Here is a 56,801-nt window from a genome sequence, read left to right as displayed (position 1 = left end):
AGCACCCCCGGCGGCGAGGACTACGAGCCGCAGATCTCAGCGACCGGCACCGACGCGGTCGGCCTCGCGGCCGGCGGCTCGGCCGACCCGCTGCCCGGCGAGGACAAGTCCTACAGCCAGGGCCAGCTCGTGGCGCGCCGCTTCTTCCGGCACAAGGCCGCGCTCACCTCGATGATCGTGCTCGGCCTCATCATCGTCGTGGCGTTCACCTCCATCGGCACCGGCCCCATCCCGGGCTGGTGGCCCAAGGACTACACGCTCCAGTACGACAAGATCGGCGACGGAGCGCCCACCTGGGCGTACCCGTTCGGCCAGGACACGGGCGGCAAGGACTACTTCGCCCTCGTGATGCGCGGCACGCAGTTCTCGCTGATCATCGCGTTCTCCGTCGGCATCATCTCCACCATCGTCGGCACGCTGGTCGGGGCGCTGGCCGGCTTCTACCGCGGCTGGGTCGAGTCGGTCCTCATGCGGCTCACCGACGTCTTCATCGTGATCCCGCTGCTGGTCGTCGCGGCGGTGCTCGGCAAGACGGCGGCGGGCTGGGGGATCTGGGGCCTTGCCCTCGTGCTCGGCCTGATCACCTGGACCGGCCTGGCCCGCCTGGTGCGCGGCGAGGTGCTCTCGCTGCGCGAGCGCGACTTCGTGGTCGCCGCCCGGGCGGTCGGCACGAGCTCGTGGCGCATCATCACCCGGCACGTGCTGCCCAACTCGGTGGGCGTGATCATCGTGTCAGCGACGCTGGCGATCGCCGGGGCCATCCTGCTCGAGACCGCGCTGAGCTACCTCGGCTTCGGTGTGCAGGCGCCCGACACATCGCTCGGCACCCTCATCGACGAGTACCAGTCCGCCTTCGCCACCCGGCCCTGGCTGTTCTGGTGGCCCGGCCTGATGATCCTGACCATCGCCCTGTGCGTGAACTTCATCGGCGACGGCCTGCGCGACGCGTTCGACCCCCGCCAGAACCGGACCAAGGACTGAGCATGACAACTCTCGACATCAGCTCTCCCGGTTCCGTCGCGGCGGCCGGCGACGCCGTCCTCTCCTTCGAGGGCCTCAGCGTCACGTTCAAGACGGAGTTCGGCGAGGTGCACGCGGTCAAGGGCATCGACCTCGAGGTGCGCCCCGGCGAGGTCGTGGCGCTCGTGGGTGAGTCCGGCTCGGGCAAGTCCGTGACCTCGATGACCGCGCTGGGCCTGCTGCCCAGCAACGCGCGGGTCAGCGGCACCATCCGCGTGGGCGACAAGGTGGTGGGCGGCCTCGACGGCCGGGGGCTGCGCAACATGCGCGGCAACGACGTGGCCATGGTCTTCCAGGAGCCCATGACCGCGCTGAACCCCGTGCTCACCATCGGGGACCAGCTCACCGAGGGCCTGCAGCTGCACGGCATCGCGTTCGGCAAGCAGGCCACGGCGCGCGCCGCGGAGCTGCTCGCCATGGTCGGCATCCCCGAGCCGGAGCGCCGGCTCAAGCAGTACCCGCACGAGCTCTCCGGCGGTCAGCGTCAGCGCGTGGTCATCGCCATGGCCATCGCGTGCGACCCCAAGGTGATCATCGCCGACGAGCCGACCACGGCCCTCGACGTGACCGTGCAGGCGGACATCCTCGACCTGCTGCGCTCGCTCAAGGACAAGCTGGACACCGGCATCCTGCTGATCACCCACAACATGGGTGTCGTGGCGGACATGGCGGACCGCGTCGCCGTCATGCTCAAGGGCGACCTCGTGGAGACGGGCACCGCCGACCAGGTGCTCAACCACCCGCGTCACGAGTACACGAAGCGCCTGCTGGCCGCCGTGCCCCACCTGGGGTCCGGACCGGGCCAGTTCGGCGACGTCGCCCCGGTGGTGGCGGCTCCGGAGGATCTGCCGGCGCTCGACCTGGGCAACCTGGTCATCGAGTACCGCCGGCTGGGCAAGCCCACGTTCCGGGCGGTCGACGACGTGTCGCTGTCCGTGGCGCAGGGCGAGATCGTCGGCCTGGTGGGCGAGTCGGGCTCCGGCAAGTCCACCATCGCCAAGTGCGCGCTCGGGCTGATCCCCGCCGCGTCCGGTTCGGTCTCGATCCTCGGCAACGACTTCACGAGGACGCGGGGCAAGGAGCTCAAGGCTCTCCGCCGGCGTATCGGTGTCGTGTTCCAGGACCCGGCGTCGTCCCTGAACCCGCGCCTGCCGATCGGCGACGTGATCGCGGAGCCGCTGGTGGTGCACAAGGAGGGCGACGACAAGTCGCGGCGCCGCCGCGTGCTGGAGCTGCTCGATGCCGTCGAGCTGCCTCGCAGCGTCTACAACCGCTACCCGCACGAGCTCTCCGGCGGCCAGCGGCAGCGCGTCAGCATCGCTCGCGCGCTCACGCTCGACCCGGAGCTGCTGGTCGCGGACGAGCCGACGTCGGCCCTCGACGTGTCCGTGCAGGCCAACGTGCTGAAGATGTTCACGGCGCTGCAGGAGCGGTACAAGTTCGCCTGCCTGTTCGTGAGCCACGACCTTGCGGTGATCGACCTGCTCGCCCACCGCGTGGTGGTGCTGCAGAACGGCAAGATCGTGGAGCAGGGCCCGCGCGAGGAGGTGCTGCACCACCCCCGCGAGGAGTACACGCAGCGCCTTATCGCGGCCGCGCCCGTGCCGGAGCCGCTGGAGCAGCGCCGTCGTCGCGAGGCGCGGCACGCTCTGCTGGCCAAGCTCGGCGAGGACGTCGCGGAGCTGCGCGTGGAGGAGGACTACGAGCGTCCCCGGCCGCGGCAGGACGAGGGCGGCAACTCCTCCGGTCTCGGTGGCTTGCTGGGGGCCGGCGGCGACGGCAGCAGCTGACGTAGGTCTCGACAGGCTCGACCACCGCTGGTCGAGCCTGTCGAGACGCCGTTACTCGGCCGCGTCCACCGTGATGCGGACCTCGCCCGGAGCGAGCCGGGTCTCGGCGCCCACCCAGGCGGCCTCCTCGCGGAGCCACACCCGGTCGGCCACGTGCACCTCGACGGCTCGCGTGGCATGGGCCGTCGCCACGGCCCACTGGCCGGTCGCCCAGCCGCCGCGCTGGGGGTCGTCCGGGGTGAGCGGCGTCGCGTCCACGGTCACCGTGGACGACGCCGGGTCCTGGCGGTTCGGGTCGGCCGCATCGGTCGCGGGAGCGAGCCCCAGGTCGCGGCCCAGGCGTCCAACGACCACGTCGCGGGCGGCTTCGGGCGCGATCTGGTCGCTGTCGGCGACCGGACCCAGCTCGCACGACAGGGACTCGGGCGAGTTGCCGGTGAGGGCCGACGCCCAGGCGCGCGACCGCGTCTCGTGCTGTGCGTACGCGTCCGGGTACGCCGAGCGCTGTACCTCCTGCGCGGCCTCCGTCACCGCCATGTCCTTGTACCCCTCGACCTCCACCAGCACGTCGTAGAACGCGTTGGTCGAGTACACGGGGTCCATGATCTGCTGGAGGGTGCCCCAGCTCTGCGAGGGGCGCTGCTGGAAGAGGCCCACCGAGTCGCGGTCGCCGTAGTCGATGTTGATGAGCTTCGACTCCTGCAGCGCGGTGGCCAGCCCGATCGTCGCCGCCCGTGCGGGCAGGCCGCGGGCGACGGAGGTACCCGCCACGAGCGCCGCGTTGTCCGCCTGCTCGGGCGACAGGTACCAGTCCGAGCCGTCGAGCCGGGCGGCGCACCGTTCGGTGACCGGGCCGGCACCGGTCAGGCTGTTCAGCCCCACGACCACGCCGACCGTCGCGACGGCACACACCGACCCGACGGCCAGCACGTACTTGAGGGCGCGCCTCAGCGGCCGGTGCGGCCTCGGACCGTATACGGGCGGCGGGGCCGGTGGACCGACCTCGGCCAGGAGTGCCATGCGTGCTCCTTGGTGTCCGTGCTGGTCAGTTGCTGGTCAGTTGCTGGTCAGTTGCTGGTCAGTTGCTGGTCAGTTGCTGGTCAGTTGCTGGTCAGTTGGCGTGCAGGGCCTCGTTGAGCTGGATCCCGACACCGGTCCGGTCGAGGACCTCGACTGCGCCGTTCGTGGAGTTCCGCCGGAACAGGAGGTTGCTGCGGCCTGCGAGGTCGCGCGCCTTGACCGCGGCGGTGCCGTCACCGGTCGGGTCGACGGCGGCGCCCAGCACGGTGACCTTGCTCCCCGCGGTGAGGTACAGGCCCGCCTCGACCACGCAGTCGTCGCCGAGCGGGATACCGAGGCCCGCGTTGGCGCCCAGCAGGCACCGCTCGCCGAGCGAGACGACTTCCTTGCCCCCGCCGGACAGGGTGCCCATGATCGAGGCGCCGCCGCCGACGTCGGACCCGTCACCGACGGTGACGCCGGCCGAGATGCGGCCCTCCACCATCGACGAGCCGAGGGTGCCCGCGTTGTAGTTCACGAAGCCCTCGTGCATCACGGTGGTGCCCGGGGCGAGGTATGCACCGAGGCGGACCCGGTCGGCGTCGGCGATGCGGACGCCCGACGGGACCAGGTAGTCGACCATGCGCGGGAACTTGTCGACGCCGAACACCGTGACGTGGCCCCGGCCGCGCAGGCGCAGGCGGGTCTCCTCGAAGCCCTCGACCGCGCACGGGCCGGCACTCGTCCAGACGACGTTCGTCAGCACGCCGAAGATCCCGTCGAGATTGAGCCCGTGCGGGCGCACGACGCGGGCCGACAGCAGGTGCAGCCGCAGGTAGGCGTCGGAGACGTCCTTGGGCGGGTCCGCGAGGTCGATCTGTGTGGTCACCACCTCGAGCCGCACGCGTCGTGTCTCGTCCGCGCCGGCGAGGGCCGTGAGGGACTCGGGCGCGGTGGCGCCGACGGGGGCCTCGCCGAGGGCGGGCTCCGGGTACCAGGTGTCGAGGGTGGTGCCGTCGTCGGCGATCGTGGCAAGGCCGAAACCCCATGCGGTCGTCATGGCTTCAGCGTAACGGCCGTGACCAGCACCTAGTGTTGCGCTGTGGACACCGTGATCGACCCCGCCCTGCTCGACCCGGCCGGCAAGGACTCCGACCTCGTCGCCCTCACCAGGGCCATCTGCGACATCCCGTCCGTCAGCGGGGACGAGAAGGCCCTCGCGGACACTATAGAGGCGCTGCTGCGCGGCTGTGCGCACCTCGAGGTGCTGCGCGACGGCGATGCCCTGGTCGCCCGGACGAACCTGGGCCGGGACCGGCGCGTGGTCGTGGCCGGGCACATCGACACCGTGCCGATCGCGGACAACCTGCCCACGCGCCTCGCGGGGGCGGGGGACGACGCCGTGCTGTGGGGCCGAGGGACCGTCGACATGCTGGGCGGGGTGGCCGTGGCTCTCGCGCTGGCGGTCGAGCTGGGGGCGCCCGGCAGCGAGCCCGCGCACGACCTCACGTGGATCTTCTACGACCACGAGGAGGTCGACTCGGCGCTGAACGGGCTGGGCCGCCTCGCGCGCAACCACCCGGAGCTCCTGCGTGGCGACTTCGCGATCCTCGGTGAGCCGACCGACGCCGGGATCGAGGGCGGCTGCAACGGCACGATGCGCGTCGAGCTGCGGACCCGGGGTGTCGCGGCGCACTCGGCGCGGGCCTGGACCGGTGAGAACGCGATACACGCCGTGGCCCAACCGCTGGCCCGGCTCGCCGCCTACGAGCCGCGCGAGGTGGAGGTCGACGGCCTCGTCTACCGCGAGGGCCTCAACGCGGTGCGGATCGAGGGCGGCATCGCGGGCAACGTGATTCCCGACGCGTGCACCGTCGAGGTGAACTACCGCTTCGCGCCGTCTCGTTCCGTCGACGAGGCCGAGGCCCACCTGCGGGAGGTGTTCGAGGGGTTCGACGTCGTCGTGACCGACGCCGCCGGGGGCGCCCGGCCGGGTCTCGACGACCCGCTGGCCGCCGAGTTCGTGCGGTCGGTGCTCGCCACGACCGGCGGTGTGCCGGCGCCGAAGTACGGGTGGACCGACGTCGCCAGGTTCTCCGAGCTGGGCGTGCCGGCGGTCAACTTCGGCCCCGGCGACCCGCTGCTCGCGCACAAGGACGACGAGCACCTTCCGGTGGCGCAGCTCGCCCAGTGTCGTGACGCGCTGCGAGCCTGGCTGCTCGGCGGATAGTTTGGGCGCATGAGCGACGACGGCATTCCACAGTCCGGCCGCGGTTACCGCCGCGGCCCGGTACTGCTCCGCGGGAACCAGATCCCGCAGACCACCACGGACCAGCGACTCCTGGCCTCCGATCAGGGCAGCGACTGGCTGCACGGCGACCCGTGGCGCGTGATGCGCATCCAGAGCGAGTTCGTCGAGGGTTTCGGCGCGCTCGCGGAGCTCGGCCCGGCCGTGTCGGTGTTCGGCTCGGCGCGCACCAAGCCGGATCACGAGGACTACCTCGCAGGGGAGACCGTGGGCAGGCTCCTCGTGGAGGCTGGGTACGCCGTCATCACGGGTGGTGGACCCGGTGTGATGGAAGCCGCGAACAAGGGCGCCTCCGAGGCGGGTGGCACATCTGTGGGTCTCGGTATCGAGCTGCCCTTCGAGCAGGGCGTCAACGAGTACGTGAATCTAGGTATCAACTTCCGGTACTTCTTCGCGCGAAAGACGATGTTCCTGAAGTACGCACAGGGATTCATCGTGATGCCAGGGGGATTCGGTACGTTCGACGAGCTGTTCGAGGCGGTCACCCTTGTTCAGACGCACAAGGTGACGCAGTTCCCGCTCGTCCTGGTGGGCAAGGAGTACTGGGGTGGGCTCCTGGAGTGGATCCGGTCCACGGCGCTGACGCACGGCACCATCAGCCAGGCCGACCTCGACATCATCTACCTCACCGACGACCCTGCCGAGGCGGTGGACCACGTCGTCGAGCGGGTGCACCAGATCGAGGCGGAGCAGGCCGCGCTGCAGGCGGCCGCCGTCGCGGAGCGTGCCACCGAGGAAGCGGCGCTCGAGGGCCCCGGTCTGCCGAGCACCGTGGGCGGCGCATAGGTGGACGGTCCGGACGTCCCCGCCGGGACGGTTCCGCGCGCGTCCGCGCCGCTGGTGCTGCGCGGACGCGAGGTGGGGCGCGACGGGCGCGCCGTGCGCCCCGTCGTGATGGCGGTCCTGAACCGCACCACCGACTCGTTCTACGCCCCTGCCCGGGTGCCCGACGACGACGCCGCGCTGGCCGCGGCGCAGCGGGCGTACGAGGACGGCGCGGAGATCCTCGACGTCGGTGGCGTCCGGGCCGGCAACGGGTCGCCGGTCGACGAAGCAGAGGAGATCCGCCGCGTCGTCCCGTTCGTGGCGGCGGTCCGCCGCGCGGTGCCCGACCTGCTCATCTCCGTCGACACCTGGCGTGCGGGCGTGGCCCGCGCGGCGATCGACGTCGGCGCCGACCTGATCAACGACACCTGGGCCGGGCACGATCCGGCTCTGGTGGAGGTGGCGGGCGCCGCCGGTGTCGGCGTCGTCTGCTCCCACACGGGTGGGGCGACCCCGCGCACGGACCCGTACCGCGTGGAGTACTGCCCGCCGCTGGTCCCGGCAGGCCCGACCAGCGAGGACGCCGACGGCCGGGACGGCCTGCTGGCCGACGTCGTCACCACCCTGCGGGCCGCCGCGGAGCGGGCGGTGGAGTGCGGGGTCCCGCGCGAGTCGGTGCTCGTCGACCCGACCCACGACTTCGGCAAGAACACCTGGCACTCACTGCACCTCCTGCGCCGCACCGGCGTGCTGGCGGGGCTCGGCTTCCCGCTGCTCATGGCGCTCTCCCGGAAGGACTTCGTGGGGGAGACGCTCGACCTCCCGCCCGAGGAGCGACTGGAGGGGACGCTGGGCGCGACGGCGGTGGCCGCTTGGCTCGGTGCCCGCGTCTTCCGCACCCACGACGTGGTCGCCACACGACGTGTTCTCGACCTCGTGGCGGCGGTCCGGGACGAGGCGCCACCGGCCGTCGCGCTGCGCGGTCTTGCCTGATCGGACCCCGGTCCGACCCTGGTCCGACCCTGGTCCGGCGAGGCGCGACGAATTGGCGCGTGGAAAGTAAGGGGCGCCAATTGAACTAGAATGGTTCTGTGCCCTCGGCGTTCGCCGGGAACATGAATGCTGCTACACACCGGACAACGGAATGGGAGAGCCACACATGGCTGCGATGAAGCCGCGAACGGGTGACGGACCGCTCGAGGTCACCAAGGAGGGGCGCGGCATCGTCATGCGTGTGCCGCTCGAGGGCGGCGGTCGGCTCGTCGTCGAGCTCAACGCGACCGAGGCAAGCGAGCTCGGCGACGCTCTCCAGACCGTCGTCACGCCCAGCGCCTGACTCGCCTGAGCCGCAGGCTCAGGCGACCAACGAGCAGAGCCGCCGCCTGGCCGTCCGCCGTGGAAACCGGCCCTCCCGGCGGGTCAGCGACGGACGGCCAGCAGCAACCCGTCTCCGCTCGGCAGCATGGCAGGCAGCACGCGCTCGTCGTTACGCAGGGTCCGGCCCACCTCGCGCACCACTGTGGTGAGCTCGTCGCGACGGGCAGGATCCGCCACCCGGTCCCGCAGCAGCGCACCGTCGATCGCGAGCACGCCGCCCGGGCGGAGCAGCCGCAGGGCCTCCTCCACGTACTCGGGGTAGCCGAGCGGATCGCTCGCCACGAGCACGAGGTCGTAGGCGCCGTCCGCCAGGCGGGGCAGCACATCGCCCGGCCGGCCGGGGATGATCCGCGTGCGCTGGGGGGCGACGCCGTCCTCGGCGAACGCCGCCCGCGCCGCCCGCTGGTGCTCCACCTCGCGGTCGATGGTGGTGAGCTGGCCGTCGTAAGGCATGCCCCGGAGCAGCCAGAGCGCGGCCACACCGGCACCCGTGCCCACCTCCACCACCGCATGCGCCCTCGTCGCGGCGGCGAGCACCCGGAGCACCGCGCCGACACCGGGCAGCACGGCCGGGCAACCCAGCTCGGAGGCGCGTTCGCGGGCGCGCAGGAGCACCTCGTCCTCGGGGACGAAGGCCTCGCTGTAGACCCATGCCGCGACCTTGCCGTGGCCTGACGGCTCCGCTGTGCTGATGGCTTCCTCCGCTGGAGTCGGACAGTTGTGTACATCACGTGCGGCGTCAGGGTACAGCCCGTGGGAACGCCTGGGCTTTGACGTACGTTGAGAGGACGATGACTTCTGTGAGCACTCGCGCAGCGGACCTGAACGTGTCGGCACCTTCCGGGGCCGGCGCCGTCGACATGCCATGGCAGCCGCCTACCTGGGAAGAGATAGTCCGTGAGCACTCCGCACGCGTCTATCGGCTCGCCTACCGGCTGACCGGCAACAAGCAGGACGCCGAGGATCTCACGCAGGAGACCTTCATCCGGGTGTTCCGCTCGCTGTCCAGCTACACGCCCGGCACGTTCGAGGGCTGGCTGCACCGCATCACCACGAACCTGTTCCTCGACGGCGCGCGCCGCAAGAAGCGCATCCGCATGGAGGCGATGGGGGACGACGACGGTCACGTCGCCGACACGGGTGACTTCGGCCGCCCCGAGCGCGGGTACGAGCACGCCAACCTGGACCAGGACGTGCAGAAGGCGCTCGATGCCCTGCGCCCCGAGTACCGCGCCGCCGTCGTGCTGTGCGACATCGAGGGCCTGAGCTATGAGGAGATCGCCGTGACGCTTGGTGTCAAGCTCGGGACAGTACGTTCCCGGATCCACCGGGCGCGCGCCCAGCTCCGCGACGCACTGGAGCACCTGGCGCCCACGCGCGGGGGCGTGCGATGAGCCACCTCGGGGACCTGATCAGCGCGCTCGCTGACGGACAGCTCTCACCGGCCGAGACCGAGCGGGCCCTGTCCCACGTGACGATGTGCCGCCTGTGCGCCCGCGAGCTGGACTCGGCTCGTGCCGCCCGGCGTGCGCTCTCCTCGGCCGCCGACGTGGTGCCGGACCCTGCTCTCACAGCGCGCCTGATGGCGCTCCAGGCCAGCATCCCGTCCACCGACGACGACCCGCTGCGCCGGCCCTTCCTCGGCCCCGACCCGCTGTCCGTGCCGATGTGGCAGACGTCGGCGTTCGACGTCGGTACCGGGTTCGACGGCAGTGTCGACCGTCCGGCGCGGCGCCGTCGTGCCGCGCGGATCACCGCCCTCGGGGTGGGCGGCGTGGGCGTGCTGGGGCTCGCCCTGTTCACGCTCGGCGACGTCCCTGTCGTGTCTCCGCAGCTCTCCGCGCAGACCAGCATGACCATGCTGGGCCGCACGGGCCCGGACACGGCGGCGGCCGGCCAGGACGTGCTCGCCACGCTCGACGTCGCGCCCGACCAGCTCACGCCCGCCGCGCTCGACTGGGCGGCGGACAACGGCTGGGCCGCGCCCGCCGAGCTGCCCGAGGGGTACACGGTCTCGGCGATGCGGCTGGTGGGCGACCAGGGGCAGACGCTCGAGATCGATCTCGTCGGCCCGTCCGGTCACGCCGTGGTCCGCGAACGCCCGGGCCAGCTCGCCCAGGACGGCGCCGGGGGCGCCGGGGGAGTCCAGGTGCTCGCGTCGGAACCCGCCCACGTGGCGTGGCAGTCGGACGACATGGTGGTCGACGTCGTCGCGGACGCGCCGGACGAGGTATTGACCCAGCTCGTGGCGTCGTTCGGTGAGCATGGCTACGATGCCGGGGTCCTGCCCCGCATCGCCCGCGGCTGGCACACCGTGACAGGAGTCATCGAGAGCCCATGACCGACGAGAACCCGTTCGCGCCGCCCACGCCGCGTGCAGCAGTATCTTCCGCGAACGAGTCGACGACTCCGGCCGCGGATCCCAGACCCGTGCCCGCGCCGCCCAGCGCGCCCGAGCAGCTTCCGGTTCCGGCACCGCCGGCCCAGCAGGACACCCAGCACCAGGCCTCGGACCAGGCCTCGCACGGGACCGATCCGCACGCCACGACCCACGGCGCCAGGACCAGGCGCGGCAAGCTCGGCGCGCGCGCCGTGTCCGCCGTCGTGGCGCTGGGCCTGCTCGCGGGCGCCGGCGGCGGCGCTGCCGCCTTCGCGCTGCTGGAGTCGCAGGAGTCCGCCCGGCCCGCTGACGCCGCGCTCCCGGAGCCCGCGGCAGGTGCCAACCAGGTGCAGCGCCCCGAGGGTTCGGTGGCCGCCATCGCCGCCGCGGCGCTGCCGAGCGTCGTCTCGATCGAGGTGCGTGCCCAGCAGGGCGTCGCGACGGGATCGGGCATGATCCTCAAGGCCGACGGCTACATCCTCACCAACAACCACGTGGTCGCCGAGGCGGCGTCCGGCGCGGACGTCACGGTCACGTTCTCGGACGGCCACGAGCAGCCCGCGGAGCTCGTGGGCGCGACCCCCGACTACGACCTCGCGGTGATCCGCGTCAAGGAGAAGGGCCTGGTGCCGCTGGTGCTCGGCGACTCCGACGAGGTGGTGGTCGGCGACTCGGTGCTCGCCGTCGGCTCCCCACTGGGTCTGGAGGCCACCGTCACCACCGGGATCGTCAGTGCGCTGCACCGTCCCGTGAAGGCGGGCGAGGCCGTCGAGGCCGCGTTCATCGACGCCATCCAGACCGACGCAGCCATCAACCCCGGCAACTCGGGCGGGCCGCTCGTGAACTCCGCGGGCGAGGTCATCGGCATCAACTCGGCGATCGCCCAGGGGCCTGGCACCACGGCTGCCACCGGCAACATCGGCCTCGGTTTCGCCATCCCGTCCAACCAGGCGCGGCACACCGCCGAACAGCTGATCGAGACGGGTACCGCTACGTTCCCGATCATCGGCGTGCTGCTCGACCCCAGCTACCAGGGGGAGGGCGTGCAGGTCTCCCAGGAGCCGCAGCAGGGCACACCGGCCGTGACGCCGGACGGTCCTGCCGACCAGGCGGGCCTGAAGCCCGGCGACGTGATCCTCTCGATCGACGGCCGGCCCGTGTCGGTGGCCGACGAGCTCATCGTCGCCATCCGGGCCAAGGCGCCGGGCGATCCGGTCACGCTCCAGGTGCGTTCCGACGGCGACGAGCGCGAGGTCCGCGTGGTCCTCGAGGAGCGGTCGAGCGGTCAATGAACCAGGTTCATCTGGCGTTCTCCGGCTGGTCCCGCGACGCGAGTAGGCTCTGAGCGTGTTCGGCATCAATGGCTGGGAGCTCGTGATCATTCTGGTGGTCGCGATGCTCGTGATCGGCCCGGAACGGCTACCCGTCTACGCGGAGCAGCTCGGCTCGCTCGTGCGTCGCGGCCGGGACCTGCTCCAGACCGCGAAGGCGCGGGTGGACGACGAGCTCGGGCCGGAGTTCAACGACGTCGACTGGTCGAAGCTCGACCCGCGCCAGTACGACCCGCGCAAGATCGTCCGGGACGCGCTGCTCGACGACACCCCGTACGCCGGGCCGGCGGGCGCCGGCTCGCTGGCCGCGGAGCGCGCGGCGGACCGGTACGGCACGCCTCCGGCTCCGGCCGGGGCGGTCGCGGAACCCGGGAAGGCGCCGTACGACGACGAAGCGACCTGACGATTCGGTGTGCGCGCATGGACCTGCCAGAATGTTCGCCATGTCGTCCGAAACCACTAGCCCGGCGGGCGCTGGCGCCTCTGCCCACCGCCCCGCCCGGAAGCGCATCTTCTCCGGGATGCAGCCCACCGACGGGTCGCTCCACCTGGGCAACTACATCGGGGCGCTGTCCCAGTGGGTCGCGCTGCAGGACTCCTACGACGCGCTCTACTGCGTGGTGGACCTGCACGCCCTCACGGTGAGCCCCGACCCGGCGCTGCTGCGCGAGCGCACCCGGCGGACCGCGGCGCAGTACCTCGCCGGGGGCGTCGACCCCGAGCGGTCCATCCTGTTCGTGCAGTCCCACGTGGCCGCGCACGCCGAGCTGGCGTGGCTCCTGAGCTGCCAGACCGGGTTCGGCGAGGCCGGGCGGATGACGCAGTTCAAGGACAAGTCGGCGAAGCAGGGCAGCGAGGGCACCACCGTCGGGCTCTTCACCTACCCGGTGCTGATGGCGGCCGACATCCTCCTGTACGACGCCGCGCTCGTCCCCGTGGGCGAGGACCAGCGCCAGCACCTGGAGCTCACCCGCGACCTCGCGGAGCGGCTGAACACGCGCTTCGGCGCGGAGACCGCCGTCGTGCCGGACGCGCACATCGTCAAGGCCGTCGCGAAGATCCAGGACCTGCAGGACCCGAGTGCCAAGATGAGCAAGTCCAGCACGGGCGGCAAGGGCGTCGTCTGGCTGCTGGAGGACCCGAAGAAGGCCGTCAAGGCCATCAAGTCGGCGGTGACCGACGCAGACGAGTCGTACGGCGTGCGGTTCGACCCGGCGGAGAAGCCGGGCATCTCGAACCTGCTGACGATCTTCTCGGCGGTGACCGACCGTGGCATCGACGAGATCGCCAAGGAGTACGACGGCCGCGGCTACGGGTACCTCAAGGTGGACCTGGCCGACGCCGTCGTCGCCTTCCTCGAGCCGTTCCAGGCCCGGGCAAACACCTATCTCGCGGATCCTGCCGAGCTGGACCGGGTGCTGGCCGACGGCGCGGACCGGGCGCGTGCGATCGCGAGCCCGGTGCTGGACCGGATGTACGAACGGTTCGGCCTGCTCCCCGCACGAGGCATCCGGTGAACCTCCCCGAGCGGGGCCCCGGTCAGGTTCGCATCGGGATCGCCATCGAGATCCCGGAGCCCTACGCCGCTGAGCTGAGCGCGGCGCGGGTCGCCGCCGAGGACCCGCTCGCCCACTTCATCCCGCCGCACATCACGCTGCTGGGCCCCACCCTGCTCGACGTCGAGCAGCTCGCCGAGGCGCGGGAGCACCTGGCGGCAGTGGCCGCGGCGGCGCCACCGTTCACGGTGCAGCTCCGGGGTACTGCGACGTTCCGGCCGGTCTCGCCGGTCGTGTTCGTGGCACTGGCGCAAGGGATCTCCGAGTGCGAGCAGCTCGAGGCGAGCGTACGGACCGGGGTGCTCGACGGAGAGCTGCGGTTCAACTACCACCCGCACGTGACCATCGCGCACGAGGTGCCCGACTCCTCGCTCGACAAGGCGTTCGAGGCGATGGCGGACTACTCCGCCGAGTTCGACGTCGACCGCTTCTACCAGTATGAGCACGGCGACGACGGCATCTGGCGCCCCCAGGCTGCCTTCCCCCTCGGCTGAGCCGGAGGTGCAGCGCAGGGTGTGGGCCGAGGAACGAGGCACGTGCCCGGAGCGGAACCGCAGGCTCAGCCGACACTCATAGAGCCTGAGCCGGAGCGGAACCGCAGGCTCAGCCGAGATAGGTCCGATATAGGTAGAGCCTGACCTGCCCGTGTGGTGCCGTTGCGCATAGGCTCGTCGCGATGAAGCGGCTGATCGAGCTCGGACAGGCGGCGTGGACACGCTGGCAGGAAACTCGTGCTGGTCGCGCGCTGGCGCAGTACGACCTCGCGAACGGGTCGGTGCTCTGCGGCGGAATGGCGTACGCCGCGCTGTTCTCCCTGTTCGCGGCCCTCACCATCGGCTACACACTGTTCGTCCGGGTGCTCGGCGGCAACGCCGACCTGCGGGTAGCTGTCCTCACCCAGGTGGACACCTGGATACCGGGCCTGGTGGACACCGGCAGCGGAGGCGTCCTGACGCCGTCGGACCTGGTGCTCTCCACCGGCATCAGCTGGACGTCGGTGGTCGCGGTGGCGGTGCTGCTCTGGTCCGCCACCAACTTCATGGGCGCGCTGCGCACCTCGGTCCGCGCGACGTTCGGGCTGACCGAGAACGGCGCCAACCCGGTGACCGAGCGCCTGCGGCAGCTCCTGGGATTCGTCCTACTCGGTGTAGGTGTCCTGATCACGGCGGCCGCGAGCGTGGCGGTCGCGGCCGCAGTTCCCTGGACATTGGAGCTGGTGGGCCTGGGAGAGGGTGCGGGCTGGGCGGTGCGCGGCGTCGGCTTCCTGCTGACCGTGGTGCTCGACGCCGCCGTCGTCGCCGCCGTGATCCGCTTCGTGGGCGGGGTACGCCCAGCCAGACGAGACTTGCTGCTGGGATCCCTGGCCGTCGGCATCGTGGCCGGCGGGCTGCGTCTCCTCGGCGCCGAGGTGATCGCCACGACCGCTACTCGCAACGCCCTGCTGGCGTCCTTCGCGGTAGTCGTGACCCTCCTGGTCCTGGTCAACCTCCTGGCCCGAGTCCTCCTGCTGACCACGGCCTGGATGGCAGCGGCGGAGCCGTCGGAGGACCGGTCGGAGGACCCGTCGGAGGACCCGTCGGCGGACCCTGAGATGTCGCGCTGACCCGCGGCTCAGAGACCGCGGCGAGCTGTCCAGGCCAGGATCGCTGCGAGGACGCTTGCGGCGATCGAGCCGATGACGACCGAGGGGATTCCCAGCCATCCGGCGACCAGCCCGCCCAGCACCCCGCCGACCGGGACCACGCTGAACGTGACGGATCGTCGGAACGCCGCGACCCTCCCGAGCTTCTCGTGAGGGACCCGAGCCGCGACCAGCGCCGCGATCTGCACGTTGCCGAGCACGATGAACAGTCCCCACAGGACGGCGTGTACGCCCATCAGTACGAATGCCGCAGGCTCGGCCCACAGCGCCACGAGCGGGATCGTCGCGACCAGGGCCAGCGCGGTCGTCGCCACGGAGACGACGGCGGCCCGGGAGAGCCTGCGTGTCGACCGTGCTGCGATCAGGCTACCCACGAGGCCGCCCGCGGCGCCGAGGGTCACGAGCAGCCCGTACGCCGCCGTGCCGAGATCGAGCGTGCGTAGGACAAGGATCGTCGCGATCGAGGAGAACGCAGCGAGGCCGAAGTTCGTCAGCGCGCTCGACCAGGTCAGCCTGCGCAGGACGGCGTCCGACCGGAAGACTGCGATACCTTCGCGGACCTCCGCGCCGAAGCGACCCTTCGGCCGGCGTCCTCGGGAGGGTCCTGCTGTCCCGGCTCGAATCCTGGTGGTGGCACGACGTCGGCCCAGCAGCACGACGGCGGCCAGCGCAGAAGCGAGAGCCGCCGCTCCCACCGACCACTCCGGGGCCCACGCACCAAGGGCGACGCCGACGACCGCGGGGATGGCGAGGGCCAGCACGCTGTCGGCGGACTGCAGCCGCGCCACGAGCGTTCCCACGACGCCCCGAGGTACGACCTCGGTGGCGTGGACCGTCTGACCGGTCTCGCTGACCGCACCGGAGATACCGACCAGCAGGCTCATCGCGGCAAGCAGCCAGAACGTCACCTGCCCACTGGCGAGAAGCAGTGCGAGCCCGACGCAGAGCAGCGCTCGTGCGCCCGCAGAGATCGTCATCGCCGTCCGTGCGTCCGCGCGGTCGATCAATACGCCGATCGGGACGCCCAGGAGCGAGAAGGCGATCGAGCCCGCAGCGTTGAGCAGTCCGATCTGGAACGCGCCGGCGCCGACGACGATGACGGCGGTGGTGTCGATCACCAGGTCGACCGCGTTGCGGGAGGCGGCGTCGAACGCGTTGGAGACGACCAGCCGTCGCGCCGGCGCATGGGCGAACGGCCTGGAACTCTCGTGCGGCTCAGGTCTCACGGTCTCAGTTCTGATATTGCCGCTATCCACGCCTGAACCTCACGTTCCCCCTCGGTGATGCAACGCGTGGATGCCGGCGGAGGGCTGACCTAGCCGGTCATCGCACGTCGCGGGCCGTCAGCTCGAGCCAGGTGGCGATGGATCGACGGTAGCCCTCAGGCATGGTCAGCCGGGCGACCTCAGCGGCGGTGAACAACCCGACTTCCTTGTGCTCGTGCGACAGCACGGGCTCGACGTCAGCTTCCGGATAGCAACCGTAGGTCGCGATGAAGACGTGCTTCTGAGCCACATCGATGTAGTACATCCAGGTATCGAGGATCGGGCCGGTCCGCACCTTCCACTGCGTCTCCTCCCTGATCTCACGAGCCACGCATTCCTCGGGTGTCTCGCCGATCTCGATACGCCCACCCGGCAGTTCCCAATCGTCACGCTCGTTCTTCAGGAGGAGTACTCGTTCGGCCGTGTCCACGACGACACCCTTGACTGAAATAGGGAACATGGGCGGAGACAGGGACACAGATCATCCTCTCGCGTGACTACCGTTCGATCGCAGCGAGCGTACAAGTGGGCGGGCGACGGTGGGCACCACTGTGTGACGACGTCCGCCAACGGCTAGTTGAAGTCAGCCGCCTGCGCAGAGCAACCGACCGAAGTCAGCCGCGCGTCTTGGCGGAAGCAAGCGAGAGAACTCAGAACGCGCGAGTGATCATTGCGCGCTTGACCTCCTGGATAGCCTTCGTGACCTCAATCCCACGAGGGCAGGCCTCGGTGCAGTTGAAGGTGGTGCGGCACCGCCACACCCCCTCCTTGTCGTTGAGGATCTCCAGCCGTTGCGACCCACCCTCGTCACGGCTGTCGAAGATGAACCGGTGCGCGTTCACGATCGCGGCCGGCCCGAAGTACTGCCCGTCCGTCCAGAACACCGGGCAGGACGACGTGCACGCGGCGCACAGGATGCACTTGGTGGTGTCGTCGAACCGGGCGCGGTCCTCGGGGGACTGGTAGCGCTCCTTGGACGGCTCGTTCCCCTTGGTGATGAGGAACGGCATGATCTCGCGGTAGGAGGCGAAGAACGGCTCCATGTCGACGACGAGGTCCTTCACGACCGGCAGGCCCTTGATGGGCTCGACCAGGATCGGCTTGTCGGGGTTGACGTCCTTGAGGAGCGTCTTGCAGGCCAGCCGGTTGCGGCCGTTGATCCGCATCGCGTCCGAGCCGCAGACCCCGTGCGCACAGGACCGGCGGAACGTGAGCGAGCCGTCCATGTCCCACTTGATCTTGTGCAGGGCGTCGAGCACGCGGTCGGTGCCGTGGGCCTCGACCGTGAAGTCCTCCCACGTCGGCTCGTCGGACACCTCGGGGTTGAACCGCCGGATCCGCATCGTGACCGTGAACGAGGGAATCTCGCCCGCGGGTGACGGTGCGGCGGCTTCGAGAGTGGCAGTCATCAGTACTTTCGCTCCATCGGCTCGTACCGGGTCTGGATGACGGGCTTCGAGCCCAGGACGACCTTGTAGCCGTCGAACTCCTCGACGTGGTCGAAGTAGCCCTCGACGTGGCCCTCGGCCTGGTTCGACGCCTCGGGCGGGCGGCGGTAGGCCATCGTGTGCAGCATGTAGTGCGCGTCGTCGCGGTTCGGGTAGTCCTCGCGGTAGTGACCGCCGCGCGACTCCTTGCGGTTGATGGCCGCGACCACAGTGACCTCGGCGATGTCGAGCAGGAAGCCCAGCTCGATGGCCTCGAGGAGGTCCGTGTTGAACAGCTTGCCCTTGTCCTGCACCGAAGCGTTGCGGTACCGCTTCTGCAGCTCGCGGATGTCGGCAAGGGCGTCGTTCAGCGACTCGCCGGTACGGAACACCTGGGCGTTGAGGTCCATGCTCTCCTGCAGCGCCTTGCGGATGTCCGCCACACGCTCGCCGTCGGGCCGGTTGCGCATCTCGTCGAGCTGCGCGACCACGCGGACCGTCGGGTCCTCGGGAAGCTCGTGGAACGACGCCGTCTTCGCGTACTCGGCGGCCGCCCGCCCGGAGCGCTTGCCGAACACGTTGATGTCGAGCAGCGAGTTGGTGCCGAGCCGGTTCGAGCCGTGCACGGACACGCAGGCGACCTCACCGGCGGCGTAGAGGCCCTTGACGACGTTGACGCCGTCGCGGAGGACCTCGCCCTTGATGTTGGTCGGCACGCCGCCCATGGCGTAGTGCGCCGTCGGGTAGACGGGGACCGGCTCGGTGTAGGGCTCGATACCGAGGTAGGTCCGCGCGAACTCGGTGATGTCCGGGAGCTTGGCATCGATGTGCGCCGGCTCCAGGTGCGTCAGGTCGAGCAGCACGTAGTCCTTGTTCGGCCCGGCGCCCCGGCCCTCGCGGACCTCGTTCGCCATGGACCGGGCGACGATGTCGCGCGGCGCGAGGTCCTTGATGGTGGGGGCGTAGCGCTCCATGAAGCGCTCACCCTCGGAGTTGCGCAGGATGCCGCCCTCGCCGCGGGCGGCCTCCGACAGGAGGATGCCCAGCCCCGCGAGGCCTGTGGGGTGGAACTGGAAGAACTCCATGTCCTCCAGCGGCAGGCCGCGGCGGTAGGCCAGGGCCATGCCGTCACCGGTCAGGGTGTGCGCGTTCGAGGTGGTCTTGAAGATCTTCCCGGCACCGCCGGTGGCGAAGATGATCGACTTGGCCTGGAACACGTGGATCTCGCCGGTGGCGAGGTCGTAGGCGACGACGCCGGTCGCGTTGACCTCCTCGCCGTCCGCGATCTCCTCGGTGGTGAGGTCGTGGTCGGTGATGAGGTCCAGCACGTAGAACTCGTTGAAGAACTCCACCTCCTGCTTGACGCAGTTCTGGTAGAGCGTCTGGAGGATCATGTGGCCGGTGCGGTCGGCCGCGTAGCACGCGCGGCGCACGGCGGACTGGCCGTGGTCGCGGGTGTGCCCGCCGAAGCGGCGCTGGTCGATCTTGCCCTCGGGGGTGCGGTTGAACGGGAGGCCCATCCGCTCCAGGTCGAGGACCGACTCGATCGCCTCCTTGGCGAGGATCTCGGCCGCGTCCTGGTCGACGAGGTAGTCACCGCCCTTGACGGTGTCGAACGTGTGCCACTCCCAGTTGTCGTCCTCGACGTTCGCGAGGGCTGCCGCCATACCGCCCTGGGCGGCACCGGTGTGGGAGCGAGTGGGGTACAGCTTGGAGATCACCGCTGTGCGGGCCTCCTTCGACGACTCGAGGGCGGCGCGCATGCCTGCGCCGCCGGCGCCGACGATGACTACGTCGTACTGATGGGTCTGCATCGGGCTCGATGCCTCCTGCTGAAGAGTTTCGGAGGGTGGGGCTGGGGGGACTTGCCGGTGTTGCGTCGTGCTGGGGCCGTGCTATGCCGTGCAGAAGGAGGCCAGCAGCTCCGCGGGAGCGTCGGCCGGGCACGCGTCGAACGTGAAGATCACCAGGGTGCCGAGCACGACCACGACGGTGAACGCCAGGAGGAGCAGCCCCTTGAGGATGCCGCGCGTCAGATCCCGGGTGGCGTAGTCGTTGATGATCGTGCGCACGCCGTTCGTGCCGTGGATCATGGCGAGCCACAGCATGAGGAGGTCCCAGACCTGCCACATCGGGTTCGACCACTTGCCGCCCACGAAGGCGAAGTCGATGGCGTGCACGCCCTCGCCGACCATCAGGTTCACGAACAGGTGGCCGAAGATCAGGACGAGCAGCACGACGCCGGAGGCCCGCATGAAGACCCAGGAGTACAGCTCGTAGTTGCCGCGCGTCGTCTTGCGCCGCGCGTAGGGGGAGCGCGGGGAGTCGAGCTTCGCCACCGCTGCGGTTCCGTGTGCCATCAGTGACCCCCGGTGAAGACGTTGATGAGGTGCCGCGGCAGGAAGCCCGCCATCGTCACGACGAAGAGACCGACGACCACCCAGAGCATCGTCTTCTGGTACTTCGGGCCCTTGGCCCAGAAGTCCACCAGGAGGATGCGGATGCCGTTGAAGGCGTGGAAGACGATCGCGGCCACGAGTCCTGCCTCGCCCAGCCCCATGATCGGGGTCTGGTACGTGCCGATCGCGGCGTTGTACGCCTCGGGGGACACGCGCACCAGCGCAGTGTCGAGCACGTGCACGAGCAAGAAGAAGAAGATCAGCACGCCGGTCACGCGGTGCGCGACCCATGACCACATGCCTTCACGGCCGCGGTACAACGTGCCTGCTGGTGCGGTGGGCACTTCGGGAGCCTCCTATGGCTGTCCGGCTGGGGGTGGCTGGTCCCCACTGTAATGACAACTGGTCGCCTCGATCGCCGCCCGGCAGCCCTCACAGGCATCAAGACGCGGCATTTGTGACTGATCCCACAGGGGAGATGCCGTCGCTTCCGGCACCCGTCAGGTAGCCCGTGCGTTGCTACCGGATCCAGCTCCGCCGCCCGACCGGTAGCTCGCCTGTCTCGGCGGGTTATCGCTGCGGAAGCGCCGTCCTACTGGCATCCTGCGGGGCATGACTTCGGCCGCCGACCTATCGTCCCCGATCGACGACTTTTTCGCAGTGGTACCGGCCGGTGGGTCAGGTACCCGGCTCTGGCCCCTGTCGCGGGGCGGGGAGCCCAAGTTCCTGCACGACCTGGTCGGCTCCGGCATGTCGCTGCTCCAGGCGACCGAGCACCGGCTGCGGCCGCTGGTCGGGCCGGACGGGATCGTCCTGGTCACCGGCGAGCAGCACGTCGCGGCCTGCCGCGCGCAGCTGCCCGGCCTGTCCGACGACGCCGTGCTCGCCGAACCGTCCCCGCGCGAGTCGATGGCGGCGATCGGCCTGGCCGCGGCGGTGCTGGAGAAGCGGCACGGCGACGTGGTCATCGGCTCGTTCGCCGCGGACCACGTCATCCACGGCACGCGCGCGTTCCAGCTCGCGATCCGGGAGGCGGTGGCCGCTGCGCGCGCCGGCTACGTGACGACCGTCGGGATCGCCGCCTCCCGGCCGTCGGTGGCCTTCGGCTACGTGCGCTCGGGCGAGCCGCTCGGGATCGAGGGCGCCCCGCACACGCTCCACGTGCGCGGCTTCACGGAGAAGCCCGACGCGGCCACGGCGCGGCGGTACCTCGCCTCGGGCGAGTACCGGTGGAACGCGGGCATGTTCGTCTCGCGTACGTCGGTGCTCCTCGGGCACCTCGCCGAGCAGCGTCCGGAGCTGCACGACTCCCTGCGCCTCGTCGCGGACGCGTGGGACACCCCGCGCCGCGCCGCGGTGCTCGCGGACGTGTGGCCGGGACTGGAGAAGATCGCGATCGACCACGCGGTGGCCGAGCCCGTCGCGGAGGCGGGCGGCGTCGCCGTCGTGCCGGGGACGTTCGGCTGGGACGACGTCGGGGACTACAACTCGCTCGCCGTCCTCCTCCCGTCCGACGACGACAGTGGCGCCAAGGTGCTCGGTGACCCGGCCGACGTGCTGCGCATCGACAGTGCCGGCTCCGTGGTGGTCCCGGCGTCGGGCCGCCTGGTGACGGTGCTGGGGCTGGACGACGTGGTCGTCGTCGACACGCCCGACGCGCTGCTCGTCACCACTCGGGCGCGCGCCCAGCAGGTGAAAGAGGTGGTGGCGGCGGTGCGCGCCCGCGGCCGCGAGGACCTGCTCTGAGCCTGGCGACGGGCCGCTGATCTCAGCGATGTCCGCATGGTGGGACGGATGCGCCCAGGCCGTGTCTCGCGGGGCGGACAGCGCTACCGTGGGTCAGGTGAACCCGACCCAGCCCGTCAGTCTCGCCGACTTCGATCAGATCGTTTCGGGCGATCAGATGCCGGTGGGTGACGTGCCCGCGGGGAACGCGACGGCCGTCGTCGCCGCCCTGGCGGCTCGCGTGGGCGAGCTGACCGACGGCCTGGAGTCCGAGCTGATCGCGTTCCGCCGCGACGTGCACGCGCACCCGGAGCTGTCCCGCAAGGAGACCCGCACCACCCAGGTCGTCGCCGAGCGCCTGCGCGCGGCGGGCCTGGAGCCGCGCCTGCTGCCGATCGGCTCCGGCCTGGCCTGCGACATCGGCCCTGACCACGGGCCCGACGGCGAGGGTCGGGTCGGCCTGCGCGCCGACCTCGACGCACTCCCGCTGCAGGAGACCAGCGGGGTGGAGTTCGCCTCGACCGAGCCGGGGGTCGCGCACGCCTGCGGGCACGACGTGCACACCACCGTCGTGCTCGGTGCGGGCCTCGTGCTCGCCCGCCTTGCGGAGGAGGGGCGGCTGCGACGCGGCGTCCGGCTCTTCTTCCAGCCCGCCGAAGAGGTCTTCCCCGGCGGCGCCGAGGACATCATCAACCGCACCTCAGAGCTGGACGGCGTGGACCGGATGGCGGCGCTGCACTGCGACCCGAAGTTCGACGTCGGGCACGTGGGCACCCGGATCGGCCCGATCACCTCGGCCAGCGACTCCGTGATGGTGACCATCTCGTCGCCCGGCGGCCACACCTCGCGCCCGCACCTCACGGGCGATGTCGTGTTCGCGCTCGGCCAGGTCATCACGCAGACGCCGGGCGTGCTCGGCCGCCGGCTCGACCCGCGCTCCGGCGTCAACCTGACCTGGGGTGCCGTGCAGGCGGGCTCGACGCCCAACGCGATCCCGTCCACCGGCATCGTCAAGGGCACGCTGCGGTGCCTCGACGTGCGCGCCTGGGAGAAGGCGGGCGAGCTGGTGCGCGAGGCGGTGGAGCAGATAGTGGCTCCCTACCAGGTCAGCGTCGCGGTGACCGTGACGCACGGCGTGCCGCCGGTCGAGAACCAGACCGAGGCGACGGGCGACCTCGAGAACGCGGTCCGTGAGGCAGTCGGTCCGAACGCGGTGCAGCTGACCGAGCAGTCGATGGGTGGCGAGGACTTCGCCTGGTTCCTGCGCAAGGTGCCCGGCACCATGGCCCGCCTCGGCGTGCGGACCCCCGGCGGCCGCACCTACGACCTGCACCAGGGCGACCTGGTGGTGGACGAGCGCGCCATCGGCGTCGGCGTGCGGGCCCTTGCCCAGTTTGCGGCGAGCTGACCGCTGGATGTTCCTGTCGATGACGCTTCGGTAACGACTTACTCCGGTTACCGTCTCGAAACGCGAAATGCGGGATGCGCTGGCTACCCTCGGTGCGGTATAGGGCCCCAGACCTGTTTGGATCAGGCCCGTCTGGACCATCGAAGGAGCACCAGTGAAGAAGGCTGTTCGGCTTACGGCCCTTGCGGGAGCAGCGGCGCTCGCGCTCTCGGCATGTGGCGCCGCCCCTGAGGAGACCACCGGTGGCGAGGCCACCAGCGACTTCAAGCCCTGCATCGTGTCGGACGAGGGTGGCTTCGACGACAAGAGCTTCAACCAGCTCGGCTACGAGGGCGCCACGGCTGCGGCCGACGAGCTCGGCACCAAGCTGGTCGACGTGCAGTCGACCTCGGCGTCCGAGTACGAGGGCAACGTCCAGACGCTGGTCTCCGAGGGCTGCAACGCGATCGTCACGGTGGGCTTCAACCTCTCCGCGACCACCATCGCGTCGGCGAAGGCCAACCCCGACATCGACTACATCATCATCGACGACGCGGCCGACGCCGACATCGACGGCAAGGCTGACGCCGAGAACATCAAGCCGCTGCTGTACAACACGGCGGAGGGCGCGTTCCTCGCCGGCTACCTCGCCGCGGGCTACTCGAAGGCCGGCAAGGTCGGCACGTTCGGCGGCATGGACTTCCCGACCGTCACGATCTTCATGGACGGCTTCAAGCAGGGCGTCGACTACTACAACGAGACCAAGGACGCTGACGTCGAGCTGGTCGGCTGGGACGGCAAGAAGGGCTCGTTCACTGGCGGCTTCGCGGCCGACCCGGCGGCGAAGACCACCGCCCAGAACATCCTGGACCAGGGTGTCGACGTGATCCTGCCCGTCGGTGGCCCGATCTACCAGCCCGCGGTGGACGCCATCGTCGACTCGGGCGAGGACGTCGCCCTGATCGGTGTGGACGCCGACTTCTACGAGACGGACCCGACCACGCAGGACATCGTGCTCACCTCCATCCTGAAGGGGATGGACGTCTCGACGGAGGAGGCGGTCATCGCCTCGGGCAACGACGAGTTCGACCCGGCGCCGTACGTGGGCACCCTCGAGAACGGCGGCGTGGACCTCGCGCCCCTGCACAACTTCGAGGACAAGGTGGACCCGGCACTCTGGGAAGAGGTGCAGACTCTCAAGGAGTCCATCATCGCGGGCGACGTCGAGGTGAAGTCCTACCTCGGCGAGTGACGCCTGTGACGGCTGATCGGTAGGCATCTCGGTAGCCGTTTCGGTAGTTGTCGGAGAGTTGACGCAAGATGGTCCCGGGGGGCACGGCACGCGCCGCGCGCCCCGGGACCTGTCATGAGCAGGACCGGACCCCTTTCGGGAAGGATTCCTATGCGGCTCGAGCTGCGCGGCATCACCAAGCGCTTCGGCGCGCTCGTCGCGAACGACGCCATCGACCTGGTGGTTCAGCCAGGCGAGATCCACTCGCTCCTGGGCGAGAACGGGGCGGGCAAGTCCACCCTGATGAACGTGCTCTACGGCCTGTACGAGGCGGACGAGGGCGAGATCCTGCTGGACGACGTCGTCCAGCGCTTCTCCGGCCCCGGCGACGCGATGGGCGCGGGCATCGGCATGGTGCACCAGCACTTCATGCTCGTGCCGGTCTTCACCGTCGCCGAGAACGTGATGCTCGGCCACGAGCAGACCCGCGGTGGCGGGCGCCTCGACCTGGAGGCGGCCCGCGCGCAGGTGAAGGAGATCTCCGCCCGGTTCGGCTTCGACGTGGATCCCGACGCGTTGGTCGAGGACCTCCCCGTGGGTGTCCAGCAGCGCGTCGAGATCATCAAGGCGCTCTCCAGGAACGCCGACGTGCTGGTCTTCGACGAGCCGACGGCGGTGCTCACGCCGCAGGAGACCGACGAGCTGATGGCGATCATGCGCCAGCTGCGCGACGCCGGCTCCGCGATCGTGTTCATCACGCACAAGCTGCGCGAGGTGCGCGCCGTCGCGGACCGCATCACCGTGATCCGCCACGGCAAGGTGGTGGGCGAGGCCAGCCCGACGGCGTCGGACAGCGAGCTCGCCTCCCTGATGGTGGGCCGCTCCGTGGAGCTCACGGTGCGGAAGGAGGCGCCCACCCTGCACGACAACGGGCTGAAGGTCACCGACCTGGTGGTCACCAGCGAGTCGGGCGCCGTGGTGGTCGACAACGTCAGCTTCGAGGTGCGCGGCGGCGAGGTGCTCGCCATCGCGGGCGTGCAGGGCAACGGGCAGACCGAGCTCACCGAGGCCCTGCTGGGGCTGGAGAGCGACGTGTCGGGGAGCATCACGCTCGACGGCAAGGAGCTCGTGGGCCGGTCCGTGCGCCACATCCTCGACGCCGGCGTGGGCTTCGTCCCCGAGGACCGCACGCACGACGGCCTGATCGGCGAGTTCACCATCGCCGAGAACCTCATGCTCGACCGCTCCGACGGCCGGCCGTTCGTCAAGGGCGGCGCGCTCCAGCTCGGGTTCCGGGACAAGTTCGCCGAGGAGAAGGTCGCCGAGTTCGACGTCCGTACGCAGGGCATCACCACGCCAGTGGGGCGCCTGTCGGGCGGCAACCAGCAGAAGGTGGTGCTCGCGCGCGAGCTGTCGCGCGATCTGCGCCTGTTCGTCGCGGCGCAGCCGACGCGCGGCGTGGACGTGGGCTCCATCGAGTTCATCCACAAGCGGATCATCGCCACGCGCGACTCCGGCGTGCCGGTGGTCGTGGTGTCCACCGAGCTGGACGAGGCGCTGGCCCTGGCCGACCGCATCATGGTGATGTACCGCGGCACGGTGGTCGGCGTAGTACCCGCGGACACCCCGCGTGACGTGCTGGGCCTGATGATGGCGGGGATCTCCCCGGAGGACGCGAAGGGAGAGGTCGCGTGAACGCGCCTAGTTCGAACAGCGGATCCAGCTCGGGGCCGAACCCCGAGCAGGAGCCCGGCCTGGACCCCGGCACTGCCGAGGAGCTGGAGCAGGAACGAGCACGCGAGGCCGGACCGGCCGTCGACGGCGCCGTCGACACGGAGAGCCGCCTGGCCAAGGCGTTGCAGCAGACGATGACGAGCCCCTTGACCGTGTCCGCCGGCGCCGTCCTGCTCGCCGTCATAGCGGGCTCGATCATGATCGCCTTCACCAACGAGGGCGTGAAGGAGGCCTCGACGTACTTCTTCGCCAGGCCGGGCGACACCGTCGTCGCGCTCGGTCAGGCGATCGGCGGCGCGTACTCCGCGCTGTTCCGCGGCTCGGTGGTCAACCTCCAGGCACCGGACTTCGTCACCGCGATCCGGCCCCTCACGGAGACGCTCAGCTACGCGACCCCGCTCATCGCGGCGGGCCTCGGTGTGGCGCTCGCGTTCCGTGCCGGGCTGTTCAACATCGGCGGCCAGGGACAGATGCTCGTCGCCGCAGCGGCGGCCGGCTGGGTCGGCTTCGGCGTCAGCGGCGTGCCGTTCCCGCTGCACCTGCTCATGGCCCTCGTGGCCGGTATCGCGGCGGGTGCGCTGTGGGCCGGGCTGGCGGGTCTGCTCAAGGCCCGCACCGGAGCCCACGAGGTGATCGTCACGATCATGCTCAACTACGTGGCGTTCTACCTGATCTCCTACTTCCTCGCGACGCCCGGCCTGCTGCAGGCGCCCGGGTCGGCCAACCCGAAGACGCCGCCGACGCCGGAGTCGGCACAGCTGCCGCGGCTCCTCGGTGACCAGTTCAACCTGACCTGGGGCTTCGTGCTGGCCCTGCTCGCGGTGGTCGGCGTGTGGTGGCTGCTGAACCGGTCGTCCACAGGGTTCGTGTTCCGCGCGGTGGGGGAGAACCCGCGTGCCGCGCGCGTGGCGGGCATCGATACCGGCCGAGCCACCGTGAGCTCGATGCTCGTGGCCGGCGGGCTCGTCGGCCTGGCCGGCGCCTCTCAGGTGCTGGGTGGCGTCACCACCGGCTTCGGCTCGGACATCGACGCGGGCATCGGGTTCGACGCGATCACCGTCGCCCTGCTCGGCGGGTCCAGCCCGTGGGGCGTGCTCGCGGCGGGAATCCTGTTCGGCGCGTTCAAGGCCGGCGGCACCACCATGCAGGCCGCCGAGGGCGTCCCGAGCGACATAGTGCTCGTCGTGCAGTCCCTCATCGTGCTGTTCATCGCGGCGCCGCCGCTGGTCAGGGCGATCTTCCGGCTGCCGGACCCGAACCGGCGTCGGGCAGCGAAGAAGACGAAGGCGACCCGGAACCGGAAGGAGGCGGCAGCGTGAGTGCCGACCACAAGACCACCCAGCTGGACGCACCCCTCTCGGAGACGACCCGCACCGTGACCGTCGTGTCATGGAAGACGGCGGGCGTGCTGCTGGCCGTGACCGCGCTGTATGCGCTGCTGCTCCTGGCCGTACCGCATTCCGGCGACACGCGGTTCCTGCTCTCGCAGCGCAGCGACTTCTTCCAGATCCCGGTGATCGTGCTGCCGTCGGCGCCGCTCGCCTGGGTGTGCGGCGCCGTGCTGCTCGCGGCGACCGCGGCCGCCGCCGTGCTCACCGCACGCGGGACCAGGACGCCGCTCTGGGTAGTGATCGTGTTCGCCCTGGCCGGGCTGACGGGCTTCCTGGCCTGGGCCGGCGCGGGCAGCCCCCGCGACCTGTCGATCGTCGGCCTGCTCGGCGGCGCCGTGCTGTGGTCCGTCCCGTTCGTGTACGGCGCCCTGGGCGGCGTGATCGGCGAGCGCGCGGGCGTGGTCAACATCGCCATCGAGGCGCAGCTGCTGGGTGCGGCGTTCACCGCGGCGGTCGTCTCCTCGATCACCGGAAGCGCAGTGGCCGGCCTGATCGCTGCGGTGGCAGCGGGCGCCCTCGTGGCGCTGGTCCTCGGCCTGTTCGCGATCACGTACCACGTGAACCAGGTGATCGTCGGTGTGGTGCTGAACGTGCTGGTCGTCGGTCTGACGAGCTTCCTGTACTCGCAGGTGCTCGTCCCCGCAGCGGAACAGCTGAACTCGACCACGCGCTTCACGTCCATCCCGATCCCGATCCTCTCGGACATCCCGGTGCTCGGTCCGGTGCTGTTCCGCCAGCCGCTGCTGATCTACCTGATGTTCCTCGCCGTGCCCGCCGTCTGGTACGCGCTGAACCGGACCCGCTGGGGCCTGCGGCTGCGCGCTGTGGGCGAGCACCCGAAGGCCGCAGACACGGTGGGTATCAACGTGGTGCGCACCCGGTACAACGCGGTGCTCGTCGCGGGTGCCGTGGCGGGCCTGGGCGGCGCGTTCTACACGACGGTGCAGCTCAGCCAGTTCGGCGAGAACATGACCTCTGGCGCCGGCTACATCGCGCTGGCCGCCGTCATCTTCGGCAAGTGGGACCCGGTGCGTGCCGCGTTCGCGGGTCTGCTGTTCGGCTTCGCGTCGAACCTGCAGAACGTGCTGTCCGTGGTGGGCTCGCCCGTGCCCAGCCAGTTCATGCTCATGATCCCGTACGTGGTCACGCTGCTCGCCGTCGCGGGCCTGGTGGGGCGGTCCCGTCCCCCGGCCGCGTCGGGCGAGCCGTACATCAAGGGTTGAGTGAGGTGGACGTGAGCTCTGTGGATCCGGCAGGTGCGGTGGACTGGGCAGGCCTGCGGGCCGCCGCCCGGGAAGCGGTGGACAAGGCGTACGCGCCGTACTCGGGCTTCCCGGTCGGCGCGGCGGCCTTCGCCGATGACGGCCGCCTGCTCGTCGGCGCCAACGTCGAGAACGCCGCGTACGGTGTGACGCTCTGCGCCGAGTGTTCGCTGGTCAGCGCCCTGGTGATGTCGGGCGGCGGCCGGTTCGCCGCGTTCACGTGCGTGAACGCGCTCGGCGAGACGATCATGCCGTGCGGCCGGTGCCGGCAGATCCTCTGGGAGCACGGCGGGCCGGAGCTGCTCGTCGACACCCCGCAGGGCGTGATGCCGATGACCGAAGTACTGCCCCAGGCCTTCGGGCCGGGCGACCTGAACCATGTGCGAGAGGCAAGCCGATGACCGAGCAGTTCGACGCAGTCGACATCATCCGGACGAAGCGCGACAACGCCGAGCCCCTCTCCGACGCGCAGATCGACTGGCTCGTCGACGCCTACACCCGTGGTGTGGTGGCCGACGAGCAGATGTCCGCGATGACCATGGCGATCCTGCTGAACGGCATGTCCCGCGCGGAGATCTCCCGGTGGACCAACGCGATGATCGCGTCCGGCGAGCGCATGTCGTTCGCCGACCTCTCCCGGCCGACGGCGGACAAGCACTCCACCGGCGGCGTGGGCGACAAGATCACGCTGCCGCTGGCGCCGCTCGTCGCGGCGTTCGACGTGGCGGTACCGCAGCTCTCGGGCCGCGGCCTGGGTCACACGGGCGGCACGCTCGACAAGCTGGAGTCCATCCCCGGCTGGCGCGCGTCCCTGTCGAACGACGAGATGATGGCGCAGCTCGAGTCCGTCGGCGCCGTCATCTGCGCCGCCGGGGCGGGCCTCGCTCCCGCCGACCGCAAGCTGTACGCGCTGCGTGACGTCACCGGCACGGTCGAGGCGATCCCGCTCATCGCGAGCTCGATCATGTCGAAGAAGATCGCCGAGGGGACGGGTGCCCTCGTGCTCGACGTGAAGGTCGGCTCCGGCGCGTTCATGAAGACCCTGGAGAGTGCGCGCGAGCTCGCCCGCACCATGGTCGACCTCGGGACCGACGCCGGGGTGCGCACCGTGGCCCTGGTCACCGACATGTCGGTGCCGCTGGGGCGGACTGCGGGCAACGCCCTGGAGGTTCGCGAGTCCCTGGAGGTCCTCGCGGGCGGCGGGCCGTCCGACGTCGTCGACCTCACCGTGGCGCTCGCCGTCGAGATGCTCGCCGCGGCCGACCGCCCCGCCTCGGAGGCGGACGTGCGCGAGGCCCTGGCCGACGGCCGGGCCATGGACAAGTGGCGGGCCATGATCGCGGCGCAGGGCGGCGACGTCGATGCGCCGCTGCCGGTCGCGAAGGAGTCCGAGACCGTCGTCGCGCCCGAGTCCGGGGTGCTGACCTCGCTCGACGCGTACGCCGTCGGGGTGGCCGTGCACCGGCTGGGTGCGGGCAGGGTGCGCAAGGAGGACGCCGTCCAGGCCGCAGCGGGCATCGAGATCCACGTGAAGCCGGGGGAGACAGTGGCCGCTGGCCAGCCGCTGTTCACCCTGCACACCGACACACCCGAGCGGTTCGCCCGGGCGCGCGAGGCGCTCCAGGGCGGCTGGACCGTGGAGCCCGAGGGTGCGGGTCTCGGCGGCGCGCTGGCCGGCGCGGCGAGCGCGCTGTCGATGGTGGACGTGGGCGCAGGGGCACTGGTCGGGGCCGCACTGGCGTCCGACGAGTCGGTGGTCCTGGACCGGATCGTCTGACTGGCAGGCCCGTTCCGCGGGCTGACCTGCGCTTCTGGAGTGCGCCGGATCGCCCGCGCGGCCCAGCGTGGCGAACCGGCGAGTCGCTCCGGCCCCGTTTAGCCTGTGGATGTGCCGTCGACATTGCACCTTTCGTCCATGCTCGGCGCTGTGCGTGCATTCGCGGGGCCAGTGCCGGCCCCGCCGCCGCCTGGCCGCTTCGCTCGCCCTGTGGTGCCCGACGACGTCGAGCAGCGCCTCGAGTCGGTGACCTCCCGTGCCCGGCGTTCCGTCCTGGACCCGCTGGCGCGGGAGCGCGGCACCGGGACGGTCGGCTTCCCGCGGCGGCTGAACCTGCCGTCGCTCGACGGGACCACCGCCGCGGCGGTGCAGGTCGACGAGAGGACGTGCGGGTCGGCGGTGCTGGCGATGCTCGGGCTGGCAGGCGACCCGCGGTCGGCCCTGCGGCTCGCGAGCGGTGACCCGGCCGAGCGGTTCGTGCGGCTGCAGCATGCCGTCCAGTCCGCGACCAACCGGCGCGGGCTCGTCGTCGCGGGCTGGCCGCGCACCTACGGCACACCGCCGTGGGGTGCCGCGCGGTTCGCCACCTACGGCGGCGTGCGCTACACCCACCGGGTGGCCGGGTCGCGGACCCTGCTGGAGGCGGCGGTGGCGAGCGCGCGAGCGGGCGTCCCGGTGCCGCTGTACACGGGTGGCGACGTCACGGGCGGCTGGGACTCCGCGGTCCCGCGCCACGTGGTGCTGCTCACGCTCGCCGACGGGGAGGGTTCGGAGGGCAGCGCGGTCCTGTACGAGCCGTCGGGCGCCGGGCTGCACACGGTTCCCGTCGCCGCGCTGCTCGACCCGCCCCCTGCGCCGTCGGGCAGGGCGGACGTCTCGCAGTCGACCGGCGACCGGACGGCTACGCGCGTGCGCAAGGCCCTGACCGCGGCGCTCGGTGGCTGGCCGCACGTCGCCTGGGTGCTGCTGCCCGAGCGCGCCGGGCGGTGGCACGGCGACGAGACCCGGGTGACGATGGAAGCACCCGACGAGGAGGCCCGATGAGCACACTCCCTGGTCCCGACTCCTGGCGTGACGCCGGCCTGGATCCGCTCCAGGACACCGACGTGGACGCCACGCGGCCGGCTGTCGGTGCCGGACGGTAGGTTGTCAGCATGACCATGCAAGACCCCGGGGCGCGCCCCGGTGAGGCGCTGTTACGCGCCCTGCCCAAGGTTGTCCTGCACGACCACCTCGACGGAGGCCTGCGACCGCAGACCGTGCTCGAGCTGGCGGACGCCGCCGGGCACACCCTGCCCGCGGCCGACGCCGAGTCCCTCGCCGACTGGTTCCGCGAATCTGCCGACTCCGGTTCGCTCGTCCGGTACCTGGAGACCTTCGAGCACACCATCGCCGTCATGCAAACGGCCGACAACCTGGCTCGCGTCGCCCGCGAGGCGGTGCTCGACCTCGCCGCGGACGGCGTCGTGTACGCGGAGCAGCGCTGGGCGCCGGAGCAGCACATGGCCGGCGGGCTGTCGCTCGCGGAGACCGTCGAGGCCGTGCAGTCCGGGATCGACGACGGCATCGCCATGGCCGCCGCGGACGGGCACATCATCCGGGTGGGGCAGCTGGTCACGGCCATGCGGCACCTGGACCGCTGGCAGGAGATCGCGGAGCTCGCCGTCGCGTACCGGGACCACGGCGTGGCCGGGTTCGACATCGCGGGGCCCGAGGCGGGGTTCCCGCCGTCGCGCCACCTCGGCATCTGGCGCTACCTCGCGGAGCACGACATGCCCGTGACCATCCACGCGGGCGAGGCCGACGGCCTCGACTCCATCGGGCAGGCGGTGCACCTCGGGCACGCCGACCGGCTGGGCCACGGAGCCCGGATCATCGAGGACATCGCCTTCGTACCCGGCGACCCCGCCGGGAGCGGCCTCACGGATGACGGGCACGGGGGAGCGGCCGACCTCGGCCGCCTCGCACACTGGGTGCGCGACCACCAGATCCCGCTCGAGCTGTGCCCCGTCTCGAACCTGCAGACCGGCGCCGCCGAGTCCATCGCCAAGCATCCGATCACCCGGCTCAAGGAGCTGGACTTCGCCGTCACGCTCAACACGGACAATCGCCTGATGTCTCGCACGTCGATGACGCACGAGATGAAGCTGCTCGTCGACGAGGCGGGCTGGACGCTCGACGACCTCGTCGACGTGACGGTCACCGCCGCCTGGGGTGCGTTCATGCACCACGACGAGCGGCGTGACCTCGTGGAGCAGGTAATCCTGCCCGGAATCCAGAAAGTTGAAGGTGCACTCGTATGACCGCTCAGCCCGAAGCGCCCCGGACCCCGGCCGTGCCGAATGACAGGGCGGCGCTCGCCGCGTACGTCGACCACACGCTGCTCAAGCCGGAGGCCACCGCGGCCGACATCGCCACGCTCGTCGAGGAGGGCGCCGCGCTCGGCGTGTTCTCGGTGTGTGTGTCCCCGTCGTTCGTGTCCCTCGCGGTAGAGGTAGCCGCTGGACGGCTCGCCGTCGCGACCGTGTGCGGGTTCCCGTCGGGCAAGCACATGGGCGACGTGAAAGCGTTTGAGGCGGCCCGTGCCGTGTCCGACGACGCGGACGAGATCGACATGGTGATCGACGTCGGGATCGCGCGGACCGGCCGGTTCGACGCCGTGGAGGCTGACATAGCGGCCGTGCGCGCCGCGGTGCCGAACGACCGCGTCCTCAAGGTGATCATCGAGTCGGCGGCGCTCACCGACGAGCAGATAGTGGGCGCGTGCAAGGCGGCGCAGGCGGCCGGCGCGGACTTCGTGAAGACGTCTACGGGTTTCCACCCCGCCGGTGGCGCCTCGGTGCACGCGGTGTCGCTCATGGCCCGGACCGTCGGTGCGGCGGGTGGCGGCCGGCTCGGGGTCAAGGCCTCGGGCGGGATCCGGGACCTCGACGCTGCACTCTCGATGATCGAGGCGGGCGCGACCCGGCTCGGCCTGTCGAGCACGGCGTCGGTCCTGAACGGCTTCGATCGGAATGCGGGAGAACCCCCCACCCCGTCCACCGACACCTACTGATCGTTGAGTGCTGGATATTCGCCCCTCCGGGCCCCGGAAGAGGGCGAATATCCAGCACTCAACGGGTTAGCGGCGCGAGGCCAGCCAGGTTTCCGTGGCCGTCCAGTGCTCCTTGAGGAGGATGTAGCGGTCGTCGTGCCACGGCTTGACCGGCCCCGCCCAGTGGATCAGCGCGGGTTCGGCGACCACCTCCTGCGTGGGCCACGCGTTCCAGCGCGCGTCCAGCTTTCGGTAGCGCGAACCCGCGTAGGCGTTGAGCACGTCCTGGTCGTTCAGCCCGTACCGCTCGGCGTACGGCACGAACTCGTGAGTGAAGCGGTCGGCGCGCATGACCGCCAGGTCGAGCAGCAGGATGCCCGCGTTGAACCCGCGGTACCCGTACCGGTGCCGCTGGGTCATGGCACGCACGAGGTCGCGTGCGGCGCCGGGGTCGTGCCCGAGCAGCCTGGTGGACCGGATGACGTTCCCGATGCCGTGCCGGTAGTTGTACGAGATCGACGGGCGGGCCGCCAGGGGCGCCCCGCCGAGGTCGGCGTCGTACAGCTCGGCCAGGTCGACCACGGACAGCGCGTCCAGGTCGTGGTAGATCACGCGGTCCAGGTGCGGTAGCAGCTCGGGCAGCAGCAGCCGGTCCATCGTGGCGACCGTGATGTGCTTGAGCATGCCGAGCACCGTCCCGTAGTCGATCCCGTCGCACGCGTACCACTCGAACGTGACCTCGGGGAAGAGCCCGGCGAGCCGGTCGTGGTCCGCCGGCGTGTGGTCACGCGTGAGCGCGACCACACGCACCGGCCGGTCGGTGTGCCTCACCACCCCGGCGACCACCACCTCCATCTGTGAACGCAGGTTGCCGTCGAGGGCCACCGCAACGGCGAGAGTCCCCGCTTCGCCCGACGCCGGGAGCCGGCGCGGCCGGGCAGCCTCCACGACGACGCGCGTGGCGCGGACGCCCGTGACCACGTCGTCGACCGAGCAACTGCCGGACGGCGCCGGTACCGGCGCCTCGTGCACCGCCAGCGCGTGCTCTACCTCGTCCGCCACGGACGCGCGCCACGTGGCGTAGACCTCGTCGCGGGAGGCCCCGGCGAGGATCTTGGCCATCGCCGGGGCGACGACGCCCCGGATCCGTTCCTGCATGGCACGTCGGCCGCCCTCATCGGCGTCGAGCAGGCCGGCGAACCGGATGTCGGCGTCGTTCCGGGGCCGGAAGTCGACGTCGGCCCCGATGGCCCACGACGGGAGGAAGGCGTGCAGCCGCGATGTGACGACCCGGGAGAACCGGCTCCGGTAGGCGTCCAGCAGCTCGACGGCGGTGTGCAGGTTCTGGCCGAAGTCCTGGTGGCGCACGGAGGGATGCAGGTGGGTGACGAGCTCGCTCCCGGCGTCGTGCTCCGGGACCGGGGTGTCCACGTACACGGCGGGAGCCCCCGCGGGCGCGCGCGTGAAGTCCGCCGGGAAGACCGTGTCGATGGTCGTCGTGAGGCAGCCGCTGAAAAATGCCGGGACACCCGCGTTGAGCAGCAGGTGCACGGTGGTCCAGTCGCGGCAGCCGATGGGCCCGTGTGCCCTGAGGTAGTCGACGGCGGTGGGCGTCAGGATGGCGTGCTTGTTGACGTGGAACGAGACGAACAGCGGCTGGAGGTTCTCGTGGAACGGGAAGTCGAAGCGGAGGTCGAACTGGCTGTGCATGTACCAGCCGAACGCGAGCATCCACGTGTTCTCCGGGACGGCGTCCAGGCGGGACATGTCGCGCTGCACGAGCGTCAGCTGCACGTCGGCACCCGGTCCGGCCACCCTCTGGTCGGGGCGCACGCGGTCGGCGAGGAAGCGCACCGGCTCCGCGACGGCGTCGTCGCCGTGCAGGCGCAGGCTTTCGTGTCGCAGCAGGTGGCCGAGGCTCGCGATGGTCTGCACGGCATCGCCGATGTTGCTGGACGCGACGTTCTCGTCGGGCGCCTTGTAGTCGATGACGGCGAACGAGACGTGGCCGGTCGGTACCCGTGCGGGCTTGGCGGGCCTGAGCGCCTTCTCGACCCAGGGGGCCAGGTAGTCGATGGACGCGCCGACCTGCTCGGTGAGGCCCGTGCCGAGCCGGGCGGCCTCGAGCACCTCGGCCGACGCCTCGGGCTCGTCACCGATGAACAGGAGCTTCGCGATCTCGAGCAGCACTGCCGCGTCGGTCACGAACCCGTGGCGCACCCAGGTGGCCGCCGTCCGGGCGACGCCGGGGTTAGCCATGGTGATGCCCGCCCGGAGGTACTCCGCGGGGGCGAGGCGCGCGGCGTCGTCGGGCCCGAGCTGGCGCAGCAGGTCCCAGGCGAGCTCGCGCAGGCCGACGCGCTGCGCGATGAGCGCGGCGCCGGCGACACCGGCGCGGCGCGTCTCCGGATGCGCCATCAGCGAGTGGCACAGCGACCGCCACTGGGCGGTGTCCAGGCTGCGGGTGCCACGGATGGAGGTGGTGACCGCCTCGTCGATGGGGAGGCCACGCCGGAGGGCTGCGGTGAGCACCGCGTCGCCGGAGAGCGGCTCCGGCCGTTCCTGGAAGGGGCGGTCCGCGGCGCGGTCCGGGGCGGACCACACCTCTCGCGGCTGACGGTTCGCTTCCTTGGCGGACGCCCAGGTCTCCTGGTCGGGCGCCGGCAGCGGTCGGGCCTCCGGTACCGGGCCAGGCCGGTCCGGATGCGGGTTGTGGAGGGGATCCGCGGCGGCGGTGAGCAGCGCCTCGGCGATCATCTCGTCAGCGGTCTGGACCGGGTGCGCAGTCTCACCGGACGCGGCGAGACGGCGGCTTGCAGGGGACATGAAGGCTCCTCGTGGGATCGACGGGTAGATCGACGGGTAGATCGATCGGTACGGCGGGATACCGTCGTCCCAGCGAGCATCCGAGTGTGCGCGAGCAGCGACGGTGGCCAGAGCGTAGTGCCCCTGGGTTACGGCCCGACGACGTCTCGGTAGGCTCCTGGACATGTCTGCGCAACAACCTGCTGACCAGGGCTTTTCGGCGTCGCTGCCGACTGAGCCGGGTACCCCCGTCCGGATGCGCTTCCGCAAGTGGGACGGCACCCCGCACTGGGTCCTGGACTGCGTTCTTCTGGGCTCGGACGAGCACGGTGCGTGGCTGGGCTACCCGACCGGGACGCTGCATGCGCGGCCAGGTCTGCGGTACCACGCGAAGTCGCCGGGAGTGGTGCTGGTCGGCGAGTTCGGCTGGATCCCGTCGTTCAACGGGCACCCCCACGACACAGCCGTGTACATCGACCTGGCCACCGTGCCGGAGTGGCGGCACGACGACGGGCGCCCCGGTGGCGCTCCGGCCTGGGAGGTGACGAGCGCGGACATGGACCTCGACGTCGTCGCGATGAGGGACGGGCACGTGGACGGCAAGAGAGGCGAGCAGTACTCCATCGACGACGAGGACGAGTTCGCCGAGCACACCGTGAGGTACGGCTACCCGGCGGGCGTCGTGGCCCGCGTCCGCGCGGACGCCGACGCCCTGCTCGCCGCGGTCCGGTCCGGTGAGCCGCCCTACGACGGCACGACGGCGAAGCACTGGTTCGCGGTGCTCGACGCCCTGTGAGCGGGCGCGGGAAGCCCCCGCGTCCGCGCACAGGTCCTGCGACGCACGTCAGTGCGCGCTGAGCACCAGGTCGTCCTGCTCCACGGCTGCCCGCCACTCGGCCTTCTCGGCACGCCAGTGCTCGTCGTCCCGGCCCCGCCGCCAGTAGCCCGACGCGGACAGCATCTCGCGCGGCACGCCGAGCGTCGCGCGTGCCCAGCGGCGCAGGTCGCGCACGCACCCTGCCTCGCCGTGCAGGAACGTGTGGGGCACACCGTCGGGCAGCTCGGCGGCCTGCACGACGTCGGCCACTCTCGCCCCCGTGGACCGATGCACCCACGTGAGGCGCAGATCCCCGGTGCTCGCGATCGCCTGCTCCTCGGACGCGTCGGAGACCTCGACGAAGACGTGGGCCACTGCGCCGTCGGGCAGGGCCTCGCACGCGGCCGCGATGGCCGGCAGGGCCGACTCGTCCCCGACCATGAGGTGCCAGGGGGCATCGGGAGACGGCGCGTAGTCGCCGCCCGGTCCCACGAACGAGACCTCCTCGCCGGGCTGGACGCGCTGCGCCCAGGGGCCGCCGTAGCCGACGTCGCCGTGGGTCACGATGTCGATGTCCCAGCTGGACTCGGCGACGCTGCGGATCGTATAGGTACGCAGCACCGGACGGCCCTCGGGTTCGGGGGACTCGGCCATGACGAGCTTGATGTAGCGGTCCGTCTGCGACGTCGGGTCGACCGCGGCGAGCGTCTCGCCGCCGATCGTCACCCGGATCATGTGCGGCGTCAGGTGCCGGACCGCAGTCACCGTCGCCGTGGTGCGAGCTGCCTTGCGGGGCTTGCCTGTCGGTGCGTTCGTGGTCTGCGTAGTCATTGTGAGGTAAGCCTAACCTCCGCGCCTGGCGAGCGCCGGTGTGGCGTGCGTCACGGATGAAAGGCCTCGGTCATCACCGGGCGGCCGGGACGGATGGGGGCCGCGCTCTAGCATGGGTCCGTCATCGACCTTTCCTGTCAGGAGTTCCGTCGTGAAGATCGCTGTTGCTGGCACTGGTTATGTCGGTCTGTCCAACGCGGTGCTGCTCGCGCAGAACCACGAGGTGTGGGCGCTCGACATCGACCCGGTACGGGTCGACCTCGTCAACAAGGGACTCTCCCCGATCGCCGACGACGAGCTCGAGGAGTACCTCCGGGACAAGCCGCTGAACCTGACCGCGACCCTCGACAAGGACGCGGCGTACGCGGGGGTGGCGGTCGTCGTGGTGGCCACCCCGACGAACTATGACGAGGTCACCAACTTCTTCGACACGTCGTCGGTGGAGGAAGTCATCGCGAGCGTCGTCGAGCGCGCACCCCGGGCGACGATAGTGGTCAAGTCGACGATCCCCGTGGGCTTCACCGAGCGGATGCGCGAGGAGCACGCGGGCGCCGCGATCATCTTCTCCCCGGAGTTCCTGCGCGAGGGGCGGGCGCTGTACGACAACCTGCACCCCTCCCGGATAGTGGTCGGCGACCGGTCCGAACGCGGCAAGCAGTTCGCCGACCTGCTGCTCGAGGGCGCCATCACCAAGGATGTCCCCGTGCTGATGACCGACCCCACAGAGGCCGAGGCGATCAAGCTGTTCGCCAACACCTACCTCGCGCTGCGGGTGGCCTACTTCAACGAGCTCGACACCTACGCGGTGACCCGCGGCCTCGACACCGCGCAGATCATCGAGGGCGTGGGCCTGGACCCCCGGATCGGGTCGCACTACAACAACCCGTCCTTCGGGTACGGCGGTTACTGCCTGCCCAAGGACACGCGCCAGCTGCTGGCCAACTACGCGGACGTGCCGCAGAACCTGATCAACGCGGTGGTCGACGCGAACACCACCCGCAAGGACTTCGTGGCCGCCGACATCCTGCGTCGCAACCCGCGGACGGTGGGTGTGTACCGGCTGGTGATGAAGTCCGGTTCGGACAACTTCCGGGCCTCCAGCATCCAGGGCATCATGAAGCGCATCAAGGCCAAGGGCGTCGAGGTCATCGTGTACGAGCCCACCCTGGAGGAAGACCAGTTCTTCAACTCCGAGGTGGTGCGCGACCTCGACGAGCTCAAGTCCCGGGCCGACGTCATCATCGCGAACCGCCGGACCGAGGCGCTCGACGACGTCGCCGACAAGGTCTACACGCGCGACATCTACGGGCGGGACTGAACCGTGAAGATACTGGTCACCGGCGGCGCCGGCTTCATCGGCGCCAACTTCGTCCACCAGACGGTGCGGGAGCGCCCGGACGCCCAGGTCACCGTGCTCGACGCCCTGACCTACGCGGGCGACCAGACCTCGCTCGACGGCGTCGCCGGCCGGGTCGAGCTGGTCGAGGGCTCGATCACCGACGCGCCGCTCGTCGACCGGCTGGTAGGGGAGTCGGACCTGGTCGTGCACTTCGCGGCGGAGTCGCACAACGACAACTCGCTGGACGACCCCTCGCCGTTCGTCCAGACCAACCTCGTGGGCACGTTCACGCTGCTGGAGGCGGTGCGCAAGCATGCGGTGCGGTTCCACCACATCTCTACCGACGAGGTGTACGGGGACCTGCCGCTGGACACCCCCGACCGGTTCACGCCGGAGACGCCCTACAACCCCTCGTCGCCGTACTCGGCGACCAAGGCGGGGTCCGACCTGCTGGTCCGGGCGTGGGTGCGGTCCTTCGGGGTGCAGGCCACGATCTCGAACTGCTCCAACAACTACGGCCCGTACCAGCACATCGAGAAGTTCATCCCGCGTCAGGTCACCAACCTGATCGACGGCGTACGCCCCCGCCTGTACGGCGCGGGCCTGAACGTGCGCGACTGGATCCACGTCGAGGACCACAACTCGGCCGTGTGGACCATCATCGAGAAGGGCCAGGTCGGCGAGACGTACCTGATCGGGGCGGACGGCGAGACCAGCAACCTCGACGTCGTCCGGACGCTGCTGGAGATCTTCGGGCGCGACGCCGACGACTTCGACCACGTGACCGACCGGCCGGGGCACGACCTGCGGTACGCGATCGACGCGAGCCGGCTGCGGACGGAGCTGGGGTGGTCGCCCCGCTACACGGACTTCCGGCAAGGGCTGGAGGCGACCGTGGCCTGGTACCGCGAGAACGAGGCGTGGTGGAGAGGTGCGAAGGCTGCGACCGAGGCGAAGTACGCGTCGACCGGTCAGTAGCCGGGTGCGACAGTCCGCGGTGGCCGGCTCATCGGCCGTCCTGGACCACGCACGTGCCGCCGACTACCTCGGCTAGGGCCCGGCAGATCTGTGCACCGGTCTCGCCGTGCTCGCCCCACGGCGCCAGCGCCTCGATCCATACGGGCTGGGCCGTCGCCGGATCTGCCGCGGCGCGGCGGGCGGCCTCCCGGACCGCCGGGGAGACGTCGGCGCCGGGCAGGATCCGGTCGATCTCGTCCGGGGCGCGCAGGTTCATGGGTTGCTGGAGCGTGAGAACGACGTCCTTGTCGTCGCGCAGGAACTGGATCGACGCGCCCGGGTTCAGTCGCCGCAGTCCGAGCTCGGGGTCGACGCCGTACGCCGACTCGACCAGCTCGCGGTCGGTGACAGGGCGCGGAGCGAGGATCGTGATCTCACGGGGCAAGGTGGCCTCCGGTCTGTGGCGTGGATGCGGACGTCCGATCATCCTCACTGGTCAGTGCCTCCCGGACCCGACCGGGGCCGATCCACTCGACGACCTCCGTGAGGCGGGTCCAGCCGACGCGATCGCCCGTGCCGAGCGGTAGCAGGACACCGGGTAGCCGACGCCGTCCCACCTGCGTCCCGCCGAACTGTTGTGCGGCGGCGTCCAGGTCGAGGCCCAGCGAGCGGACGCCGGGTGGCCCGACGAGCATCGTCAGCGGCACGGCCGGCGCCTCGACGATCGGCGGCACGTTGAGGTCGGCTCGGCCGACGCGGGTCAGCGCGAGCCCGAACAGCGCCATGACCTTCTGGGCCACCAGGGTGAACGCCGCTGGGATGCCGTCGAGGACAGAGCGTGCGGCGTCGGACCTGGGGTCGCCGGCCCCCAGCGTGAGCTGGGTGGTCTCCTCGAGGCCGTCCGCGGTACGGCGCACAGTGACGGTCCCGACGGCGTGTGGGGCCACGACGACGAGGTGGGTGTCGTCCGGCGCCCGCCCGCGGGCATAGCGGGTCAGCTCGGCCCGGTCCCACGGTGCGAGGGCCGGCTCCGCGGTGCCCCAGGACGACGGCCCGGACCCGGTCAGCGCGTCGAGCAGCAGCTCGGCAGTCAGACCGAGGACCGTGGTGCGGCGGGCGTTGTGGCGGACAGACATCGAGATGATGACCTGCTGGGTCGTCGGCGCGTCCACGAGGCGGCGGACGTCATCGATCGCCCAGGCCGGCAGGGTGTCGTCGTCGGGCACCTGGCGCAGGAAGATCGGCGAGGTGTTGTCGGCCTCCACACGGCCGGCTCCGTTCAGCGCGTCGGCCATGTCGGCTACGCGCCTGCCGGTGACGGCGTCCCGCTTGGGGCCGTGACCGTCACCTTCGCGGACCACCCAGACGCCGCCGCTGCTCAGCAGGGCGTCGTGCATGGGTGGGGTGAGGACCGACCGTTCGTCGGTGACCAGGAGGTAGCGCCGGTCGTTCTCCGCCGCGCGGCGGATCAGGTCGGAGCGTGCCGCGGACAGTCCGACGACCCGGGCACGGGACTCGTCGTGCAGGGCAAGGTCCGAGTGGAAATCGAGAGCCGGGGGCAGAACCATCGTCGGCATTTTGCCATGGTTTGTCTTGGGCTCTTCACGCGTCGTGCCCGGATGTGCTCGCGCGCGGGGTCTTCGTGGACGCCGGGGCAAATGTCTGGTTGGCTCCGTTCGAGCGGCTCACTCGTACGGGCCGGCACCGGCGAGGGGGATGGCCATGAGGCCCAAGGGGTTCGGCACGCTTGCGGGGTCAGTTCACACGTGACGGCGGCGATTGATCCAGCGGGGATCCCAGGGGCGCCGGGGGCGCAGAAACTTGATCCGCACGCGGTGGACGATGCGGCGGACGACCTTCGTGCGGATGCGGCCAGGATCCGGGACGAGGGGGCCGAGGTGCCGCGCGCGTGGCAGGGGCTGGCGGCGCACTACGAGGCGCCGGAGGCGGGCCAGCTGCTGGCGGTGATGGACCCGGTCGGGCGCACGACTGACAACTTCGCGGAGGATCTGGAGCGGGTCGCCGCGGCGCTGGCCTCGTTCGCGATGGACCTGCGCGAGGTGAAGGCGCGGTTCGATCAGGTGCGGTTCGACGCCGTGGCTTTCCGCAACAAGATCGCGGGGAACCTGGAGTGGGAGTTCGACCAGGAGCTGATCCATGAGAACAACCGGCTGCTGAGCGCCGCGAACTCGGCCGCGGTGGACCTGCAGGACGCGGAGCGGCGGTGCGCGAACCAGATCCGGGCGATCGATCAGATGACGCCGCTCCATGTGTCGACCGGCGCGGCCGACGATCCGCTGGCGTACGGGGTCTCGCACATCTCCCTGGACACCCCGATGCCCTGGGGCGAATCGGTGGCCCGGCAGGATCATTGCCCGAAGGCCGCGGCCGTGCAGGTCAAGCGGGCGGTCTGGGACGGGTTCGGCGACGACGTGCTGCTCGCGAGCGTGGAGGGGTTCGGGGCCTTCTTCGGTTTCGACTCGGAGTCGGGCGAGCGGTCGTTGGAGACGGCCGAGGCGGCGTGGACCGGGTTGGGTCTCCTGGTCGGTCATGATGCCCAGTCCGGCGAACAGTCCTGGGACATCTTTGGCACCACCTGGACGGAGATGGGGAAGGGGCTGATCGCGTGGGACATGTGGGAAGAGGATCCCGCGCGTGCGGTGGGCACGTCGGTCGGCAACATCGCACTGCTGTTCGCCACGGCCGGCGTGGGGGTCGCAGCCAAGGTCGGGACCGCGGGCAAGCTCGGCGGGGTGCTGAAGACGGCGCAGGCGGTGAATGTCGTGAACAGGGTGTTGGACCCGCTGGAGTGGGCAACGGCCGGGGTTCGGGCGACCGCTGGACTACGTGGGGTGATGGGTGGTCTGGGGCGGTCGGTCGAGGTCGATCTGCCGGAGCTGGACGTCTCCCCGGATCTGCCTGTTGCTGGCCGTCCCGAGGGCGGGGGCGATGACAACCCGCTGCCGGGCCGTGGTGCTGAGCCGCCTGCGCAGAATCCGGGGTTCAAGGCGGACAACTCCGTGCTGCGCGATGCGGTTCCCGCTCCCGTCGTGCGGGAGCCAGTCATGGCTGAGGCGTCGTTGAGCGCGGGCGGGCGGCACGCGGACGAGCTTGTGCCCGCGGGAGTCGGCGCGCAGGCGGATACGGTGCTGGAACGGGGCGGACAACCGGACACCGGGCGGGGGCACGGTGACACGGGTGGTGGTGCCGGGCACGGCGGCGGTGAGCATGCCGGTGGTCGTGGCGATGGCGGTTCCGGCGGTGGATACGGCGGTGATGGCGGCCCTGGCGGGGGTGGCGGGCACGGTGACGCCGGCCCAGGTAGCGGTGCCGGGCATGGTACCGAGGGGCCGCCCGAAGGCGACCGATTCGGCGACGGCATCCGGGACTCGGACGGAGGGGAGCAAGACCCGAGCACAGTCGATACCCTGGACACCGCTGGCCAACCCGTTGACGCAGATGCGGAACGCGAAGTCGTCGACGTGGCCGACCAGGACCTCGACGTTGGCGGCGATGCCCAGCCTTCGAGACCCGACGCACCCGACGCTGGCGACATCGTTGAGCGCTACTCCGCTCCGGATGTCGCTCAGCATCTGTCGGGTGAGGCGCCGTCTCCACGCAAGCCTTTCGCGGCGCTTGACAACCTGGAACCGAACACGGCATATGAGGTCCCTAACCGCGGCACCTTCTACACCGACGACGCTGGCAAGGTTGTGCACGTCGAGGCCCAGTATGGAAGCAAGGGAAAACTGAACTGGGACCTGATGCATCCTCAGCCGGACGTCACGTACGTCGTTAACGACCACGTGTTCGTCACTGACCACGCTGGCCGTACGATCGAAGCGTATACAGACGATCTTCAGTTCGGTGATGCAGATCGTTCTAAGAGCATCCAGAGCAGGATCGGGAATATCGGCGGTGATGAGTACGACGGCGGCCACCTGCTCGCGAACATGTTCGCGGGTGGCCCGGAAGACATCAACCTCGTCCCGATGCTCTCCGATCTCAACCAAGGTAACAGTACAGGCGATACGTTCTACGCAGTCGAACAAGAGTTGCGCTCAAAGTTGCGGCCACCGGCAGATTCCGGTCCCGACTGGGAGCCGCCGAGGATCACATTCAAAGTGGTTCCCGATTACGAGGGAGAAAGTCGCGTACCGATTGCTATCTCAGTCGAGTACACAGTTGACGGCGTTACGAGGAGAAAGAGGTTCATCAATGAATGAGCTAGTTCCGCCAATGATCCGTGAGGGCGAATTGGTCCAAGAAGCTGCCCGCGAGATCGCGCGCCACGTATCCGATTCTGGAGACTGGCTCACCATCATCTTCGTGATCCGAAACCTCTCGCGATACGCAGAGGAAGAGCTCACGATTGACCGGCCGGCCGGCGCGGACAAGTCCCTTGCGGCGCCGCGCATGACGTGGAAGAAACTCGTGGAGCTCCGCGACGTCATGTACCGCGATGGTTCTGGCGCCTGGTTCTCAATGAAGTTGACGATCATGAAGAAAGACGGGCGTGTCAGGATGCACGCCGACTATAATTACGACGAAATCCCCCAGTGGGACACCACGCCGGCTTCTGGTCTATACACCACCGACCTGATCAAGTACCCGCGTGACCAGGACAAGATGCCCGACTGGCTGGTTGAACGGGTCGCTCTAGCTCGGACTGAGTACCCGGAAGAGTACGAGAAGTATGAGCAAGCCCGACGGCGCCGTCGCGAATCGCCGCCTACTGCTGCGCACGAGACCGATACATGATCTCAGTGGTAGCGGTCGGCGGTCCGGGCTTGCGTTCGTGAGGGCTGGCCTGGCCGCCTCGAAGATGGCCGAGCAGGTTGGCATGCATTCACGACTGACGACCAGGGGCGCGTCGTGGAGGTGCAGACAGGCAACCTGGCATTCGGCGAGGCGACACGGTCTGGGAGCATCCAGGGGCGGATCGGGAAGTTCGGTGGCGAGGGTTTCGAGGGCGGGCATCTGTTTGCCAAGTGGTTCGGCGGCGGGCCCGAGAGCCTTAACCTCGTCCCGATGCACTGGGAACTCAATCGCGGATCTGGAGATACGTGGGGTAACCTCGAACGGCATTGGGCAGCCGAACTCAGGAAGACACCGCCGAGCGACATTGCCGACGTCACACTGAAGCCCCACTATTCAGGGGACAAGAAGGTTCCCGATGAGTTAACGGCAGGTTGGATGGAGAACGGTGTACCGATGAAACTGAGGTTCGTGAAGAATGACTGAAGCAGCGTCGATCCCAGCACCGATCCGTCAGTCTCAGCTGATACGTCAACTTGCTCAAGCTGCCGTGCGCGCGGCCCCGTCGGGGTGGGACACAGTCCGCTATATCTCGCGGATGACAAGCGACGTGAGCGCGTTCGAGACGCACGTGGTCGTCGGCGGTTCCGCTTCTCAAGTGTTCTCAGACGACGAGGCGGACGATCTTGCCTACGAACTGCGTGCGGTCATGTACCGGCCGGACGCGGGCACGTGGTTCACGTTCACGTTGGACATCACTTCAGATGGTCAGGCGCACTCATCGTTCGACTACGACGGAGAACCTGACATCCCCGAGTTGGCGCCCACCGTGTACCTCACGGAGCAGCGGAAGTTTCCACGCAATGTGGAGAACCAGCCCGACTGGTACAAGGAACGACTGGCAGAGGCCGCGCGCCTCGTCGCCGAGCAGCCATGATCAAGCCCCAGTACTGGCGGCGACAAGCCGCAAAACGCGCTCGACGCCGCTGGCGCTGAGGTGCGTGTCCGGGAGCGGCTCGGCACCAACCCCAGTCGGATGTATCGAGAGTGGGAGAAGATCGCCCGGATGTAGGTCGGCAGCGTTAGTTCCCGCCGGATCCGACGCAGTCACCCGTTCCCGGTTCGCGGCTTCCGACGGCGCTCACCGTTCAGGCCGCGCCACTCGATGATCTCCTGCGTGCGCTCGGGCGGCTTGGTCGGAGCGGATTCGCCGTGGATCCGGCCGTGGATCTCCTCGATCGTGCGCCGTCGGGCGAGCTCGATGTGGCCGTTGATGGCCTGGATGGTGATGTCGCCGAGGAGGCTGATCTCGTCGTTGGGCGCGGCCGTGCGGGCGATGTCGGCGGCGAATCGGGCAAGGTGCTGGTCTACTTCTTTCAGGGCCCGGGTGACGACGAGGTAGGCGAGGTCCACGATGCCGGTGGTCGTGGCGTGGTCATGGCGTATGCCCTCGGCCGGCCAGTTCCATCCCTTCGGGCGTAGGTGGCTGAACGGCTCGCCGCATACGAGGCGCAGGGCGGCATCCGCTACTGGTTTCGCTCCGTGGCCGGGGCATGTGGTGCCGGTGGACTGGTTGCGTCAGCGCCGCTGGCCGGGCCGATCGCCGTTTTCCAAGGCAAGAACTATGCGGCCGATGTGCTGCTGGACGGCGAGGTCGCTCTGTGCGCGAGCGAACCTGCCGACGGGTTCGAGGCCACGACACTGGGACGCTATCGCCGGCTCGTCCAGATGGCCGACCTGGACGAGCTGTTCGAGATGGTGGTCCGGGGAACGGTGCAGGGCCTGCCGGTGCGTGCGGTCGACGTCGTCCCGACGAAGCAGGGGCGGGGGCTATGGGTTTCGTACACGGATCAGGTCGCATTTCTTGCCGAAGCGCTCGGCCTGACCAAGATCGACGCGGGGCTCTACGAGACGGCCGTCGCGCCGGATGCACTGGCTGATCAGGAGACCCTCCAGGAGACTCCCGCTTCGTGGGCGGCGGCGGTCCGCAGCGGTCGGTGACCTCGACAAGCTGGGCCAGCGGTTGCTCAGCGCAGGGTGGCCACGTAGTCCCGGACGGCGGCGAACGTCGGCAGCAGGCCCTGTTCCGCCGCCTCCGCCAGCGTGGGTGCGGCTTCGTCCTTCTCCGACAGAAGCGGGGCGAGCGGGCTGCCGTCGCGGGCCGTCCTGGGCCACTGGATGTTCAGGGCCGGGTCCAGGGGGTGGATGCCGTGCTCGCGGCCCGGCTCGTAGCCGGTCGAGCACAGGTACAGGACCGTGGAGCCGTCCTCCAGGGACATGAAGGCGTGGCCCAGGCCTTCCGACAGGTAGACGGCGCGGCGGTCGACGTCGTTCAGCAGGACCGCGTCCCAGGTGCCGAAGGTGGGGGAGCCGACGCGGATGTCCACCACGACGTCCAGCACCGCACCCTTGGCGCACATGACGTACTTGGCCTGGCTGGGCGGCACGTCAGCGAAGTGGATCCCGCGGAGGACGCCGGCGGCCGACACGGAGGTGTTGACCTGCTGCAGGTCGAACGAGTGCCCGACGGCGTCGGCGAACGGGCCCGCCTTGAATGCTTCGAGGAAGACGCCACGCGGATCGCCGAACTGCTTGGGGGTGATCTCGAACGCGCCAGGCACGGTCAGCTCGCGGTACTTCATGGGGCTCCTCGCTGGGATGGATTGTGGCTCTAGGATCCTAGGGTGGCTCAGGATCCCGAAGTGACCAGGACGCAGGGCGCGGCGCAGCGGTGGCTGGTCGTGGGCGCCGCCGGAATGCTCGGCCAGGACGTCGTGGAGGCGGCGGCGGGTGCCGGCCACCAGGTGACCGGGGTCGGCAGGGACGGCCTGGACGTCACCGACGCCGCGTCGGCGCGGGCCGTGGTCGAGGGCTACGACGTCGTCGTCAACTGCGCCGCCTGGACGGCCGTGGACGACGCCGAGACGCACGAGGCCCAGGCCTTCGCGGTCAACGCGACGGGCGCCGCCAACCTCGCCCGGGCCGCGGCGGCGGCAGGTGCCCGCCTGGTCCACGTGTCGACGGACTACGTGTTCGACGGCGACGGGACGGAGCCCTACCTGGAGGCCGCGCCGGTGTCGCCGCGCTCTGCGTACGGACGTACCAAGGCCGCCGGCGAGTGGGCGGTCCGCGCGGAGTCGGCCGACGCCGTCGTCGTCCGGACCGCCTGGCTGTACGGGGCCGGCGGACGCTGCTTCCCGAAGACCATCGCGCGTGCCACCGGTGAACGGGACCGGCTCAGCGTCGTGGACGACCAGACGGGACAGCCCACGTGGACCGCCGATCTCGCGGACCTGATCGTGCGGCTCATGGCTGCCCGGGTCCCGGGCGGGATCTACCACGGCACGTCGTCGGGGCAGGTGACCTGGTGCGGCTTCGCGCGCCAGGTGGTGGCGGCGTCCGGCCACCCCACCCCCGTTGACGCCACGACGAGCGCCGCCTACCAGTTGCCCGCACCACGGCCCGCGTACTCGGTGCTCGGCCACGACCAGCTCCACGAGGTCGGCGTCGAACCGATCGGCGACTGGGCCGAACGCTGGAACGCGGCTGCGCCTACGGTCCTGAGGTTGGACCGGCCTTGACTTTGTGCTAGATCGCCGCACACAACCATTTCGAGCCAAAGTTTCCTGCCTCGTTTATTCTGCTGCAATGAGCTCGAGACAGCGAGAGGCTGCGATACCGTCGCACGATCAGATTGTCGCGCAGAGTGTAAAATTGTTCTACGAGAAATTCGCTGAAGAATACGCTTCGTCGATTCCGGACCGCGCCACGGGTGGGATGAAGGAATGGCTCGATCGGCTTATCGACGGGCTTTCGGGATCCGTGCCAATATTCGAGATCGGATCTGGCACAGGCCGTGACGCTGCCTACTTCGAGTCGCTGGGTTACGCGGTCCAGCGGACCGAGATCGCAAACTCCTTCATCAGGCGGTTCGAAGAGCAAGGCATCGACGTGTTGAAGTTTGATGTTCTCAATGACAGCTTCCCGGGGCGACAGCACATCGTGTTGGCTAATTCTGTGTTCTGTCACATGACCGACTGGCAGTTGCGCAGCGCGCTCAAGAACGTATACGACGCCCTTGTCCCTGGCGGACGCCTCGGTTTCAACACCAAGTCCGCGGCGGTGCATTGGAGTGCAAACCTCCAGAACGAGCGACTGCCCGGGTCTCGCTATTTCTCCCATTGGCCGCCGAACGAGCTGCGTGCTGAGGTGGAGCGCGTCGGCTTCGAAGTGCTCTGGTGGTCCGAGTCGCCCGCGATCCTCCGGCCAACCCCGTGGGTCAATCTGGTGCTTCGGAAGCGTCTGGTATGACCGACATTCGTCGAGACGATTTCGTCAGGATCGGCCAGATGTCGTGGACACGGCCTGACCGGTGTCGTAGTGTTAAGCCTGCTAGGGGCAGGAGCTCCGAGAAGTGAGCCCGGCAGCCATCCGGACGGTTGGTGAGCCGGGCTTCGCGCTGTCTACGGAAGCTCGACGGTTCGGACGATCAGGTCCGATACCTCGTCCAGCCAGGGGCGGCCCTTCTGGATGCACCACGCGACCGCATCCGGCACCCAGAGCATTGGATCGTTGTGTCTGTTGAGGTGCTGGTACTCGGTGTCGCGGCGATTACCCGGTCCGAGTTCTTCGTAGAGCCAGCGCTCGTCATGGACCTGCAGAGAGTCGTCGCGTTCCAGGACGATTCGCCTAGGCTGCGCGGTGACGGCGTCGTGCGCCAGAGCGCGGATGCACAGCTCTCGGGAGTCATGGGAACCGAGCTTTCCGATGACGCGGTAGACGGTGACCTCAATCGGCAGATCAGCGATGATCTTGAGGACCGCGCGGCGAGATGAGTTGCTCTCCTTCGTGAAGTGCAGGCTGCGCTGTCCTGCACGTAGCTGCTGACGCAGGTCCTTGCGGGCGTTGCCCAATGCGCTGCCAGACACGGCGGCGACCACGACGATGAATCGACCCGACTTGGTCTCGTCCACGAACCAATGAGCCGAACTCGTGGCGGGTCGAGGCTCGGCTCTGTCGCGCGACACTCGGTGTCTGGGCATGCTGGCGCTCACACAATCTCCTCCGTAGGTGTGGCGAGGCTACGCGGAGACGGCTTTGCGACCGCAAGGGTGACACGCCGTGGTGACCGGTATGAGTGGGTCGTTTGCCGAGGTCGGTCTCGACAAGTTCGACTGGCGGATACCCCGTCTGTCCGGTCTACTCGTCCAGCAGGCTCAGCAGGTAGGTGCCGTAGCCGGACTTCGTGAGCTTCTCCGCGCGGGCGCGCAGCTCGTCGTCGGACAGGAAGCCGCGTCGCCAGGCGACCTCCTCCGGGGAGCCGATCTTGAGACCCTGCCGGCGTTCGATGGTGCGGACGTAGTCGGAGGCCTCCAGCAGCGAGTCGAACGTCCCGGTGTCGAGCCAGGCGGTGCCGCGGGGAAGCACCTCGACCTGGAGCCGGCCCTGGCGCAGGTACTCGGCGTTGACGTCGGTGATCTCGTACTCGCCGCGGGCCGACGGCTTCAGCGCTTTGGCGATGGCGACGACGTCGTTGTCGTAGAAGTACAGGCCGGGAACCGCATAGCTGGACTTGGGCCGCACGGGCTTCTCCTCCAGGGAGAGCGCCTTGCCGTGGGCGTCGAACTCGACGACGCCGTACGCGGTCGGGTCCGCGACGCGATAGGCGAAGACCGCACCGCCGTCGATGTCGGCGAAGCGGGTGAGCTGCTGGCCCAGGCCGGGGCCGTAGAAGATGTTGTCGCCGAGCACCAGCGCTACCGAGTCGTCGCCGATGAACTCGGCGCCGAGCACGAAGGCCTGTGCGAGCCCGTCTGGTGAAGGCTGCGTCGTGTAGCTGATCGAGACACCGAACTGCGAGCCGTCGCCGAGGAGCCGGTAGAACTGGTCGGCGTCGTGCGGCGTGGTGATGACCAGGACATCGCGGATCCCGGCCAGGAGCAGGGTGGACAGCGGGTAGTAGATCATCGGCTTGTCGTAGACCGGCACGAGCTGCTTGCTGATGCCCTGGGTGATCGGGTGGAGGCGAGTGCCCGAGCCGCCGGCGAGAATGATTCCGCGCATGTGCCGGATCCTCCCACGCCGGGGTTGCTGAGGGACCGACGGACGGACCGCCGACGGGGTCGGTACGGGGTGAATCGGGGGTGATCTCCTGTCGTTATTGATGCGGAGGCAGTCCCGCGGCCTGTAGTTACATGGGTATGCATGAAACGAATGGCGGCACAGGCACCATCACCCGGCCCGAGCCTCCCGACCCGGCGCCCCGCCCCGTGCGCCGCGCGCGACGTGGCAAGGGATTCGTCGCGGCACTCGTGGCCGGAGCCGTGGTGCTCCTCTGTGCCAACGGTGCCGTCGCCTACTTCGGCTACCAGATCTCGCTCGACGAGAAGGCCGGGGGCATCGAGCGCGTCCGCTGACGCGCGGGGCCTGGCGTGCGAGGGTGTCGGGGGAAAGCTGCCAGAGCTGCCGGGCAGCCCTCCCGGAGAGCTGCCCGGGTGAACCTGAGCGACCAGCGCCCACTATCGGCGACCTGGGCGGAATCCGCTTGTAGCATGAGCCGACCAATGGCGCACCCTGTACTTCTGGCACCCTCATCCAGCGCCTGGCAGGTTGCTCTTTCTGGCTTGTTGCTTTCAAGCAGACTTTCAACCAGCCTCTCAGGCAGACAGGGACATTCTTGCCGTGAAGGATCGCGCGCCGGGCATGGTGGGCACGCTTCGTCGCGCGTTGTGGCACCTCCGGCACGGGGGACCCGCCCAGCTGCGGACCTATCTCCGCAGGCAGCGGGTGCCGATGGCGGCGCAGACCGGTGGAGCACGTCGGACGAAGGACGGTCTGACGTTCGACCCGTGGCCCGCCCGCCCCACGTCCGGTACGGGAGCCACGACGTCGGTCGCGTCCGACCGCCGGGACCTGCGTGTCGGCGTCATCCTCGACGACTTCTCGCGGCTGGCGTTCGCGCCCGAGTGGAACCAGGTGGCGCTGACGCCGGCGACCTGGCGTGACGAGCTCGCCGCCGGACTGGACCTGCTGTTCGTTGAGTCGGCCTGGAACGGGAACGACGGCGCCTGGCAGTACCACCTGACCGGTACGTCGGCACCGCGCCCGGCGTTCGTCGGGCTCGTCGAGGCCTGCCGGGCCGCAGGCGTGCCGACGGTCTTCTGGAACAAGGAGGACCCTGTCCACTTCGAGGACTTCCTCGACAGCGCCCGGTTGTTCGACCGCGTCTACACGACCGACGTCGACCGCGTGCCCGCCTATGTCGAGGCGCTGGGGCACGAGCGGGTCGGCGTGCTGGAGTTCGCCGCGCAGCCGGCGATCCACAACCCCGTCCGGCTGCACGGCCGGGGCCCGGAACGCGACGTCGCGTTCGCCGGCATGTACTTCGCGCACAAGTACCCCGAGCGGCGCGAGCAGATGGACCTGCTCCTCGGCGCGGCGCTGGACGTATCGCCGAGGATGGAGCACGGCCTGGAGATCTTCAGCCGGTTCCGCGGCAAGGACGAGAAGTACCAGTTCCCCGCGCCGCTGGACGGCCGCGTCGTCGGCTCGCTGGACTACGACCGCATGCTGACCGCATACCGCGAGTACAAGGTCTTCCTCAACGTGAACTCCGTGGTCGGCTCGCCGTCGATGTGCGCGCGCCGGATCTTCGAGATCACCGCGAGCGGCACACCGGTCGTCTCCACGCCGAGTGCGGCGGTGGGGGAGTACTTCCCCGCCGACGAGGTCTTCGTGGCGGCCACCCGCGAGCACGCGGCGCACACCATCCGCGCGCTGGTGCGCTCTCCGGAGCTGCGCGACCGCGCGGTGCACAAGGGGCAGCGCCGCATCTGGCGCGAGCACACCTACGCCGCGCGGTCCCAGCGGGTGCTGCACGACGCGGGCCTCGCAGACTCGTCGGCAGTGCCACGACCCCGCGTGACGGCCCTGGTCTCGACCAACCGCCCGCACCAGCTCGACCACGTCCTGGCCACGCTCGGGGCCCAGCAGGGTGTCGACCTCCAGGTCGCCCTGCTGACGCACGGCTTCGAGGCGGACGACGCCGACCTGCGCGCGCGGGCGAAGGAAGCCGGCGTCGAGGCGCTCGAGCTCCTGTCGGCGCCGTCCGACGTGCCGCTGGGCGCCTGCCTGAACCTGCTGCTGGACGTCGCGGAGGGCGACGTCGTGGCCAAGATCGACGACGACGACGAGTACGGCCCGCAGTACCTGTCGGACCAGCTGTACGCCCTGGCCTACTCGGGCGCCGACGTGGTCGGCAAGCAGGCGCACTACATGTACCTCGAGGGGCCGGACGCGACGATCGTGCGGTTCGCGGACCGCGAGCACCGGTACACCGACCGCGTGATGGGGCCGACGATCGTCGCCGCGCGCACCGTCGCCGCCGATGTGCGCTTCCGCGAGCTGGCTCGCGGCGAGGACACGGCGTTCCTCGAGGACGTCATGACGGCCGGCGGGGTCATCTACTCCGCCGACCGGTTCAACTTCGTCCAGGTGCGGTCCGCCGTCGGCGGGCACTCCTGGGACGTGACAGATGCCGAGCTGCTCGCGAGCGGCGAGGTCAGGCACTACGGGCGTGCGGCGACGCACGCCATCTTCTGAGGCGGGAAACATGGGGATCAGTAACGTCAGTGTGATCGGGCTCGGGTACATCGGGCTCCCGACGGCGGCGATCCTGGCCGCGAACGGCGTATCGGTCACGGGCGTGGACATCAGTCCTGCGACAGTCACCGCGGTGAACCGCGGACGGGTGCCGTTCGTGGAGCCGGACCTGGCGGGATACGTCGCGGAGGCGGTGTCAGCGGGCAAGCTCCGTGCGGTGTCGGCGCCCGAGCCCGCCGACGCGTACATCGTCGCCGTGCCCACGCCGTTCATGGACGACCACAAGCCCGACCTCTCCTACATCAGGTCGGCCGCCGAGGCACTGGCGCCCACGCTGCGCGGCGGTGAGCTGGTGATCCTCGAGTCCACCTCGCCGCCGGGCACCACGCAGCGCATGGCGGACTGGATCCTCGCCGAGCGCCCCGACCTCAGCCTCGACGGCTCGGACGGCCGGCCCCGCATCTACGTCGCGCACTGCCCGGAGCGGGTGCTGCCGGGGAAGATCATGGTCGAGCTGGTCACCAACGACCGGATCGTCGGCGGGATCACGCCGGAGGCCGCGCAGCGTTCGCGCGAGCTGTACCAGGTCTTCTGCCAGGGCGAGATCCTGCTGACCGATGCAGCGACCGCCGAGGCGGCCAAGCTCGTCGAGAACTCGTTCCGCGACGTGAACATCGCCTTCGCCAACGAGCTGTCCCTCGTCGCGGACCGGCTGGGCATCGACGTCTGGGAGCTCATCAGGCTCGCGAACCACCACCCGCGCGTAAACATCCTGCAGCCCGGCCCCGGCGTGGGCGGGCACTGCATCGCCGTCGACCCCTGGTTCCTCGTGGACGCCGCGCCGCAGGAGGCCCGGCTGATCCGGACGGCCCGCGAGGTGAACGACGCGAAGCCCCGCTGGGTGCTGGACAAGGTGCTCGACGCCGTCGCCGGGGTCGAGGCCCCGGTCGTCGCCGCCTACGGGCTGGCGTTCAAGCCGAACATCGACGACCTGCGCGAGTCGCCGGCCGCCGAGATCGTGCGTGAGCTGGCGACCACGTCCCCGGACATGACGGTGCTGGCCGTCGAGCCGCACATCGACGAGCTGCCCGCCGCCCTGGCGGACCTGCCCAACGTGTGGCTCGTCGACGCCGAGGAGGCGCTCGCGCGCGCCGACGCACACGCGCTGCTCGTGGACCACACGGTGTTCCGCGCCCTGGCCGAGAGACTGGCGACCAAGCGGCTCGTGGATACGCGGGGCATGACGGTGGCCAGGCGCGCCTGACCGCCGCCGGCGGTCAGGCGGTCTCGAGGACGGCCGTGAACGTCTGCCCGCGCGCGTCGGACAGGTCGACGAGCAGCGTCGAGGCGGCCCCTTCTGTCCGTACCTGGATCCGTGGGTCGGCGCTGACGACCTGAAGGACGCGGTGGTCGAGCCCGACCCGTGCCGTGCCGTGCACGGTCTGGCTCGGGTCGCTCAGGGCCACCGACAGCGTCTTCCCGTCCCGGACGAGCACCACGGACACCCTGGTACGGGCGGTGATGCCGGCGACCGACTGCTCGCTGGAGGACCCGAAGCTGGCTCCGACCGTGTCGCCCCTGCGGACGGCCTGCAGCCCGAGCGTGTTGGAGAGCACCGTCACGGGCGGGCCCGCAGCGTAGGCGCGGACCGTCTCGCGGGAGGCGCCGGGCAGCAGGACGTACGCGTACCGGCCGCCCTGCGGCCCGTGCCCGTGGTCGATGCGGAGCGTCACGTAGTCGTGCCGGATCTCGTCGTCGAAGTCGAACGCCGTGCTCCGGTTGATGTCGGACCAGCGCCCGGTCCGCGACTCCCGCGATGCGCGGACCTGCGCATCCGACAACAGGACGTAGCCGATGTCGGACCCTCCGGCAGGGCCCGCGAGGTGCGCCCAGCCGGGGTTGTCGAACGACCGGTCCATCGGTGCGGTCCCGAGGTCGGTCCCGTCGACGACGAACGGCCGGGTAGCGCCGGCGGAGAGCTTGCGGTTCTCGACGACGGTCTCGACGGGACGGCCGCCGGGACCGGTGATCCCGGCGCCGAGCGCCACTATCTCGTCCCCGAGCAGGAACCAGGTCTTGCGTCCCGTCACGGCACCGGGGGAGTTGGCGGGAGTGCGGAACGCCATGGTGGCGAGACCGTTCGAACCGAGCGAGACACCACCGACCAGTGCGGTATCGCTGAGCGCCTCCGCCCCGCTCCCGGGCGCCGGTTCGCCGGTGGGGACCGTCGTGCCGGGCATGCGGGTCGCGTCCACGGTCGGCCAGTAGCCGTCGTCGAACTGGGCGAGGTCGTCGTCGTACAGGTAGGTCGCGCCGCTGCCCGTCCACCAGCCGTGCTGGTTCTCGCCGTTGATAGCCTCGTAGGTCGCGATCCGGGAGGACGACATGGCTATCGCGAACGTGAATCCCGGGCGCCGGTGCACCACGCGGTCCATCCCGGCGAAGACCCTTGTCCCCTCCTCCGGAGCCGCGGTGGTCACCCCGGAGCTCAGCAGGCGATGGGCGGCCGCGACCGCGGGCACGTTGTTCGTCTCGGGGAACGGTGTGAGTGTGTCCTGCTCGATCACGAGGCGGGTGATGCCCGCAAGCACGTCCCGTCGTTCCGGCCGGGCCAGCTCGCTCAGAGCGAGGAACGCGCCCATCGCGATATGGGCGGCGTTGTGCTCGGTGGCGGGCCGGCGCGAGATCTCGCGCCCGCGCACGGGGCTCATGAGCGCACCCTTGTGCAGCCACGGCGCCACGCCGTCGACGGCGAAGTCCACGAGGAAGTCGAGCTGCGCGTCATCGATCTGCCAGCGGGAACCGTGCAGCAGCTCCGCGAGCCGTACCGAGCTCCTGAGGAACGCGGTCCCGTATCCACCGGTGTACGGGTGATTCTGGTGCTGGATGAACG

General features: G+C 70.1%; 54 protein-coding genes and 1 pseudogene (2 of these 55 cut by a window edge). 37 read left to right on the top strand and 18 right to left on the bottom strand.

Features of this window, described 5'->3' with window-relative positions; genetic code table 11:
• Positions 1-981 carry the 3' portion of an ABC transporter permease gene (locus tag AB0F70_RS06955; RefSeq protein ID WP_357445193.1) on the top strand. It extends 18 nt beyond the left edge of the window, so the window shows 981 of its 999 coding nt (coding positions 19-999); the start codon falls outside the window, past its left edge; its stop codon occupies positions 979-981.
• A gap of 2 nt (positions 982-983) precedes the next feature.
• The gene (locus AB0F70_RS06950; protein WP_357445190.1) at positions 984-2,810 is read left to right on the top strand and encodes an ABC transporter ATP-binding protein; all 1,827 of its coding nucleotides are present in this window, start codon (positions 984-986) and stop codon (positions 2,808-2,810) included.
• Between the two features lie 51 nt (positions 2,811-2,861).
• Here the strand turns inward: AB0F70_RS06950 and AB0F70_RS06945 are convergent, their stop codons facing one another.
• A complete protein-coding gene (locus tag AB0F70_RS06945; RefSeq protein WP_357445187.1) occupies positions 2,862-3,830 on the bottom strand; it encodes a hypothetical protein in 969 nt (322 codons plus the stop codon).
• A gap of 91 nt (positions 3,831-3,921) precedes the next feature.
• Positions 3,922-4,869 (bottom strand): 2,3,4,5-tetrahydropyridine-2,6-dicarboxylate N-succinyltransferase, encoded by a 948-nt coding sequence (dapD, locus tag AB0F70_RS06940; RefSeq protein WP_357445183.1) that lies wholly within the window; start codon positions 4,867-4,869, stop codon positions 3,922-3,924.
• Positions 4,870-4,920: 51 nt separating this feature from the next.
• On the opposite strand from dapD, the gene dapE reads away from it, so the two are divergent.
• The 4 genes from dapE (at position 4,921) to AB0F70_RS06920 (ending at position 8,218) form a co-directional block, all read left to right on the top strand.
• Positions 4,921-6,039, top strand: a complete 1,119-nt coding sequence (dapE, locus tag AB0F70_RS06935; RefSeq protein WP_357445381.1) for a succinyl-diaminopimelate desuccinylase — start codon at positions 4,921-4,923, stop codon at positions 6,037-6,039.
• 9 nt (positions 6,040-6,048) lie between these two features.
• Positions 6,049-6,903: a TIGR00730 family Rossman fold protein gene (locus AB0F70_RS06930; protein ID WP_357445180.1), complete on the top strand. Its 855-nt coding sequence runs from the start codon at positions 6,049-6,051 to the stop codon at positions 6,901-6,903.
• Positions 6,904-7,875, top strand: a complete 972-nt coding sequence (gene folP / locus AB0F70_RS06925) for a dihydropteroate synthase (protein WP_357445177.1) — start codon at positions 6,904-6,906, stop codon at positions 7,873-7,875.
• A 166-nt stretch (positions 7,876-8,041) separates the two neighbouring features.
• On the top strand, positions 8,042-8,218 hold the full coding sequence (locus tag AB0F70_RS06920) for a DUF3117 domain-containing protein (protein WP_116673979.1): 177 nt from the start codon (positions 8,042-8,044) through the stop codon (positions 8,216-8,218).
• An 83-nt stretch (positions 8,219-8,301) separates the two neighbouring features.
• Here the strand turns inward: AB0F70_RS06920 and AB0F70_RS06915 are convergent, their stop codons facing one another.
• Positions 8,302-8,874: an O-methyltransferase gene (locus tag AB0F70_RS06915; protein WP_357445173.1), complete on the bottom strand. Its 573-nt coding sequence runs from the start codon at positions 8,872-8,874 to the stop codon at positions 8,302-8,304.
• 176 nt (positions 8,875-9,050) lie between these two features.
• Between AB0F70_RS06915 and sigE the strand changes: the two genes are divergently transcribed.
• The 7 genes from sigE to AB0F70_RS06880 all read left to right on the top strand — a co-directional run bounded on the left by sigE (position 9,051) and on the right by AB0F70_RS06880 (position 15,129).
• Positions 9,051-9,653 (top strand): RNA polymerase sigma factor SigE, encoded by a 603-nt coding sequence (gene sigE / locus AB0F70_RS06910; protein WP_357445170.1) that lies wholly within the window; start codon positions 9,051-9,053, stop codon positions 9,651-9,653.
• Positions 9,650-10,600, top strand: coding sequence for a zf-HC2 domain-containing protein (locus AB0F70_RS06905; protein WP_357445167.1), 951 nt, complete (start codon positions 9,650-9,652; stop codon positions 10,598-10,600). The genes sigE and AB0F70_RS06905 overlap by 4 nt, the downstream gene beginning before the upstream one ends.
• A complete protein-coding gene (locus tag AB0F70_RS06900) occupies positions 10,597-11,931 on the top strand; it encodes a trypsin-like peptidase domain-containing protein (protein ID WP_357445164.1) in 1,335 nt (444 codons plus the stop codon). Before AB0F70_RS06905 ends, AB0F70_RS06900 begins: the two co-directional genes overlap by 4 nt.
• A gap of 55 nt (positions 11,932-11,986) precedes the next feature.
• Entirely contained in the window at positions 11,987-12,373 is a 387-nt protein-coding gene (locus tag AB0F70_RS06895) for a twin-arginine translocase TatA/TatE family subunit (RefSeq protein ID WP_357445161.1), read from the top strand.
• Positions 12,374-12,413: 40 nt separating this feature from the next.
• Positions 12,414-13,487, top strand: a complete 1,074-nt coding sequence (trpS, locus tag AB0F70_RS06890; RefSeq protein ID WP_357445159.1) for a tryptophan--tRNA ligase — start codon at positions 12,414-12,416, stop codon at positions 13,485-13,487.
• Positions 13,484-14,020: a 2'-5' RNA ligase family protein gene (locus AB0F70_RS06885; protein WP_357445156.1), complete on the top strand. Its 537-nt coding sequence runs from the start codon at positions 13,484-13,486 to the stop codon at positions 14,018-14,020. Before trpS ends, AB0F70_RS06885 begins: the two co-directional genes overlap by 4 nt.
• Before the next feature lie 182 nt (positions 14,021-14,202).
• Positions 14,203-15,129: a YhjD/YihY/BrkB family envelope integrity protein gene (locus AB0F70_RS06880; RefSeq protein WP_357445153.1), complete on the top strand. Its 927-nt coding sequence runs from the start codon at positions 14,203-14,205 to the stop codon at positions 15,127-15,129.
• A gap of 8 nt (positions 15,130-15,137) precedes the next feature.
• Here the strand turns inward: AB0F70_RS06880 and AB0F70_RS06875 are convergent, their stop codons facing one another.
• From AB0F70_RS06875 to sdhC, 6 genes are all read right to left on the bottom strand, one after another.
• Complete coding sequence (locus AB0F70_RS06875; RefSeq protein ID WP_357445150.1) at positions 15,138-16,394, bottom strand: MFS transporter; 1,257 nt, start codon at positions 16,392-16,394, stop codon at positions 15,138-15,140.
• Between the two features lie 97 nt (positions 16,395-16,491).
• Entirely contained in the window at positions 16,492-16,893 is a 402-nt protein-coding gene (locus AB0F70_RS06870) for an NUDIX domain-containing protein (protein ID WP_357445378.1), read from the bottom strand.
• A 190-nt stretch (positions 16,894-17,083) separates the two neighbouring features.
• Positions 17,084-17,842: a succinate dehydrogenase iron-sulfur subunit gene (locus tag AB0F70_RS06865; protein ID WP_357445147.1), complete on the bottom strand. Its 759-nt coding sequence runs from the start codon at positions 17,840-17,842 to the stop codon at positions 17,084-17,086.
• A complete protein-coding gene (sdhA, locus tag AB0F70_RS06860) occupies positions 17,842-19,674 on the bottom strand; it encodes a succinate dehydrogenase flavoprotein subunit (protein WP_357445144.1) in 1,833 nt (610 codons plus the stop codon). The genes AB0F70_RS06865 and sdhA overlap by 1 nt, the downstream gene beginning before the upstream one ends.
• A gap of 81 nt (positions 19,675-19,755) precedes the next feature.
• A complete protein-coding gene (locus tag AB0F70_RS06855) occupies positions 19,756-20,220 on the bottom strand; it encodes a succinate dehydrogenase hydrophobic membrane anchor subunit (protein WP_357445141.1) in 465 nt (154 codons plus the stop codon).
• Positions 20,220-20,603 carry a succinate dehydrogenase, cytochrome b556 subunit gene (gene sdhC, locus AB0F70_RS06850; protein WP_253876659.1) on the bottom strand — a complete coding sequence of 128 codons (384 nt, stop codon included), beginning with the start codon at positions 20,601-20,603 and terminating at the stop codon, positions 20,220-20,222. Before sdhC ends, AB0F70_RS06855 begins: the two co-directional genes overlap by 1 nt.
• Before the next feature lie 268 nt (positions 20,604-20,871).
• On the opposite strand from sdhC, the gene AB0F70_RS06845 reads away from it, so the two are divergent.
• The 11 genes from AB0F70_RS06845 to deoC all read left to right on the top strand — a co-directional run bounded on the left by AB0F70_RS06845 (position 20,872) and on the right by deoC (position 33,821).
• The gene (locus AB0F70_RS06845) at positions 20,872-22,005 is read left to right on the top strand and encodes a mannose-1-phosphate guanylyltransferase (RefSeq protein ID WP_357445138.1); all 1,134 of its coding nucleotides are present in this window, start codon (positions 20,872-20,874) and stop codon (positions 22,003-22,005) included.
• Between the two features lie 157 nt (positions 22,006-22,162).
• On the top strand, positions 22,163-23,392 hold the full coding sequence (locus AB0F70_RS06840; RefSeq protein ID WP_357445375.1) for an amidohydrolase: 1,230 nt from the start codon (positions 22,163-22,165) through the stop codon (positions 23,390-23,392).
• 154 nt (positions 23,393-23,546) lie between these two features.
• The gene (locus AB0F70_RS06835) at positions 23,547-24,623 is read left to right on the top strand and encodes a BMP family ABC transporter substrate-binding protein (protein ID WP_357445135.1); all 1,077 of its coding nucleotides are present in this window, start codon (positions 23,547-23,549) and stop codon (positions 24,621-24,623) included.
• A 150-nt stretch (positions 24,624-24,773) separates the two neighbouring features.
• The gene (locus AB0F70_RS06830; RefSeq protein WP_357445132.1) at positions 24,774-26,297 is read left to right on the top strand and encodes an ABC transporter ATP-binding protein; all 1,524 of its coding nucleotides are present in this window, start codon (positions 24,774-24,776) and stop codon (positions 26,295-26,297) included.
• Positions 26,294-27,655, top strand: coding sequence for an ABC transporter permease (locus tag AB0F70_RS06825; protein ID WP_357445129.1), 1,362 nt, complete (start codon positions 26,294-26,296; stop codon positions 27,653-27,655). The genes AB0F70_RS06830 and AB0F70_RS06825 overlap by 4 nt, the downstream gene beginning before the upstream one ends.
• Complete coding sequence (locus AB0F70_RS06820; protein WP_357445126.1) at positions 27,652-28,950, top strand: ABC transporter permease; 1,299 nt, start codon at positions 27,652-27,654, stop codon at positions 28,948-28,950. Before AB0F70_RS06825 ends, AB0F70_RS06820 begins: the two co-directional genes overlap by 4 nt.
• Positions 28,951-28,955: 5 nt before the next feature.
• Positions 28,956-29,390: a cytidine deaminase gene (locus AB0F70_RS06815; protein WP_357445123.1), complete on the top strand. Its 435-nt coding sequence runs from the start codon at positions 28,956-28,958 to the stop codon at positions 29,388-29,390.
• Entirely contained in the window at positions 29,387-30,766 is a 1,380-nt protein-coding gene (locus tag AB0F70_RS06810; RefSeq protein WP_357445120.1) for a thymidine phosphorylase, read from the top strand. The genes AB0F70_RS06815 and AB0F70_RS06810 overlap by 4 nt, the downstream gene beginning before the upstream one ends.
• Before the next feature lie 210 nt (positions 30,767-30,976).
• Positions 30,977-31,810, top strand: coding sequence for a hypothetical protein (locus AB0F70_RS06805; RefSeq protein ID WP_357445117.1), 834 nt, complete (start codon positions 30,977-30,979; stop codon positions 31,808-31,810).
• A gap of 110 nt (positions 31,811-31,920) precedes the next feature.
• Positions 31,921-33,069 carry an adenosine deaminase gene (locus AB0F70_RS06800; protein WP_357445114.1) on the top strand — a complete coding sequence of 383 codons (1,149 nt, stop codon included), beginning with the start codon at positions 31,921-31,923 and terminating at the stop codon, positions 33,067-33,069.
• Entirely contained in the window at positions 33,066-33,821 is a 756-nt protein-coding gene (gene deoC, locus AB0F70_RS06795) for a deoxyribose-phosphate aldolase (protein ID WP_357445112.1), read from the top strand. The genes AB0F70_RS06800 and deoC overlap by 4 nt, the downstream gene beginning before the upstream one ends.
• Positions 33,822-33,887: 66 nt before the next feature.
• On the opposite strand, the gene AB0F70_RS06790 is transcribed toward deoC, so the two are convergent.
• Entirely contained in the window at positions 33,888-36,626 is a 2,739-nt protein-coding gene (locus AB0F70_RS06790; RefSeq protein WP_357445109.1) for a glycosyltransferase, read from the bottom strand.
• Between the two features lie 163 nt (positions 36,627-36,789).
• On the opposite strand from AB0F70_RS06790, the gene AB0F70_RS06785 reads away from it, so the two are divergent.
• The gene (locus AB0F70_RS06785; RefSeq protein WP_357445106.1) at positions 36,790-37,401 is read left to right on the top strand and encodes a hypothetical protein; all 612 of its coding nucleotides are present in this window, start codon (positions 36,790-36,792) and stop codon (positions 37,399-37,401) included.
• Positions 37,402-37,449: 48 nt separating this feature from the next.
• Here AB0F70_RS06785 and AB0F70_RS06780 read toward each other — a convergent pair whose 3' ends face one another.
• Positions 37,450-38,253 carry a siderophore-interacting protein gene (locus tag AB0F70_RS06780; protein ID WP_357445103.1) on the bottom strand — a complete coding sequence of 268 codons (804 nt, stop codon included), beginning with the start codon at positions 38,251-38,253 and terminating at the stop codon, positions 37,450-37,452.
• A 151-nt stretch (positions 38,254-38,404) separates the two neighbouring features.
• On the opposite strand from AB0F70_RS06780, the gene AB0F70_RS06775 reads away from it, so the two are divergent.
• Both AB0F70_RS06775 and rfbB read left to right on the top strand, forming a co-directional pair.
• On the top strand, positions 38,405-39,571 hold the full coding sequence (locus AB0F70_RS06775; RefSeq protein ID WP_357445100.1) for a nucleotide sugar dehydrogenase: 1,167 nt from the start codon (positions 38,405-38,407) through the stop codon (positions 39,569-39,571).
• Positions 39,572-39,574: 3 nt separating this feature from the next.
• A complete protein-coding gene (rfbB, locus tag AB0F70_RS06770) occupies positions 39,575-40,570 on the top strand; it encodes a dTDP-glucose 4,6-dehydratase (RefSeq protein ID WP_357445097.1) in 996 nt (331 codons plus the stop codon).
• A gap of 28 nt (positions 40,571-40,598) precedes the next feature.
• Here rfbB and AB0F70_RS06765 read toward each other — a convergent pair whose 3' ends face one another.
• A complete protein-coding gene (locus tag AB0F70_RS06765; RefSeq protein WP_357445093.1) occupies positions 40,599-40,994 on the bottom strand; it encodes a hypothetical protein in 396 nt (131 codons plus the stop codon).
• Complete coding sequence (locus tag AB0F70_RS06760; protein WP_357445090.1) at positions 40,984-42,126, bottom strand: DUF6177 family protein; 1,143 nt, start codon at positions 42,124-42,126, stop codon at positions 40,984-40,986. Before AB0F70_RS06760 ends, AB0F70_RS06765 begins: the two co-directional genes overlap by 11 nt.
• A 189-nt stretch (positions 42,127-42,315) precedes the next feature.
• On the opposite strand from AB0F70_RS06760, the gene AB0F70_RS06755 reads away from it, so the two are divergent.
• The 4 genes and pseudogenes from AB0F70_RS06755 (at position 42,316) to AB0F70_RS06740 (ending at position 46,244) form a co-directional block, all read left to right on the top strand.
• Positions 42,316-44,775 (top strand): DNA/RNA non-specific endonuclease, encoded by a 2,460-nt coding sequence (locus tag AB0F70_RS06755; RefSeq protein WP_357445087.1) that lies wholly within the window; start codon positions 42,316-42,318, stop codon positions 44,773-44,775.
• Entirely contained in the window at positions 44,768-45,310 is a 543-nt protein-coding gene (locus AB0F70_RS06750) for a hypothetical protein (protein ID WP_357445084.1), read from the top strand. Before AB0F70_RS06755 ends, AB0F70_RS06750 begins: the two co-directional genes overlap by 8 nt.
• A gap of 87 nt (positions 45,311-45,397) precedes the next feature.
• A pseudogene (locus AB0F70_RS06745) lies at positions 45,398-45,793 on the top strand (DNA/RNA non-specific endonuclease); the annotation flags it as partial.
• A gap of 124 nt (positions 45,794-45,917) precedes the next feature.
• Positions 45,918-46,244 carry a hypothetical protein gene (locus tag AB0F70_RS06740; protein ID WP_357445081.1) on the top strand — a complete coding sequence of 109 codons (327 nt, stop codon included), beginning with the start codon at positions 45,918-45,920 and terminating at the stop codon, positions 46,242-46,244.
• A 170-nt stretch (positions 46,245-46,414) separates the two neighbouring features.
• Here the strand turns inward: AB0F70_RS06740 and AB0F70_RS06735 are convergent, their stop codons facing one another.
• A complete protein-coding gene (locus tag AB0F70_RS06735; RefSeq protein ID WP_357445078.1) occupies positions 46,415-46,720 on the bottom strand; it encodes a hypothetical protein in 306 nt (101 codons plus the stop codon).
• Between the two features lie 69 nt (positions 46,721-46,789).
• On the opposite strand from AB0F70_RS06735, the gene AB0F70_RS06730 reads away from it, so the two are divergent.
• Positions 46,790-47,308 (top strand): hypothetical protein, encoded by a 519-nt coding sequence (locus AB0F70_RS06730; RefSeq protein ID WP_357445076.1) that lies wholly within the window; start codon positions 46,790-46,792, stop codon positions 47,306-47,308.
• A 26-nt stretch (positions 47,309-47,334) separates the two neighbouring features.
• Here AB0F70_RS06730 and rfbC read toward each other — a convergent pair whose 3' ends face one another.
• The gene (gene rfbC, locus AB0F70_RS06725; protein ID WP_357445073.1) at positions 47,335-47,949 is read right to left on the bottom strand and encodes a dTDP-4-dehydrorhamnose 3,5-epimerase; all 615 of its coding nucleotides are present in this window, start codon (positions 47,947-47,949) and stop codon (positions 47,335-47,337) included.
• A gap of 60 nt (positions 47,950-48,009) precedes the next feature.
• Between rfbC and rfbD the strand changes: the two genes are divergently transcribed.
• Together rfbD and AB0F70_RS06715 are read left to right on the top strand one after the other, a co-directional pair.
• Positions 48,010-48,888, top strand: a complete 879-nt coding sequence (rfbD, locus tag AB0F70_RS06720; RefSeq protein WP_357445070.1) for a dTDP-4-dehydrorhamnose reductase — start codon at positions 48,010-48,012, stop codon at positions 48,886-48,888.
• Positions 48,889-48,955: 67 nt separating this feature from the next.
• Entirely contained in the window at positions 48,956-49,618 is a 663-nt protein-coding gene (locus AB0F70_RS06715) for a class I SAM-dependent methyltransferase (RefSeq protein ID WP_357445067.1), read from the top strand.
• Between the two features lie 152 nt (positions 49,619-49,770).
• On the opposite strand, the gene AB0F70_RS06710 is transcribed toward AB0F70_RS06715, so the two are convergent.
• Both AB0F70_RS06710 and rfbA read right to left on the bottom strand, forming a co-directional pair.
• Complete coding sequence (locus AB0F70_RS06710) at positions 49,771-50,280, bottom strand: hypothetical protein (protein ID WP_357445064.1); 510 nt, start codon at positions 50,278-50,280, stop codon at positions 49,771-49,773.
• Positions 50,281-50,506: 226 nt separating this feature from the next.
• The gene (gene rfbA / locus AB0F70_RS06705) at positions 50,507-51,370 is read right to left on the bottom strand and encodes a glucose-1-phosphate thymidylyltransferase RfbA (RefSeq protein ID WP_357445061.1); all 864 of its coding nucleotides are present in this window, start codon (positions 51,368-51,370) and stop codon (positions 50,507-50,509) included.
• A gap of 137 nt (positions 51,371-51,507) precedes the next feature.
• Here rfbA and AB0F70_RS06700 point away from each other — a divergent pair, with 137 nt between their 5' ends.
• The 3 genes from AB0F70_RS06700 to wecC all read left to right on the top strand — a co-directional run bounded on the left by AB0F70_RS06700 (position 51,508) and on the right by wecC (position 55,172).
• Positions 51,508-51,723 (top strand): hypothetical protein, encoded by a 216-nt coding sequence (locus AB0F70_RS06700; protein WP_357445058.1) that lies wholly within the window; start codon positions 51,508-51,510, stop codon positions 51,721-51,723.
• 376 nt (positions 51,724-52,099) lie between these two features.
• Positions 52,100-53,908, top strand: a complete 1,809-nt coding sequence (locus tag AB0F70_RS06695) for a glycosyltransferase (RefSeq protein WP_357445372.1) — start codon at positions 52,100-52,102, stop codon at positions 53,906-53,908.
• Between the two features lie 10 nt (positions 53,909-53,918).
• On the top strand, positions 53,919-55,172 hold the full coding sequence (wecC, locus tag AB0F70_RS06690) for a UDP-N-acetyl-D-mannosamine dehydrogenase (RefSeq protein WP_357445055.1): 1,254 nt from the start codon (positions 53,919-53,921) through the stop codon (positions 55,170-55,172).
• 13 nt (positions 55,173-55,185) lie between these two features.
• Here the strand turns inward: wecC and AB0F70_RS06685 are convergent, their stop codons facing one another.
• Positions 55,186-56,801: the 3' portion of a polysaccharide lyase 8 family protein gene (locus AB0F70_RS06685; RefSeq protein ID WP_357445052.1), read on the bottom strand. It continues 820 nt past the right edge of the window; the window shows 1,616 of its 2,436 coding nt (coding positions 821-2,436); the start codon falls outside the window, past its right edge — the gene reads right to left on this strand; the stop codon is at positions 55,186-55,188.

This window comes from Promicromonospora sp. NPDC023805, from assembly GCF_040639635.1.
In the GTDB taxonomy this organism is placed as follows: domain Bacteria; phylum Actinomycetota; class Actinomycetes; order Actinomycetales; family Cellulomonadaceae; genus Promicromonospora.
The sequence above is the reverse complement of the archived record's forward strand: the minus strand, read 5'-3'. Positions and strand labels throughout refer to the sequence as shown.

Coding starts and splice junctions, on each gene's coding strand:
- AB0F70_RS06950 (WP_357445190.1), top strand. CDS start 984: ATGACAACTCTCGACATCAGCTCTCCCGGTTCCGTCGCGGCGGCCGGC.
- AB0F70_RS06945 (WP_357445187.1), bottom strand. CDS start 3,830: ATGGCACTCCTGGCCGAGGTCGGTCCACCGGCCCCGCCGCCCGTATAC.
- dapD (WP_357445183.1), bottom strand. CDS start 4,869: ATGACGACCGCATGGGGTTTCGGCCTTGCCACGATCGCCGACGACGGC.
- AB0F70_RS06930 (WP_357445180.1), top strand. CDS start 6,049: ATGAGCGACGACGGCATTCCACAGTCCGGCCGCGGTTACCGCCGCGGC.
- AB0F70_RS06920 (WP_116673979.1), top strand. CDS start 8,042: ATGGCTGCGATGAAGCCGCGAACGGGTGACGGACCGCTCGAGGTCACC.
- sigE (WP_357445170.1), top strand. CDS start 9,051: ATGACTTCTGTGAGCACTCGCGCAGCGGACCTGAACGTGTCGGCACCT.
- AB0F70_RS06905 (WP_357445167.1), top strand. CDS start 9,650: ATGAGCCACCTCGGGGACCTGATCAGCGCGCTCGCTGACGGACAGCTC.
- AB0F70_RS06900 (WP_357445164.1), top strand. CDS start 10,597: ATGACCGACGAGAACCCGTTCGCGCCGCCCACGCCGCGTGCAGCAGTA.
- trpS (WP_357445159.1), top strand. CDS start 12,414: ATGTCGTCCGAAACCACTAGCCCGGCGGGCGCTGGCGCCTCTGCCCAC.
- AB0F70_RS06880 (WP_357445153.1), top strand. CDS start 14,203: ATGAAGCGGCTGATCGAGCTCGGACAGGCGGCGTGGACACGCTGGCAG.
- AB0F70_RS06870 (WP_357445378.1), bottom strand. CDS start 16,893: ATGTTCCCTATTTCAGTCAAGGGTGTCGTCGTGGACACGGCCGAACGA.
- AB0F70_RS06865 (WP_357445147.1), bottom strand. CDS start 17,842: ATGACTGCCACTCTCGAAGCCGCCGCACCGTCACCCGCGGGCGAGATT.
- sdhA (WP_357445144.1), bottom strand. CDS start 19,674: ATGCAGACCCATCAGTACGACGTAGTCATCGTCGGCGCCGGCGGCGCA.
- AB0F70_RS06855 (WP_357445141.1), bottom strand. CDS start 20,220: ATGGCACACGGAACCGCAGCGGTGGCGAAGCTCGACTCCCCGCGCTCC.
- AB0F70_RS06845 (WP_357445138.1), top strand. CDS start 20,872: ATGACTTCGGCCGCCGACCTATCGTCCCCGATCGACGACTTTTTCGCA.
- AB0F70_RS06840 (WP_357445375.1), top strand. CDS start 22,163: ATGCCGGTGGGTGACGTGCCCGCGGGGAACGCGACGGCCGTCGTCGCC.
- AB0F70_RS06830 (WP_357445132.1), top strand. CDS start 24,774: ATGCGGCTCGAGCTGCGCGGCATCACCAAGCGCTTCGGCGCGCTCGTC.
- AB0F70_RS06810 (WP_357445120.1), top strand. CDS start 29,387: ATGACCGAGCAGTTCGACGCAGTCGACATCATCCGGACGAAGCGCGAC.
- AB0F70_RS06800 (WP_357445114.1), top strand. CDS start 31,921: ATGACCATGCAAGACCCCGGGGCGCGCCCCGGTGAGGCGCTGTTACGC.
- deoC (WP_357445112.1), top strand. CDS start 33,066: ATGACCGCTCAGCCCGAAGCGCCCCGGACCCCGGCCGTGCCGAATGAC.
- AB0F70_RS06790 (WP_357445109.1), bottom strand. CDS start 36,626: ATGTCCCCTGCAAGCCGCCGTCTCGCCGCGTCCGGTGAGACTGCGCAC.
- AB0F70_RS06785 (WP_357445106.1), top strand. CDS start 36,790: ATGTCTGCGCAACAACCTGCTGACCAGGGCTTTTCGGCGTCGCTGCCG.
- AB0F70_RS06780 (WP_357445103.1), bottom strand. CDS start 38,253: ATGACTACGCAGACCACGAACGCACCGACAGGCAAGCCCCGCAAGGCA.
- AB0F70_RS06760 (WP_357445090.1), bottom strand. CDS start 42,126: ATGCCGACGATGGTTCTGCCCCCGGCTCTCGATTTCCACTCGGACCTT.
- AB0F70_RS06750 (WP_357445084.1), top strand. CDS start 44,768: ATGAATGAGCTAGTTCCGCCAATGATCCGTGAGGGCGAATTGGTCCAA.
- rfbC (WP_357445073.1), bottom strand. CDS start 47,949: ATGAAGTACCGCGAGCTGACCGTGCCTGGCGCGTTCGAGATCACCCCC.
- AB0F70_RS06715 (WP_357445067.1), top strand. CDS start 48,956: ATGAGCTCGAGACAGCGAGAGGCTGCGATACCGTCGCACGATCAGATT.
- rfbA (WP_357445061.1), bottom strand. CDS start 51,370: ATGCGCGGAATCATTCTCGCCGGCGGCTCGGGCACTCGCCTCCACCCG.
- AB0F70_RS06700 (WP_357445058.1), top strand. CDS start 51,508: ATGCATGAAACGAATGGCGGCACAGGCACCATCACCCGGCCCGAGCCT.
- AB0F70_RS06695 (WP_357445372.1), top strand. CDS start 52,100: ATGGCGGCGCAGACCGGTGGAGCACGTCGGACGAAGGACGGTCTGACG.
- wecC (WP_357445055.1), top strand. CDS start 53,919: ATGGGGATCAGTAACGTCAGTGTGATCGGGCTCGGGTACATCGGGCTC.